59 protein-coding genes, 1 tRNA gene and 1 pseudogene (2 of these 61 cut by a window edge) are annotated in these 55,426 nt (G+C 65.7%); 33 read left to right on the top strand and 28 right to left on the bottom strand.

Annotated features, from left to right (window positions below; genetic code table 11):
- The 4 genes from FB562_RS09935 to glmM form a co-directional block, all read left to right on the top strand.
- Positions 1–900: the 3' portion of a tRNA pseudouridine synthase A gene (locus FB562_RS09935; RefSeq protein WP_185740510.1), read on the top strand. Its footprint begins 45 nt before the window's first position; the window shows 900 of its 945 coding nt (coding positions 46–945); the start codon falls outside the window, past its left edge; its stop codon occupies positions 898–900.
- A 170-nt stretch (positions 901–1,070) separates the two neighbouring features.
- A complete protein-coding gene (rplM, locus tag FB562_RS09930; protein WP_141880964.1) occupies positions 1,071–1,517 on the top strand; it encodes a 50S ribosomal protein L13 in 447 nt (148 codons plus the stop codon).
- A gap of 33 nt (positions 1,518–1,550) precedes the next feature.
- Positions 1,551–2,045, top strand: coding sequence for a 30S ribosomal protein S9 (rpsI, locus tag FB562_RS09925; protein WP_141880963.1), 495 nt, complete (start codon positions 1,551–1,553; stop codon positions 2,043–2,045).
- A 13-nt stretch (positions 2,046–2,058) separates the two neighbouring features.
- Positions 2,059–3,420: a phosphoglucosamine mutase gene (glmM, locus tag FB562_RS09920; RefSeq protein WP_141880962.1), complete on the top strand. Its 1,362-nt coding sequence runs from the start codon at positions 2,059–2,061 to the stop codon at positions 3,418–3,420.
- Between the two features lie 85 nt (positions 3,421–3,505).
- Here glmM and coaA read toward each other — a convergent pair whose 3' ends face one another.
- The gene (gene coaA, locus FB562_RS09915) at positions 3,506–4,453 is read right to left on the bottom strand and encodes a type I pantothenate kinase (RefSeq protein WP_246081422.1); all 948 of its coding nucleotides are present in this window, start codon (positions 4,451–4,453) and stop codon (positions 3,506–3,508) included.
- A 65-nt stretch (positions 4,454–4,518) separates the two neighbouring features.
- Here coaA and glmS point away from each other — a divergent pair, with 65 nt between their 5' ends.
- The 9 genes from glmS (at position 4,519) to FB562_RS09870 (ending at position 11,690) form a co-directional block, all read left to right on the top strand.
- On the top strand, positions 4,519–6,375 hold the full coding sequence (gene glmS / locus FB562_RS09910; protein ID WP_141880960.1) for a glutamine--fructose-6-phosphate transaminase (isomerizing): 1,857 nt from the start codon (positions 4,519–4,521) through the stop codon (positions 6,373–6,375).
- A 6-nt stretch (positions 6,376–6,381) separates the two neighbouring features.
- Positions 6,382–6,756, top strand: a complete 375-nt coding sequence (locus FB562_RS09905; RefSeq protein WP_141880959.1) for a holo-ACP synthase — start codon at positions 6,382–6,384, stop codon at positions 6,754–6,756.
- Complete coding sequence (alr, locus tag FB562_RS09900; protein ID WP_141880958.1) at positions 6,753–7,853, top strand: alanine racemase; 1,101 nt, start codon at positions 6,753–6,755, stop codon at positions 7,851–7,853. Before FB562_RS09905 ends, alr begins: the two co-directional genes overlap by 4 nt.
- Positions 7,844–8,323 carry a tRNA (adenosine(37)-N6)-threonylcarbamoyltransferase complex ATPase subunit type 1 TsaE gene (gene tsaE, locus FB562_RS09895; protein WP_221625375.1) on the top strand — a complete coding sequence of 160 codons (480 nt, stop codon included), beginning with the start codon at positions 7,844–7,846 and terminating at the stop codon, positions 8,321–8,323. Before alr ends, tsaE begins: the two co-directional genes overlap by 10 nt.
- Entirely contained in the window at positions 8,323–8,964 is a 642-nt protein-coding gene (gene tsaB, locus FB562_RS09890; RefSeq protein ID WP_141880957.1) for a tRNA (adenosine(37)-N6)-threonylcarbamoyltransferase complex dimerization subunit type 1 TsaB, read from the top strand. The genes tsaE and tsaB overlap by 1 nt, the downstream gene beginning before the upstream one ends.
- Entirely contained in the window at positions 8,964–9,572 is a 609-nt protein-coding gene (gene rimI, locus FB562_RS09885; protein ID WP_141880956.1) for a ribosomal protein S18-alanine N-acetyltransferase, read from the top strand. Before tsaB ends, rimI begins: the two co-directional genes overlap by 1 nt.
- A complete protein-coding gene (gene tsaD, locus FB562_RS09880; RefSeq protein ID WP_141880955.1) occupies positions 9,569–10,633 on the top strand; it encodes a tRNA (adenosine(37)-N6)-threonylcarbamoyltransferase complex transferase subunit TsaD in 1,065 nt (354 codons plus the stop codon). The genes rimI and tsaD overlap by 4 nt, the downstream gene beginning before the upstream one ends.
- A 102-nt stretch (positions 10,634–10,735) precedes the next feature.
- Positions 10,736–11,113 (top strand): hypothetical protein, encoded by a 378-nt coding sequence (locus tag FB562_RS09875; protein WP_141880954.1) that lies wholly within the window; start codon positions 10,736–10,738, stop codon positions 11,111–11,113.
- Between the two features lie 109 nt (positions 11,114–11,222).
- Entirely contained in the window at positions 11,223–11,690 is a 468-nt protein-coding gene (locus tag FB562_RS09870) for a DUF4190 domain-containing protein (protein WP_141880953.1), read from the top strand.
- A gap of 21 nt (positions 11,691–11,711) precedes the next feature.
- Here the strand turns inward: FB562_RS09870 and FB562_RS09865 are convergent, their stop codons facing one another.
- Complete coding sequence (locus tag FB562_RS09865) at positions 11,712–12,890, bottom strand: class I SAM-dependent methyltransferase (protein ID WP_141880952.1); 1,179 nt, start codon at positions 12,888–12,890, stop codon at positions 11,712–11,714.
- A 213-nt stretch (positions 12,891–13,103) separates the two neighbouring features.
- On the opposite strand from FB562_RS09865, the gene groES reads away from it, so the two are divergent.
- The 4 genes from groES to FB562_RS09845 all read left to right on the top strand — a co-directional run bounded on the left by groES (position 13,104) and on the right by FB562_RS09845 (position 17,216).
- Positions 13,104–13,400, top strand: a complete 297-nt coding sequence (gene groES / locus FB562_RS09860; protein ID WP_141880951.1) for a co-chaperone GroES — start codon at positions 13,104–13,106, stop codon at positions 13,398–13,400.
- An 86-nt stretch (positions 13,401–13,486) separates the two neighbouring features.
- Positions 13,487–14,434: an EamA family transporter RarD gene (gene rarD / locus FB562_RS09855; RefSeq protein ID WP_141880950.1), complete on the top strand. Its 948-nt coding sequence runs from the start codon at positions 13,487–13,489 to the stop codon at positions 14,432–14,434.
- 91 nt (positions 14,435–14,525) lie between these two features.
- A complete protein-coding gene (locus tag FB562_RS09850) occupies positions 14,526–15,776 on the top strand; it encodes an ABC transporter substrate-binding protein (RefSeq protein ID WP_185740509.1) in 1,251 nt (416 codons plus the stop codon).
- Positions 15,777–15,893: 117 nt separating this feature from the next.
- Complete coding sequence (locus FB562_RS09845) at positions 15,894–17,216, top strand: ABC transporter substrate-binding protein (protein WP_141880948.1); 1,323 nt, start codon at positions 15,894–15,896, stop codon at positions 17,214–17,216.
- Between the two features lie 320 nt (positions 17,217–17,536).
- Here the strand turns inward: FB562_RS09845 and FB562_RS09840 are convergent, their stop codons facing one another.
- From FB562_RS09840 to arsB, 5 genes are read right to left on the bottom strand one after another with little or no spacing between them, the layout of a single operon-like run.
- Positions 17,537–18,955, bottom strand: a complete 1,419-nt coding sequence (locus tag FB562_RS09840) for an FAD-dependent oxidoreductase (protein WP_141880947.1) — start codon at positions 18,953–18,955, stop codon at positions 17,537–17,539.
- A 19-nt stretch (positions 18,956–18,974) separates the two neighbouring features.
- Entirely contained in the window at positions 18,975–19,961 is a 987-nt protein-coding gene (gene trxB / locus FB562_RS09835; protein WP_141880946.1) for a thioredoxin-disulfide reductase, read from the bottom strand.
- On the bottom strand, positions 19,958–20,629 hold the full coding sequence (locus FB562_RS09830) for an arsenate reductase ArsC (protein ID WP_141880945.1): 672 nt from the start codon (positions 20,627–20,629) through the stop codon (positions 19,958–19,960). Before FB562_RS09830 ends, trxB begins: the two co-directional genes overlap by 4 nt.
- A 2-nt stretch (positions 20,630–20,631) precedes the next feature.
- Positions 20,632–21,042, bottom strand: a complete 411-nt coding sequence (locus tag FB562_RS09825; RefSeq protein ID WP_141880944.1) for an arsenate reductase ArsC — start codon at positions 21,040–21,042, stop codon at positions 20,632–20,634.
- 20 nt (positions 21,043–21,062) lie between these two features.
- A complete protein-coding gene (gene arsB / locus FB562_RS09820) occupies positions 21,063–22,151 on the bottom strand; it encodes an ACR3 family arsenite efflux transporter (protein ID WP_141880943.1) in 1,089 nt (362 codons plus the stop codon).
- Between the two features lie 97 nt (positions 22,152–22,248).
- Between arsB and FB562_RS09815 the strand changes: the two genes are divergently transcribed.
- A complete protein-coding gene (locus FB562_RS09815) occupies positions 22,249–22,599 on the top strand; it encodes an ArsR/SmtB family transcription factor (RefSeq protein ID WP_141880942.1) in 351 nt (116 codons plus the stop codon).
- On the opposite strand, the gene FB562_RS09810 is transcribed toward FB562_RS09815, so the two are convergent.
- The 6 genes from FB562_RS09810 to FB562_RS09785 all read right to left on the bottom strand — a co-directional run bounded on the left by FB562_RS09810 (position 22,596) and on the right by FB562_RS09785 (position 27,892).
- Positions 22,596–23,501 carry an IS3 family transposase gene (locus FB562_RS09810; protein WP_141880941.1) on the bottom strand — a complete coding sequence of 302 codons (906 nt, stop codon included), beginning with the start codon at positions 23,499–23,501 and terminating at the stop codon, positions 22,596–22,598. The genes FB562_RS09815 and FB562_RS09810 overlap by 4 nt on opposite strands.
- Positions 23,462–23,899: a helix-turn-helix domain-containing protein gene (locus tag FB562_RS09805; RefSeq protein ID WP_185740508.1), complete on the bottom strand. Its 438-nt coding sequence runs from the start codon at positions 23,897–23,899 to the stop codon at positions 23,462–23,464. The genes FB562_RS09810 and FB562_RS09805 overlap by 40 nt, the downstream gene beginning before the upstream one ends.
- A gap of 128 nt (positions 23,900–24,027) precedes the next feature.
- A complete protein-coding gene (locus FB562_RS09800; RefSeq protein ID WP_141880939.1) occupies positions 24,028–24,774 on the bottom strand; it encodes an ABC transporter ATP-binding protein in 747 nt (248 codons plus the stop codon).
- Positions 24,771–25,658, bottom strand: a complete 888-nt coding sequence (locus tag FB562_RS09795) for an ABC transporter ATP-binding protein (RefSeq protein WP_141880938.1) — start codon at positions 25,656–25,658, stop codon at positions 24,771–24,773. The genes FB562_RS09800 and FB562_RS09795 overlap by 4 nt, the downstream gene beginning before the upstream one ends.
- Positions 25,648–26,631: a branched-chain amino acid ABC transporter permease gene (locus FB562_RS09790; RefSeq protein WP_141880937.1), complete on the bottom strand. Its 984-nt coding sequence runs from the start codon at positions 26,629–26,631 to the stop codon at positions 25,648–25,650. The genes FB562_RS09795 and FB562_RS09790 overlap by 11 nt, the downstream gene beginning before the upstream one ends.
- Positions 26,632–26,635: 4 nt before the next feature.
- Positions 26,636–27,892, bottom strand: a complete 1,257-nt coding sequence (locus tag FB562_RS09785) for a branched-chain amino acid ABC transporter permease (RefSeq protein WP_141881184.1) — start codon at positions 27,890–27,892, stop codon at positions 26,636–26,638.
- Positions 27,893–28,205: 313 nt separating this feature from the next.
- Between FB562_RS09785 and guaB the strand changes: the two genes are divergently transcribed.
- Positions 28,206–29,708, top strand: a complete 1,503-nt coding sequence (guaB, locus tag FB562_RS09780) for an IMP dehydrogenase (protein WP_141880936.1) — start codon at positions 28,206–28,208, stop codon at positions 29,706–29,708.
- A 39-nt stretch (positions 29,709–29,747) separates the two neighbouring features.
- On the opposite strand, the gene FB562_RS09775 is transcribed toward guaB, so the two are convergent.
- Positions 29,748–30,026: a hypothetical protein gene (locus FB562_RS09775; protein WP_141880935.1), complete on the bottom strand. Its 279-nt coding sequence runs from the start codon at positions 30,024–30,026 to the stop codon at positions 29,748–29,750.
- Between the two features lie 30 nt (positions 30,027–30,056).
- Positions 30,057–31,538 carry a PspC domain-containing protein gene (locus tag FB562_RS09770; RefSeq protein ID WP_141880934.1) on the bottom strand — a complete coding sequence of 494 codons (1,482 nt, stop codon included), beginning with the start codon at positions 31,536–31,538 and terminating at the stop codon, positions 30,057–30,059.
- A 103-nt stretch (positions 31,539–31,641) separates the two neighbouring features.
- Between FB562_RS09770 and FB562_RS09765 the strand changes: the two genes are divergently transcribed.
- The gene (locus tag FB562_RS09765; protein ID WP_185740507.1) at positions 31,642–32,817 is read left to right on the top strand and encodes an ATP-binding protein; all 1,176 of its coding nucleotides are present in this window, start codon (positions 31,642–31,644) and stop codon (positions 32,815–32,817) included.
- Between the two features lie 26 nt (positions 32,818–32,843).
- Positions 32,844–33,491 carry a LuxR C-terminal-related transcriptional regulator gene (locus FB562_RS09760; RefSeq protein ID WP_141880932.1) on the top strand — a complete coding sequence of 216 codons (648 nt, stop codon included), beginning with the start codon at positions 32,844–32,846 and terminating at the stop codon, positions 33,489–33,491.
- A 110-nt stretch (positions 33,492–33,601) separates the two neighbouring features.
- On the opposite strand, the gene FB562_RS09755 is transcribed toward FB562_RS09760, so the two are convergent.
- Positions 33,602–34,552: an endonuclease domain-containing protein gene (locus tag FB562_RS09755; RefSeq protein ID WP_141880931.1), complete on the bottom strand. Its 951-nt coding sequence runs from the start codon at positions 34,550–34,552 to the stop codon at positions 33,602–33,604.
- A gap of 108 nt (positions 34,553–34,660) precedes the next feature.
- Positions 34,661–35,863 (bottom strand): pyridoxal phosphate-dependent aminotransferase, encoded by a 1,203-nt coding sequence (locus tag FB562_RS09750; protein ID WP_246081421.1) that lies wholly within the window; start codon positions 35,861–35,863, stop codon positions 34,661–34,663.
- 191 nt (positions 35,864–36,054) lie between these two features.
- Here FB562_RS09750 and FB562_RS09745 point away from each other — a divergent pair.
- The 5 genes from FB562_RS09745 to rplA all read left to right on the top strand — a co-directional run bounded on the left by FB562_RS09745 (position 36,055) and on the right by rplA (position 38,884).
- A tRNA-Trp gene (locus FB562_RS09745) sits at positions 36,055–36,127 on the top strand.
- 139 nt (positions 36,128–36,266) lie between these two features.
- A complete protein-coding gene (gene secE / locus FB562_RS09740) occupies positions 36,267–36,548 on the top strand; it encodes a preprotein translocase subunit SecE (RefSeq protein ID WP_141880929.1) in 282 nt (93 codons plus the stop codon).
- Between the two features lie 71 nt (positions 36,549–36,619).
- Entirely contained in the window at positions 36,620–37,543 is a 924-nt protein-coding gene (nusG, locus tag FB562_RS09735; RefSeq protein WP_246081420.1) for a transcription termination/antitermination protein NusG, read from the top strand.
- Positions 37,544–37,672: 129 nt separating this feature from the next.
- Complete coding sequence (gene rplK / locus FB562_RS09730) at positions 37,673–38,104, top strand: 50S ribosomal protein L11 (RefSeq protein ID WP_141880928.1); 432 nt, start codon at positions 37,673–37,675, stop codon at positions 38,102–38,104.
- A gap of 90 nt (positions 38,105–38,194) precedes the next feature.
- Entirely contained in the window at positions 38,195–38,884 is a 690-nt protein-coding gene (rplA, locus tag FB562_RS09725) for a 50S ribosomal protein L1 (RefSeq protein ID WP_141880927.1), read from the top strand.
- Here rplA and FB562_RS09720 read toward each other — a convergent pair.
- Positions 38,881–39,822 carry a LysR family transcriptional regulator gene (locus FB562_RS09720; RefSeq protein ID WP_141880926.1) on the bottom strand — a complete coding sequence of 314 codons (942 nt, stop codon included), beginning with the start codon at positions 39,820–39,822 and terminating at the stop codon, positions 38,881–38,883. The genes rplA and FB562_RS09720 overlap by 4 nt on opposite strands.
- Positions 39,823–39,894: 72 nt before the next feature.
- Between FB562_RS09720 and FB562_RS09715 the strand changes: the two genes are divergently transcribed.
- Positions 39,895–40,821, top strand: a complete 927-nt coding sequence (locus FB562_RS09715; RefSeq protein WP_141880925.1) for an EamA family transporter — start codon at positions 39,895–39,897, stop codon at positions 40,819–40,821.
- A 43-nt stretch (positions 40,822–40,864) separates the two neighbouring features.
- Complete coding sequence (locus FB562_RS09710; protein WP_141880924.1) at positions 40,865–41,410, top strand: GNAT family N-acetyltransferase; 546 nt, start codon at positions 40,865–40,867, stop codon at positions 41,408–41,410.
- Positions 41,411–41,463: 53 nt separating this feature from the next.
- Here FB562_RS09710 and FB562_RS09705 read toward each other — a convergent pair whose 3' ends face one another.
- The 9 genes and pseudogenes from FB562_RS09705 to FB562_RS09665 all read right to left on the bottom strand — a co-directional run bounded on the left by FB562_RS09705 (position 41,464) and on the right by FB562_RS09665 (position 49,994).
- Complete coding sequence (locus FB562_RS09705) at positions 41,464–42,411, bottom strand: NADP-dependent oxidoreductase (RefSeq protein WP_185740532.1); 948 nt, start codon at positions 42,409–42,411, stop codon at positions 41,464–41,466.
- Positions 42,412–42,486: 75 nt separating this feature from the next.
- Positions 42,487–43,119 (bottom strand): annotated as a pseudogene (locus FB562_RS09700) (alpha/beta fold hydrolase); the annotation flags it as partial.
- 96 nt (positions 43,120–43,215) lie between these two features.
- Positions 43,216–43,863 carry a YqaJ viral recombinase family protein gene (locus tag FB562_RS09695; protein WP_141880922.1) on the bottom strand — a complete coding sequence of 216 codons (648 nt, stop codon included), beginning with the start codon at positions 43,861–43,863 and terminating at the stop codon, positions 43,216–43,218.
- A 36-nt stretch (positions 43,864–43,899) separates the two neighbouring features.
- A complete protein-coding gene (locus tag FB562_RS09690) occupies positions 43,900–44,832 on the bottom strand; it encodes an aldose epimerase family protein (RefSeq protein ID WP_141880921.1) in 933 nt (310 codons plus the stop codon).
- Positions 44,829–45,851: a hydroxyacid dehydrogenase gene (locus FB562_RS09685; protein WP_141880920.1), complete on the bottom strand. Its 1,023-nt coding sequence runs from the start codon at positions 45,849–45,851 to the stop codon at positions 44,829–44,831. The genes FB562_RS09690 and FB562_RS09685 overlap by 4 nt, the downstream gene beginning before the upstream one ends.
- Before the next feature lie 43 nt (positions 45,852–45,894).
- The gene (locus FB562_RS09680) at positions 45,895–46,683 is read right to left on the bottom strand and encodes an ATP-binding cassette domain-containing protein (RefSeq protein ID WP_141880919.1); all 789 of its coding nucleotides are present in this window, start codon (positions 46,681–46,683) and stop codon (positions 45,895–45,897) included.
- Positions 46,683–47,597, bottom strand: a complete 915-nt coding sequence (locus FB562_RS09675; protein WP_141880918.1) for an ABC transporter permease — start codon at positions 47,595–47,597, stop codon at positions 46,683–46,685. The genes FB562_RS09680 and FB562_RS09675 overlap by 1 nt, the downstream gene beginning before the upstream one ends.
- A gap of 155 nt (positions 47,598–47,752) precedes the next feature.
- A complete protein-coding gene (locus tag FB562_RS09670) occupies positions 47,753–48,742 on the bottom strand; it encodes a sugar ABC transporter substrate-binding protein (protein WP_185740504.1) in 990 nt (329 codons plus the stop codon).
- Between the two features lie 109 nt (positions 48,743–48,851).
- Positions 48,852–49,994 (bottom strand): Gfo/Idh/MocA family protein, encoded by a 1,143-nt coding sequence (locus FB562_RS09665; protein WP_141880916.1) that lies wholly within the window; start codon positions 49,992–49,994, stop codon positions 48,852–48,854.
- A 148-nt stretch (positions 49,995–50,142) separates the two neighbouring features.
- Here FB562_RS09665 and FB562_RS09660 point away from each other — a divergent pair, with 148 nt between their 5' ends.
- Complete coding sequence (locus FB562_RS09660; protein ID WP_342777294.1) at positions 50,143–51,318, top strand: ROK family transcriptional regulator; 1,176 nt, start codon at positions 50,143–50,145, stop codon at positions 51,316–51,318.
- A 10-nt stretch (positions 51,319–51,328) separates the two neighbouring features.
- Here FB562_RS09660 and FB562_RS09655 read toward each other — a convergent pair whose 3' ends face one another.
- Positions 51,329–52,018 (bottom strand): TetR/AcrR family transcriptional regulator, encoded by a 690-nt coding sequence (locus FB562_RS09655; RefSeq protein WP_141880914.1) that lies wholly within the window; start codon positions 52,016–52,018, stop codon positions 51,329–51,331.
- A 63-nt stretch (positions 52,019–52,081) separates the two neighbouring features.
- Between FB562_RS09655 and FB562_RS09650 the strand changes: the two genes are divergently transcribed.
- The 4 genes from FB562_RS09650 to FB562_RS09635 all read left to right on the top strand — a co-directional run.
- Positions 52,082–52,864, top strand: a complete 783-nt coding sequence (locus tag FB562_RS09650) for an ATP-binding cassette domain-containing protein (protein ID WP_141880913.1) — start codon at positions 52,082–52,084, stop codon at positions 52,862–52,864.
- Positions 52,865–53,049: 185 nt separating this feature from the next.
- Entirely contained in the window at positions 53,050–53,919 is an 870-nt protein-coding gene (locus FB562_RS09645; RefSeq protein WP_185740502.1) for an ABC transporter permease, read from the top strand.
- Between the two features lie 100 nt (positions 53,920–54,019).
- Positions 54,020–55,030 carry a sugar ABC transporter substrate-binding protein gene (locus tag FB562_RS09640; RefSeq protein WP_185740501.1) on the top strand — a complete coding sequence of 337 codons (1,011 nt, stop codon included), beginning with the start codon at positions 54,020–54,022 and terminating at the stop codon, positions 55,028–55,030.
- A 79-nt stretch (positions 55,031–55,109) separates the two neighbouring features.
- Positions 55,110–55,426 carry the beginning of a Gfo/Idh/MocA family protein gene (locus tag FB562_RS09635; RefSeq protein ID WP_246081418.1) on the top strand. It continues 733 nt past the right edge of the window, so only the first 317 of its 1,050 coding nucleotides appear in the window; it begins with the start codon at positions 55,110–55,112; its stop codon lies beyond the right edge, outside the window.

Genomic DNA, 55,426 nt, shown 5'->3' with positions numbered 1-55,426 from the left:
ACGCGCATCCGTCTGAACATCGCCTATGACGGCACCGACTTTCGGGGCTGGGCGCACCAGCCGGGTCTGCGCACGGTTCAGGGCGAGATCGACAAGAGCCTCGACATTCTGTTCCGCCGCCACCTGCCCCTTCCGACGCTCGTCGTCGCGGGCAGGACGGATGCGGGGGTGCACGCGACCGGTCAGGTCGCCCATGTCGATCTGACGGCAGAGCAGCTCGCTTCCCTCGACCGCCCCCGCGGCTCGCGCAGGGCGGGGCGCAGCGGTGCGGTGCTGGATGCGGAGACCTCACCTACGGAGACAGCTGCGGCGTCCCTGGCCCGCCGCGTCAACGGCATCGCGGGTCTGGAGAGCGATGTGCACATCGCATCGTCGACGTTGGCCGCGCCGGGTTTCGACGCCCGCTTCTCTCCTGTCTGGCGCCGCTACGAGTACAGGATCGCCGACCGGGGTGCGCCCAGGAATCCGCTCGAGCGCAATCGGACGGTCTGGTACCCGGCGGCGCTCGACCTGGACGCCATGAACACGGCGGCGGACGAGCTGCTGGGCCTGCACGACTGGGCGGCGTACTGCAAGCCGCGGGAGGGCGCGACGACGGTGCGCACGCTTCAGGAGTTCTCATGGCGGCGCGACGAGGGCGGCGTGCTGGTGGCGACGGTGCGGGCGGATGCGTTCTGCCACAGCATGGTGCGTTCACTGGTCGGCGCGTGCGTCTCGGTGGGGCAGGGGGCGTTGCCCGAGCGCGGTGCTGCACGTATCCGCGACGAGCGCGTGCGCGGCAGCGAGTTCAAGGTGATGCCGGCGAAGGGGCTGACGCTCGTGGAGGTCGGCTACCCGCCGGACGACGAGCTGGAGGCGCGGGCGACGCAGACGAGGGCGCGACGGGATCCGATCGACTGAATTGACCGGGGCGGATGCTTCGGCTAAAGTTGATCCTTGGTGTCTGCGACTCTGTGCGCAGCGCCCGACTGAGCCCTCCACCGGCCCTGTTCTCGCGTCATCGATGCGACAACACGCCCCCGGAGCGGGATTCACGAACACCTCACTCGATCGAAGAAAGCAGCACTACTGTGACGCGCACCTTTTCTCCCACGCCCAAGGATGTCGAGCGTAACTGGCTCATCATCGACGCGACCGATGTCGTACTGGGCCGTCTCGCCAGCCACGTGGCGGTCCTGCTCCGCGGCAAGCACAAGGCGACCTTCGCTCCCCACATGGACATGGGCGACTTCGTCATCATCATCAACGCCGACAAGGTCGCGCTGACGGGCTCCAAGCTCGCTCAGAAGAAGGCCTACCGTCACTCCGGTTACCCGGGCGGCCTCACGGCCACCACCTACTCGGAGCTGCTCGAGAAGCACCCGACGCGCGCCGTCGAGAAGGCTGTTCGCGGCATGCTGCCGAAGAACTCGATCGGCCGCGCCCAGCTCGCCAAGCTCAAGGTCTACGCAGGCCCCGAGCACCCCCACGCTGCACAGCAGCCCACGACCTACACCCTCGGCCAGGTCGCGCAGTAGCGCCGGCCGTAAGAAATAAGGATTCCCAACACAATGGCGAAGATCTCAGACTCCATCGACCAGGCCGAGCTGGCTACCGAGGGCTACTCGACCGAGACCCCCGCGTCGGAGGCCCCCAAGGCTCCCCGTGCCGTGCTCAACGTTGCGGGTGCGGCCGTCGGCCGTCGCAAGCAGGCCATCGCGCGCGTTCGTATCGTTCCCGGAGGCGGCAGCTTCACGGTGAACGGCCGCGAGCTCGCGGACTACTTCCCGAACAAGCTGCACCAGCAGCTCATCAATGACCCGTTCAAGGTTCTCGACCTGCTCGGCAGCTACGACGTCGTCGCGAAGATCACCGGTGGTGGCCCCTCCGGCCAGGCCGGTGCGCTGCGCCTCGCGATCGCCCGTTCGCTGAACGAGATCGACCGCGAGAACAACCGCCCGTCGCTCAAGAAGGCCGGCTTCCTCACTCGTGACGCTCGCGTCATCGAGCGCAAGAAGGCCGGTCTCAAGAAGGCCCGCAAGGCTTCGCAGTTCTCGAAGCGCTAGTCCGCGCTTCGTCATGGCACGACTCTTCGGCACCGACGGTGTCCGCGGCCTCGCCAATCAGGACCTCACGGTCGAGCTCGCCCTCGGGCTGGCTCAATCGGCCGCTGTGGTCCTGGGGCAGGGTCGCGTCGCCGACGGCCGGAGAGCATCCGGTCGTCGCCCTGTCGCAGTCATAGCCCGCGACCCCCGTATCTCAGGTGAGTTCATCGCCGCCGCAGTGGCGGCGGGGCTCTCGAGTTCGGGGGTCGACGTGCTGGATGCGGGGGTCATCCCGACCCCGGCCGCCGCGTTCCTGATCAAGGACATCCGCGCAGACTTCGGCGTGATGATCTCGGCCTCGCACAACCCGGCCGACGACAACGGCATCAAGATCTTCGCAGTCGGCGGCACCAAGCTGCCCGACATCGTCGAAGATCGCATCGAGCAGTCGTTCACCACGGGGCGCAAGCTCGCACCCACCGGTGTCGAGGTGGGGCGCATCCGCCGCTTCGCCGACGCCGAGGATCGCTACGTCGTGCACCTGCTGTCGACGCTTCCCGCTCGGCTCGAAGGCCTGCACATCGTGCTCGACTGTGCGCACGGCGCCGCATCCGGGGTCTCACCGCAGGTGTTCACGGATGCGGGTGCCCGCGTGACCGTGATCGGGGCCGACCCCGACGGGTACAACATCAATGACGGCGTCGGATCGACGCACCTCGACAAACTCGCTGACGCGGTTCTTGCGCACGGCGCCGACCTGGGTATCGCCCACGACGGCGATGCCGACCGCTGCCTCGCCGTGGACCACGAGGGTCGCATCGTCGACGGTGACCAGATCATGGCCATCCTCGCGCTCTCCATGAAGGAGCGCGGGCTGCTCAAGGACGACACCCTTGTGGCGACCGTCATGAGCAACCTGGGGCTGCGTCTTGCCATGGAGCAGCACGGCATAAAGATGGTGCTCACCGCTGTCGGCGACAGGTATGTGCTCGAGGCGCTGAACGAGAACGGCTATAACCTCGGCGGCGAACAGTCCGGGCATGTGATCATGAGCGACTACGCCACGACCGGCGACGGCATCCTCACAGGGCTGCACCTGGCCGCCGAGCTCACCCGCACGGGCAAGACCCTCGCGGAGCTGGCCACCGTCATGACCGTCTACCCGCAGGAGATGATCAACGTGCGCGGCGTCGACCGGGAACGCCTCGCCGGCAGCGCCGAGGTTGCGGCTGCCGTCGCAGAGTGGGAAGCGAAGCTGGGCGACAACGGCCGCGTGCTGCTGCGCCCCTCCGGCACCGAGCCGATGGTGCGCGTCATGGTCGAAGCGGCCGACGAAGAGACGGCGAAGCGCGCCGCAGAAGAACTCGCCGAGGCGGTACGCACGCACCTCGCGTGATGCTGCACGGGACCCCGGCTTCGAGACGAGCGCCCGAGGAGTGCTCCCTCAGCCGGCGGAGCTTGCGCGAGGCGAGCCGGCGAGCTCAGATCTTGCGGAGCAGAACCTCGTGCACCCGGTGCTCAGCGTTCTTGCGTAGAACGAGGGTGGCCCGCGATCGGGTGGGCAAGATGTTCTCGCTCAGGTTGGGCAGGTTGATGCGGCTCCAGATGTCGGCCGCGGTCGCCCGCGCCTCCGGTTCACTCAGCGTCGCGTAGCGGTGGAAGTATGACTGCGGGTCGGAGAACGCGCCGCGCTGCAGCTTGAGGAAGCGCTCCTCGTACCAGCGCGTGATGTCCGCTGTTCTGGCGTCGACGTAGATGCTGAAGTCGAACAGGTCGCTCACGGCGAGCTTGCGCCCGGCGCGCGGAGGCTGCAGCACGTTGAGACCTTCGACGATGAGGATGTCGGGGCTTCGCACCACCGCCTCAGCGCCGGGGATGATGTCGTAGTTGAGGTGAGAGTAGACAGGGGCGCGCACTTCGGCCACCCCGCTCTTCACCTGGGTGATGAAGCGCAGTAGGGCCCTGCGGTCGTACGACTCGGGGAATCCCTTGCGGTCCATGATGCCGCGCCGGTGCAGCTCGGCGTTGGGCAGGAGGAATCCGTCGGTGGTGAGCAGGTCGACGCGCGGCGTCGACTCCCAGCGGGCGAGGAGCATGCGCAGCAGGCGGGCGATCGTGGACTTGCCGACGGCGACGGAGCCGGCGATGCCGATCACGAAGGGGGTGCGCGGCGAGCGTTCGCCCAGAAACGAGCTTGTGGCGGCGTGCAGCTGGCGCGTGTTGACCGCATAGAGGTTGAGCAGTTTGCTCAGCGGAAGGTAGACATCCGCCACCTCATCAAGTTCGAGGGCGTCGCCGAGACCCCGCAGTCCGACGAGATCGTCGGGGGTGAGTGGCAGTTCTGTGGCGGGCGCGAGTGCGGCCCATTCCGCCCGTTCGATCTCGAGGAAGGGCGTGCTGCCGCCTGCGGCGTTGGTGGGGTCAGACATTGCGAGAATCATATCCGGATGACTGATGGCCTTTTGTGCAGCGGGGGTGTCGTAAAATCGGGCCTATGTGTGGAATCGTGGGTTACGTCGGCAATGACAAGAGCATCGAGGTACTGATGGGTGGCCTGCGCCGCCTCGAGTACCGCGGCTATGACTCGGCCGGCATCGCCGTGATCGATGATTCGGGGGCCGTTGGCACCCGTAAGAAGTCGGGCAAGCTCCAGGAGCTGGTCGATGAGCTGGCGGAGCATCCGCTCGGCAACGGGCGCACGGGCATCGGCCACACCCGCTGGGCGACGCATGGCGGCCCCACCGATGGCAACGCGCATCCGCATCTCGGCGACGACGGCAAGCTTGCCCTCATCCACAACGGCATCATCGAGAACTTCGCTGAGCTCAAGCAGGAGCTTCTCGACGAAGACCCCGACACCGTGTTTCTCAGTGAGACGGACAGCGAGGTCGCGGCACTGCTCGTGGGCCGCGCCTATCGCGAGAAGCGTGACCTCGCCGAGGCGCTGCGCTCGGTCGTCGACCGCCTGCACGGCGCCTTCACCCTGCTGGTGATGCACCAGGATCAGCCGGGTGTCGTCGTCGGCGCCCGCCGCAACTCTCCGCTTGTGATCGGGCTGGGTGACGGCGAGAACTTCCTCGGCTCCGATGTGGCCGCGTTCGTGGAGCACACGCACCGCGCGATGGAGATCGGCCAGGACCAGCTCGCCATCATCACGACCGACAGTGTCACCGTCACCGACTTCGATGGCAACCCGGTCGTCGCCAAGGAGTTCGAGGTCGCCTGGGATGCCTCCGCCGCGGAGAAGGGCGGCTGGTCGAGTTTCATGGTCAAGGAGATCACGGAGCAGCCTGAGGCTGTCGCGAAGACGCTGCTCGGCCGCGCCGTTGATGGCGAGGTGCACCTGCAGGAGCTTGAGGCTATCGGGGCGGATGCTCTGAAGGATGTCGAGCGCATTGTGATCGTCGGCGCGGGAACGGCCAACTATTCGGGCCTGCTCGCCAAGTATGCGATCGAGGCGTGGACCCGTATCCCCGTCGAGGTGGAGCTGTCGCACGAGTTCCGCTACCGGGATCCGATTCTCACGCCCAACACGCTCGTTGTGTCGATCAGCCAGTCGGGCGAGACCATGGACACGCTCATGGCCGTCAAGTACGCCAGCGAGAATGGCGCACGCACGCTCTCGATCTGCAACACGCAGGGCGCGACGATCCCGCGCGAGTCGGATGCCGTCGTCTACACGCATGCCGGCCCCGAGGTCGCGGTTGCGTCGACGAAGGCGTTCGTCGCCCAGGTCGTGGCGCTGTACCTTCTGGGTCTGCATCTGGCGACGGTGCGCGGCAGCATGTCGGCCGCGGCGATCGCCGATGTCGTCGAGGATCTGCAGCAGCTCCCCGAGCAGATGGAGACCGTGCTGAAGCAGCACGAGACGATCACCCAGCTCGCCGGCTGGATGGCGGACACACGTTCGGTGCTGTTCCTGGGGCGCCATGTCGGCTTCCCTGTCGCCCTCGAGGGTGCGCTCAAGCTCAAGGAGATCGCCTACATCCACGCGGAGGGCTTCGCGGCCGGCGAGCTCAAGCACGGGCCGATCGCGCTGATCGAGCCGGGCGTGCCCGTGTTCGTTGTCGTGCCGAGCCCGCGCGACCCCGATTCGCTGCACAAGAAGGTTGTCTCGAACATTCAGGAGATCAGGGCCCGCGGTGCACGCGTGCTGGTGATTGCCGAGCAGGGCGATGCGGCGGTTCTTCCGTACGCCGATGTGGTCATCCCGGTGCCGCTGGCGTCGAAGTTCATGGAACCGTTGCTGGCGGTCATCCCGCTGCAGATCTTTGCGCTTGAGCTGGCGAGCGCCAAGGGGCTCGATGTGGATCAGCCGCGCAATCTCGCCAAGTCGGTCACGGTCGAGTAGCTCGCCGTGATCATCGGCATCGGCGTCGATCTTGTCGACCTGGCTCGTTTCGAGCGGGCGGCGAGTCGTACGCCGAGACTTGTCGAACGCTTGTTCGCTGAGAGCGAACAGGTTCCGGATGGCCGGAGGCTGTCCCTGAGATCGCTTGCGGCCCGCTTCGCCGCCAAGGAGGCGCTCATCAAGGCGATCGGCGACTCCGACGGCATGCGCTGGCATGATGTACGCATCGTGTCGAATGAGCTGCGCAACCCCTCCTTTGAGTTGAGCGGGCGGATCGCGCAGGTCGTCGCAGAACACGGCATCACCAGGCTGCACCTGTCGATGAGCCACGACGCAGGGGTCGCCGTCGCCTACGTCGTGGCGGAGGGTGACCCCCGATGACCGGACTCATGCGCGAGGCATCCATCGACCTGTCGGCGATCAGCCGCAACGTCGAGACGCTGCGGGCCGCCGCCGGCACGGCGCACACGATGGCCGTCGTGAAGGCGCGCGGCTACGGCCACGGCGCCGTCGACGTGGCGCGTGCTGCTCTTGCGGGAGGTGCCGACTGGCTGGGCGTCGCAGACATCCGCGAGGGGCTCAGGCTTCGGGCCGCCGGTATCACGGCGCCCATCCTGGCCTGGCTGCACGACCCTGCGGAGGACTTCGAGGGCGCACTCGCCGCCGGGCTTGAGATCGGCGTCAGCTATCTCGCCCAACTGGAGCGGGTCGCCGCGGCCAGTGGCACCGCGAATGTGCACATCAAAGTCGACACGGGCCTCGGCCGCAACGGCGTCGAGAAGCGGCAGTGGCGCTCGGTGTTCGAGGCGGCCGCCAGGCTCGAGCAACGCGGTGCCATCCGCGTGCGCGGGCTGTTCAGTCATCTCGCCAACGCGGGGCGGCACGAAGACCTGCGGCAGGTGGCCGAGTTCGAGCAGGCCCTGCAGCTGGCGGCGGATGCGGGGCTCACGATCGAGCTGCGTCACCTGGCGGCGACGGCTGGCGCCCTCGCCGTGCCCGAGGCGCGCTTCGACATGGTGCGCCTCGGCATCGGAATCTACGGGCTCTCCCCGCTGGAGGGCCGCACCTCGGCCGAGCTGGGCCTCGTGCCAGCGATGCAGTTGAGCGCGGCGATCGCCTCGGTCAAGCGCGTGCCCGCCGGGTCGGGGGTGTCGTACGGGCTCACCCATCGCACCGATCGCGAGTGCACGCTCGCGCTCGTGCCACTCGGTTACGCGGACGGCGTGCCGCGGGCCGCATCCAACAGGGCGCCCGTCAGTATCAACGGCTCCACCTACCGGGTGGCGGGCACCGTGGCGATGGACCAGTTCGTGGTCGACCTGGGCGACGACACCGTGAGCGTGGGCGACCGTGCGGTGCTGTTCGGCGACCCTGCGGACGGCGTGCCCTCGGCGGACGACTGGGCCGAAGCATCCGGAACCATCAACTACGAGATCGTGACCCGCCTGGGCGGGCGGATCGAACGCACATGGGGCTGATCGCGCGGCTCACGATCGAGACGCCTGAGCGGATGGGCGAGCTCGGTGCCCGGATCGCCCGCGAGCTCGGGGCGGGCGATGTGGTCGCCCTCAACGGCGAGCTCGGGGCGGGCAAGACGACGTTCACGCGCGGGCTCGGCGAGGCCCTCGGCATCCGTGGCGCCGTCACGAGCCCCACCTTCGTTCTGGCGCGCACCCATCCGAGCGAGTCGGGAGGTGCGCCGCTCGTGCACGTCGACGCCTACCGGCTGTCGCATCCTGCCGAGCTCGACGATCTCGACATCGACTTCGACGGCTCGATCGTCGTCGTCGAATGGGCGGCCGGGATGCTCGACGCCGTCGCCGAGGAATGGCTCGACATCACGATCGTGCGGCCCGTCGGCGGCGAGGAGTCGGAGGAGGGCGTCGAGCCGCGCCTCGTCACGGTGCAGGGGCACGGCGCGCGCTGGGCCGAGCTTAGGCTGGACTGATGCTGCTCTCGATCGACACCTCCGCAGGCACGAGCGTCGCCGTCGTGGACCGCGACCGCGGCGTCATCGCCGAGCACTCCGAGGCCGACACCCGCCGCCACGCCGAGGTCATCGGTGAGCTCATCGTGCTCTGCCTGGCCGATTCTGGCGTGCTGGTAACCGCTCTGTCTGGTGTCGCGGTGGGCATGGGCCCCGGCCCGTTCACGGGGCTGCGGGTCGGTATCGCCGCGGGCCGGGCCTTCGCGCTCGGCGTAGCAAAGCCCGCCGTGCGCATCGTCAGCCATGACGCGATCGCCTACGGCCACTACTCACGCGGAGCATCCGGCCCGCTTCTGGTGGTGACGGATGCGCGACGCCGCGAGGTCTACTGGAGCGCCTACTCGGGAGCAGACGAGCAGGGTCTCCCCGTGCGCGTGGCGGGGCCGGGTCTGTCGCGGCCCGACGACCTCGGCACGCAGCTGTCAGCAGAGTTCGCCGCGAGCGGCTTCGCCCGCATCGACGCCGAATCGGTTTCGGCAGGCGACGCCGGCATGCTCGCCGAGACACTCTTCGCGAACGGCCGCGCCTTCGCCGGCCCGGAGCCCCTCTACCTGCGCTCACCCGACGTCACCCCGTCGGCGGGCCCGAAGCGCGTCAGCTGATGGCCTGGCTGCTGCGGCGAGCATCCGTCGCCGACCTGCCCGCGATCATGGCGCTCGAGACGTCGACATTCGGCAGCGACGCCTGGTCTGCTGAGGCGATGCGCTCCGAGCTGGCGGGCGCACACACGCACTACCTCGTGGCCACGCCCGAGGGCTCGGATGCTGTTGTCGCGTACGCGGGCCTGCTTGCGCCCGCCTCCGCGCAGCAGGCAGACATCCAGACGATCGCGGTCGCGCCCACCGCCCGCCGCGGCGGCCTGGGGCGCACGCTCATGCTGCAGCTGATGGCGGAGGCGTTCAGCCGAGGCGCGCGGGAGATGTTCCTGGAGGTGCGCGCCGACAACCCGGGCGCACAGTCGCTGTACGAGCAGCTCGGCTTCGAGCAGATCGCCGTGCGGCCCCGCTACTACCAGCCCGACGGCGTCGACGCCCTCATCATGCGTGCACCGCTGAGCGAGCCGCGCACCTCGCTGGTGGAGCCCGTGCCGCCGGCCGCGCCGATCACGGCGACCGCCCCCGGGGAGCCCGTCAGCACATCCGGGGAGCCTGCCGGAGCATCCGCGGCCCTGACTGACCAGCCCGACCCGACAGCAGAAGGAGCCTCATGAGCGCCGAGCCCATCGCATCCGCGGCGCCGTTGGTGCTCGGCATCGAGACCAGCTGCGACGAGACCGGCATCGGCATCGTGCGCGGTAGCGAACTGCTCGCGAACGTGATCGCCTCCTCGATGGAGGAGCACGCTCGCTACGGTGGCGTCGTGCCCGAGATCGCGGCGCGGGCCCACCTGGAGGCGTTCGGCCCGACCATCACGGCGGCGCTCGCCGAAGCGGGCGTCACACTGCAGGATCTCGACGCGATCGCCGTCACAAGCGGGCCGGGCCTCTCCGGGGCGCTCATGGTGGGGGTGGGCGCGGCGAAGGCGCTCGCCGTCTCGCTCGACAAGCCGCTCTACGCCGTCAACCATCTGGTCGGCCATGTGGGGGCGGATGTCATCGGCGGCGAGGCGGTCGAGTACCCGACCGTGGCGCTGCTCGTCTCCGGAGGCCACACCTCTCTTCTGCTCGTGCGCGACCTCGTCTCCGATGTCGAGCTGCTCGGCGAGACGATCGACGACGCCGCAGGGGAGGCCTTCGACAAGGTCGCCCGGTTGCTCGGCCTGCCCTACCCGGGCGGCCCCGAGATCGACCGCGCGGCCATCGGCGGAGACCCTGCCGCGATCCGCTTCCCGCGAGGGCTCAGCCTGCCCAAGGACATGCAGAAGCACCGCTACGACTTCTCCTTCTCCGGCCTCAAGACGGCGGTCGCGCGCTGGGTCGAGCAGAAGCGCGACTCTGGCGAAGAACTGCCGGTGGCGGATGTCGCGGCGAGCTTCAGAGAATCGGTAGTCGACGTTCTCGTGACCAAGGCGATCGCCGCCTGCCGTGACCTCGGGGTTCCGCGCCTGCTGCTGGGCGGCGGGGTCGTCGCGAACGCCCGCCTGCGCCAGGTGGCGGAGGAGCGCTGCGCGGCCGCCGGGATCGAACTGCGCATCCCGCCGCTGACCCTGTGCACCGACAACGGGGCCATGATTGCGGCGCTCGGTGCGCAGCTGGTGGCTGCCGGGCATCCACCGTCTGGGCTCGGATTCGGGGCAGATTCGACCCTGCCGGTCACCAGCATCCAGGCGTGACCGCGTCTTTCGGTGGTTGTGCGAGAATTGACACCCCCTCGGGGGTGGTGCCACGATGGGCAACGCCGCTTTTACGACAACCAGCCTTAAGGAGACATTCACATGTCTGACATCACGCCCCCCGCGACCCCGGAGCCCACGCCCTACAGTGCTGCTCCCGCCGCTCCCGCCGCAGGCGCCCCCGCGAAGGCGCCCGTGCTGAGCATCATCTCGCTGGTCGCCGGCATCATCGGATTCCTCGGCGGCGCGATCGTGATCCTGCCCTTCATCGGCTCCGTGCTGCAGCTGTTCTTCCCGGCCGCCGCCGTTGTGCTGGGCTTCCTCGGCAAGAAGAAGGAGCCGCAGGCGGCCAAGGGTCTCTGGCTCACCGGCATCATCCTCGGTTTCGTCGGTCTGGCCATCGCGCTCCTCGGCTTCATCCTCTGGGGCGTCGCGTTCGCGGGCGCAGACTACAGCTCGCTCGAGAACCTCTCCTACTGATCCGCTTGTGCGGATGATGGGCCCCGGTCGATGACCGGGGCCCATTCTTCTTCCCTCCCGCGGGCCACAGGCTGTGGCGGCGTGCGCGGACAACTGGAAGGATGATCGCATGTCCTCCACCGAGCCTGACGAGACGCCGTCCGTTCCTGTTCCTCCTGCTGCGCCCGAAGCTCCTGCCGCGCCGGAGCCCCCTGCCGCGCCCGCCTACGGGGCGGCGCCCGTCGCAGCCGCTCCTGCGGCTCCCGCTCCCGCTGCCGCTCCTGCCGCAGTGCCGTACGGCGCTGCCTACGCCGCCCCCGGCCCCATCGAGCCGCGGGCCCTCAGCATCACCGCGATGGTGTGTGGCATCGTCGGCGTCGTGCTGTCGTTCTTCTGGCTGGGCTTCCTCCCGGCGGCCGCCGCGGTGGTCTTCGGTCATATCGCGCAGCGTCGTGAGCGGGCGGCGAAGCCGTTCTGGCTGACGGGCATCATCACGGGGTATGCGGGCATCGCGATCTCACTGCTGTGGGGCCTCGTCGCGCTCGTCCCGATCCTGTTCGCCCTGTTCTTGATTCCTGCCGCCATCACCTACTCCTGAGGTGCTCCGCGCGGCTGTCGTTCAGTCGCGCCGCGCCAGCAGGGCCACACGTCGACCGGCCACCCTCGTGAGCACGAGGGTGGCTGTGCCGTCTCCGCGCAGCGAGAGCCGCTTGCGGAACGCGGCCGGGTCGATGTCGACGCCGCGTTTCTTGATCTCGAGCGTGCCGATGCCGCGCGCGCTCAACTCCCTGCGGATGTGTTTCTCGTCGAGAGGCATCCGCTCGATCACCTCGAAGCGGGTGGCGAAGGGCGTGTCGATCGCCGCATCCGCCGTCAGCCAGGCGATGTCGTCGCTCACCATCGTCGCGCCGAGGCTGCGGGCGAGATCGCCGATCAGGCGGGCTCGGATGACGGCGCCGTCGGGCTCGTAGATGTAGCGCCCCAGCGTGCCGACTTCGACGTCAGGGCTGTCGCCGGGGGCGGTCAGCTCGTCGCTGCCGCCATCTGAGCGGATGATGAGGGCTGAGCGCCGGATGCCGGGGCGCGCGAGGGCGCCGAACCAGACTCCCAGCTCGACGACGTCGCGGTCGACCGACACCCACTGGGCCTCAGCATCCTCTGGGATGAGCCCGCGGTCGATGCCCGGCCCCAGTTTGACGCCGACGGGCATCCGTTCGGCGAGGCCGAAGGCGAAGTCGAGAGACGGCGACCAGTCGTGCGGGTCGCGCAGCCTGCCCTTCTCGCTGCGTCGGGCCGGGTCCAGCCAGGCGGCGTCGTAGCCGGCCAGGTCGAAATCCTCTGCCGCGGAGTGGACGACGGATGCGTTCGGCCACGGCGCCAGATTGTAGGAGGCGACAGCGGCGGTCACCTCGTCGCGTTCGACGCCGGTCACGGTCAGCTCGATTGCGGCCATGGCGAGCGCATCCGCGCCGATGCCGCAGCCGAGGTCGACGATGCGGGTGGCTCCGGCCGCCCTGAAGCGACCGGCGTGGCGGGCGGCGACGCCGAGCCGGGTGGCCTGCTCGAGGCCGGCCTCCGTGAACAGCATGCGCTCGGCGAAGGGGCCGAACTTGCTGACCGCCCTGGCCCGCAGCTTCGACTGGCTGAGCACTGCGGCCACAAGGGCGGGGGAGTGCCCGGCGGCGCGCAGGGTGGCGACGGCCTTGACGACGTCGTCCTTCGACTCGTAAGCGGGCAGCGAGTCGAGCAGTCGCAGCCCCTCGGGGGTGAGCAGTTCGACGAGCTCGGCGGCATCCATCCCCCCATTATTCAGGGCAGCCCCGTCGAGTACGCCATTCGGATGCCCTGGGCTGGTTCCGAGAGCCGGATGGCGTACTCGAGCAACCAGCGGCACCGCCACGTTGGCACTCGGATTGCGAGAGTGCCAGTGCGGCGGGTACAGTTGTTCTGGCACTCACCTAGTGAGGGTGCCAACCCAGATTTTTTCCCGCACTTCAGAAAGAGGTAGGCCGTGTCGGTTTCCATCAAGCCGCTCGAGGATCGCATCGTTATCAAGCAGGTCGAGGCCGAGCAGACGACTGCATCGGGTCTTGTCATCCCTGATACCGCCAAGGAGAAGCCGCAGGAGGGCGAAGTTGTCGCCGTCGGCCCCGGTCGTATTGACGACAACGGCAACCGCATCCCCCTCGACATCGCCGTTGGCGACAAGGTGATCTACTCCAAGTACGGCGGCACCGAGGTCAAGTACGGCGGCGACGACCTGCTCGTGCTCTCGGCTCGCGACGTGCTCGCGGTCGTCGTCCGCTAGGCGACGCCCCCACGTTCAACCAGCACCCGCTCGGCTTCGGCCGGGCGGGTGCTGTCGTTGATGCGCGCGACGGATAGCATTCACAAGTGACACCGTCTCCCAGCGCCCCAGCCGGCCCCGTCGCGGCCCCGCCGCGCAGATCCGGGCTGCTCTTCGCCGTCGGCGCCTACGGCCTGTGGGGCGGGATGCCCGCCTTCTTTCTGCTGTTGGCCCCGGCGGGCGCCTTCGAGATCGTCGCGTGGCGCATCCTGTTCACGCTCGTGTTCTGTGCGCTGCTGCTCACGGTGACGCGCAGTTGGCGCAGGTTCGCGGCGATCGTGCGGCAGCCGCGGCTGCTGTTCCTCATGGGGCTCGCGGGCGCGTTCATCTACGTCAACTGGCAGGTGTTCGTGTTCGCGGCCCTGCACGGGCAGGTGCTCGAGACCTCGCTCGGCTATTTCATCAACCCGATCTTCACGGTGGTGCTCGGCGTCGCGTTCCTGCGCGAGAAGGTGCGGCCGCTGCAGTGGGTGGCCATGGGGTTCGGCGTGATAGCGGTGCTCGTGTTGGCGTTCAACTACGGGGAGTTCCCGTGGATCTCGCTCACGCTGGCGACGTCGTTCGGCCTGTACGGCCTCATCAAGAAGCTGGCGGGCGCCCGCGTCGATGCGGTATCGGGGCTGACACTCGAGACGATCTGGCTTGTGCCCGTCGCTGTGGCCGTGCTGCTGGTGGTGTCATCGACCGACGGCATCGTCTTCGGAACAGCCGGAACGACCCATGTCGTCATCATGGCGCTCTCGGGGGTCATCACGGGTGTACCGCTGCTGCTCTTCGCTGCGGGGGCCCGGCGCCTGCCTCTCGTGACGATGGGCATGATCCAGTATCTGGCCCCGGTGCTCACCTTCGTCTTCGGCGCGTTCATCCTGCACGAGGCCATGCCGCCGGAGCGCTGGGCCGGCTTCAGCCTTGTGTGGTTCGCGATCGTGCTGCTCACGACCGACATGCTCGTGCAGGGGCGGCTGTCTCGCCGTGCCTTACCGCAGCTGGGTTGATTCGTCGGTAGTCTTCCTCTTGGTTCGCGGTCGTGTCGGTTTCGACGGCATGGGTCCGGCACTCGCCGGGCGAGAGGGCGAGAGGAGCGACATGAGACGGATGCGTGTGGTCGCCTGCGCGGCTGCGGTCGTTATCGCCCTCGGCCTGAGTTCGTGTACGAGCGAGGAGATGGTCCTCCCGACGAGCTCTCCGTTGCCGAGCCCGCCACCGGCATCCGGTGACGGTGTTCTGCGCATCGGCACCCTCTTCGCCACGAGCGGCGATGCCGCCTATCTGTCGCCCGCGCAGGTCGCCGGGGTCGAGCTGGCCGTCCGCGAGGTCAATGAGGCGGGTGGTGTGCTGGGCAAGCCGGTCGAGGTCTTCCACCGCAACTCCGGTGAGGCGGCAACCCAGCAGGCGGAGGAGTCCTTCGCGCAGCTCGTGGAGAAGGGCGTCGACGTGGTCATCGGGCCGTCGTCGTCTGTTCTGGCCGAGCGCATCCTGCCTCTCGCGATCGAGGCGCAGGTGCTGCTCGTGTCGCCCGCCGCATCCGCCCCTGTTCTCACGGGCCTGGCCGACGAGGGGCTGCTCGCGCGCACGGCACCGTCTGCTGCGCTGATGGGCGGCGTGCTCGCCGACGCGATCGTCGCAGACGGGGCAACGGATGTCGCGGTCATAGTCGGCGCAGACGACAGCAGCAGTGCGGTCGCAGAGACGTTCACGGCCGCGCTCGCCGCCGCAGAGGGCTCCGTCGTCGCTCAGGAGCAGCTCGGCGACGCCGCAGCCGTCGTCGACGCTGTGGCCGCGGCGAAGCCCGACGCCGTGCTGCTCGCCTCCGGCTTCGAGGCGATGGAACAGAACGTGGCCATCATCACGGCGCTCACGGATGCCGGCCTCGGCGGCTCGAAAGTGTGGCTGGCCGGAGGTGCGCTCGCTGACTACTCGCAGGCGCTGCCCGGCGGCGTGCTCGAGGGTGCCAGGGGAGTACTCGAAGGGGCGGAGGCCAACGAGGCCTTCGCCGCGCGGCTCGCCGCCATGGACCCCGCGCCGAACGACACCCGCTACGCCGCGGAGGCCTACGACGCCACCATCCTGGCGGCGCTCGCCGCCACCGTCGCAGGAGACGACGGCGGGCCCCTGCTCGCCTACATGCTGCCCGGCGTCAGCGGCGACGGCATCAAGTGCATGAGCTTCGGCGAATGCCTCGACGTGCTGAAAACGCAGGACGACATCGACTACGACGGCGTCTCCGGGCCCATCGCGCTCGACCGAGCGGGAGACCCCACATCTGCCCACTACGGCGTCTACGCGTACGACGCGGCCAACAGATTTGCGTGGACAGGGCAGCTCACCGCGGATTGAGCATGTTACCGCCCCGTAACACGCAGGTATTGTGCGGGAGCCGTGGGGGCAATACCGTGGCAGCACGGCAGTACCCTGCCGTGTGCTGTAACCACGTTTCGAAACACAAGGAGCAACATGAGCGTTTTCGCTAGAGGCAAAGCCTCCCGCTCACTGACTCGCAAGGCGACACTCGGGGGACTCGCAGTCCTCGGCGTCTCCGCCCTCATCCTGAGTGGCTGCGCATCGACCGACGAAGGGACCGGTGGCAATGGAGCCGAGAGCCCGTCTGCATCCGACGCGCTCGACATCGCATCGGGCGAGCGTGACCTCACCCTGAAGATCGGCACCCTGCTGCCGCAGACCGGTGGTCTGGCATTCCTCGGCCCGCCCGAGGAAGCCGGCGTCGCTCTCGCGGCGAAGGAGATCAACGAGGCAGGCCTCGGGATCCAGGTCGAGGTCGTCTACGGCGACTCGGGTGACCCCGACAACAAGGCGTATGCCACGACCGTCCCGAACCTTCTGGGACAGAACGTCTCGGCGATCATCGGTGCCGCGGCATCCGGTGTCTCGAAGCTCGTGATCGACCAGATCACGGCAGCCGGCGTCGTGCAGTTCTCGCCGGCGAACACCTCGCCGGACTTCACCAGCTGGGATGACAACAACCTCTACTGGCGTACTGCGCCCTCCGACCTGCTGCAGGGCGAGGTGCTCGGTAACCTGATCGCCGACGACGGCGCCAGCACGCTGGGCATGATTGTGCTCAACGACGCATACGGCACCGGGCTGCAGAAGGTCACCAAGGAGACCTTCGAAGCTGCGGGCGGAACGGTCGTAGCCGAGGAGATGTTCAACACCGGCGACACGAACTTCTCGGCACAGGTCTCGGCCGTCGTCGCAGAGGACCCCGACGCCATCGCCCTCATCACCTTCGACGAGATCTACACGATCGCGCCTGAGCTGGCCAACGCGGGCTTCGACATGTCGAAGGTGTACCTGGTCGACGGAAACCTGAAGCAGTTCGGCGACGACCTGCCCGCGGGAACCATCACCGGTGCGAAGGGAACGACCCCCGGCCCTGTGCTGGAGGACGACTTCGAGCAGCGCCTGAGCGACGTTTACCAGTCGCCGGTGCTGGGTGGCACAGAACCGCTGTCTGACTTCAGCTACGCGGCCGAGTCGTACGACGCGGTCATCCTGCTGGCGCTGGCGGCCTACGCGGCCAACTCCGTCGAGGGAACCGACATCGCCAAGTACCTCCGCCAGGTCTCCGGCGGCACGGGCGACGGTGAGAAGGCGACCGACTTCAAGAGCGCCGCGACCATCCTCGCGGATGGCGCGCAGGTCGACTACGACGGGTACTCCGGCGGAGTGAAGTTCGACGAGCACGGCGACCCGACCGAGGCGACCATCGGTATCTTCCAGTACGGCGAGGACAACCTGCACAAGCGCATCAACTAGTCGCAGCAACGGATGAGGGCCCCGGCGGAATTGAACTGAACCCCGAAAGTTGGAGCCGCTATTAAGCGGTGAGTTCAGTTTATTGTGGGGGCAGCGAAAGGGACTGATTCTGACTTAGCGTCAGAATCAGCCCCTTTTTGCTTTACACGAAGAGCGTGGCCTTCGTGACGTCGTGGTCGTGAGTTCGTTGCGTTCGCGTCTGAATGCCTCGCTGAGCGCAAGGATCCCTTCGGCACACTCGTAGTCGACACCCTCCGCGCGCTGTTGCACGGCAATAACGGCGTTGATTGTTACCTCATCGCCGGCGGAGCACACGCTTCTCAGCCACAGCAGCCCGCTGTGTTTGCGACCTCCGTCGATTCGCCGCCCGGCTCTGTCGAGTCGGCTGCACAGTTGGCCTCGGCTTTGTCTGGACCGGCTGTCGTGCAGCAGCTGCTGGATTCAGTGTTGAGATCGGTGGAGCACACACCTGTCTCGGGGAGCACTAGCTGGACGATGCGGGCGGCGGCATGGTTGCCGGCGAGTTCATCTGCGATGGAGCGCACCTGCTCGTAGCCGGTGAGGAGGAGGAATGTCGGCGCGCGACCGTAGCTTTTCATTCCGGCGATGAAGAAGTTCGGTTCAGGGTGTGCGAGCTCTGCGACGCCGTGCGGGTACACCGTTCCGCAGGAGTGCTCGTTCGGGTCGATCAGTGACGCAAGTGCTCGTGGGGCTTCGACTACCTCGTCCAGCGAGATGCGGATCTCGCGAAGCATGTCGAGGTTGGGGCGGAAGCCGGTTGCGTTCACAACGATGTCTGCGTCGATCTTCGTCGGCTCGCCGCGGCGTCGGCCGGTGATGGTCACGCGTCCGTTGTCGGCGGGGGCGAGGCGGTCGATCTCGAAGCTATCCAGGAGGGTAACTGCGCCTGAGGTGACGAGTTCGTGTGTTGCGGATCCGAGCTGCCCGCGGGCCTCAAGTTCGTCGGCCGCGGAGCCGTAGACGCGGGTGGGGCGGGCGCGACGGATGACCCAGGTGACGGTGGTGTCCGGTTCCTCCTTTGCCAGGGTCGCGAGCTTCAATAGGGTGTTTGCGGCAGAGTGTCCGGCACCGACAACGACGACGTGCTTCCCGGCGAACCGTTCACGCTCTCGACCCAGGACGTCGGGGAGTGCGTGGCTCAGATTCGCCTCAACTGATTCGCTCCCGGTTGGGTTGAGACCGTTGGAGCCGAGAGCGTTTGAGGAACCGTAGGTGCCGGAGGTATCGATGACCGCCCGGGCAAGCATCTCGTCAGTTCCGTCCGGGCCGTCGATTCGCAGCTGGAAGGGGGCGGAGGCGCGGCCGACCGAGCGGGTGCGGTCCATGCCTTGGCGGGTGACATCGGTGACACGGTGGCGATAACGGATGCGGGGGGCGAGTTCGGGTGTTGCAGCGAGCGGGGCGAGGTATTGCTCCACGAGGTCACGCCCGTAGGGCAGCTTGTGGGCCGGTGGTGCGTCCCAGTTCGCCGTGTCCAGGAGGCGGGCTGCTGCTTCGTCTACGAGGTATTCCCACGGGGAAAAGAGGCGGGTGTGGCCCCACTGGGTGATCGCGGATCCTGCGGTCTCGCCCGCTTCGTAAATGATGACGTCGACGCCTCGCTCGAGAAGCTGGGCTGCGGCGGCAAGGCCGACGGGACCCGCGCCGATGATTGCAACGGGAAGTCCGTTGAGGCGAGCATCGGAAGTGCGTGGGGGGACGTTCAGTGTCATCGTCATGATGGGGTGGTCTTTCAGATTAGGCAGATACGGCGTTCTCGAGGATGGAGGCGTCGGGCTGGGGATAGGCGGCGAGTGCGTGTGCCGTGAGGTAATGCTCGGTGTCTTGGGCGGCAGCGCACCCGGTGCCGGCTGCGGTGATCGCTTGGCGGTAGCGGTGGTCGACGAGATCTCCGGCAGCGAAGACCCCGGGGATGTTGGTTTCGGTAGTTGGGGAGCTGACGCGCACATAGTTCTCGGCGTCGCGATCGATTTGACCGGCGACAAGCTCGCTGCGTGGATCGTGGCCAATAGCGATGAACAACCCGGTCGCGGGGAGGAGTGACTCTTCTCCGGTCACGGTGTCGCGGAGGCGAAGTGTGTGGAGCTGGTCCTCGCCAAGCGCTTCCACCACTTCGCTGTTCCAGCGGACGGTGATCTTGGGGTTAGCTAGCGCGCGGTCCTGCATGATCTTGGATGCACGCAGGAAATCGCGCCGGTGGATGAGGGTGACGCTGGTGGCGAAGCGGGTGAGGAACATGGCTTCTTCCAGGGCGGAGTCTCCACCTCCGACGACAGCGATGTCTTGGCCACGGAAGAAGAACCCGTCGCAGGTAGCGCACCAAGACACTCCGTGGCCGGTAAGTTTCTCCTCTCCCGGAACGCCGAGTTTGCGGTAAGCAGACCCCATGGCCAGAACCACAGAGTGCGCGGAGTAGGTTTCCCCGGCGCCGGTTTTGACGGTCTTGGGAGACGCAGTGAGGTTCAGCTGTGTGGCGTCGTCATAGATGATCCGCGCCCCGAATCGTTCCGCTTGAAGGCGCATGTTCTCCATCAAGTCGGGCCCCATGATGCCGTCCGGGAAGCCGGGGAAGTTCTCCACCTCCGTGGTGTTCACGAGCGCTCCACCGGCCTCGACGGAGCTTGTCAGAACGATCGGGTTCAGTCCTGCTCGAGCAAGATAGATTGCGGCGGTGTAGCCGGCAGGGCCTGAGCCGACAACGATGACGTTTTCAGTCGCGTTCATGCGGGGAGATCTTTCGGGGTGACGCCGAGCTCCTGGAGGAGTTGGAGCACGTTGCTGCGGATGGTGTCGCGCACTGCTCGCACCTCGTCCAGTTCAAGGCCTGCGGGGTCGGTCAGTTCCCAATCTTGGTATCTGGTCCCTGGATAGACGGGACAGGCGTCCCCGCACCCCATGGTGATCACGACATCGGCGGCTTGCACCACATCATCCGTCAGGGGCTTGGGGAAGGCCTCGGACATATCGAGACCCAGCTCTTCAATTACCGCAATGACCGCAGGGTTCAGCTCTCCGATTGGTGCGGATCCTGCAGAGCGAACGTGGACGGCCCCTCCGGAGAGAGCGTTGGTGAGAACGGCTGCCATCTGGGACCTGCCGGCGTTCTGTTCGCAAACAAACAGCACCTCGGGGACCGGGCTCTCGATCGCACCCTTAGCTTGGGCAAGTGCGGTGAGGCGGTCGCTGGCGAACCGTGCGGTATTGGTAGCCAGATGGGTCTTCACCGTAGAGGTTCGGAGTAGTCCGGTGTAGGACTCGAGCACATACCGTTCGACCGTTTCCGGGTTGAAAACTCCGGCATACTTTTCCGCCAGCTCGGCGGCAAGACGCTTGAGGTAGTCCTCCGGGTAGGCCAGCCCCGGCATTGCCTTTCGGCCGGCAACGTTGATCATGATTAGGCCTGCGCGGGAAGAAGCTCAGCGAGCAAGGCAGTGATGCGGGCTTTGATATCGTCCCGGATCGGGCGAACTTCTTCGAGGCTCTTACCCTTCGGGTCAACCAGTTCCCAGTCCTCGTAGCGCTTGCCGGGGAAGATCGGGCAGACATCGCCACAGCCCATGGTGATGACCACATCGGAGTCACGTACCTGTTCGGTGGTCATCAGCTGCGGAACACCCTGGGAGATGTCGATGCCTTCTTCTGCCATTGCCTGGATGGCGATGGGGTTGATTTCGTTGCCGGGCTCGGAGCCGCCGGAGCGCACCTCAACGGCACCACCGGAGAGGGCTTTCATATAGCCGGCTGCCATCTGCGAGCGGCCCGCGTTGTGGATGCAGACGAAGAGAACGGTGGGCTTATCGGTCATGATGTGACTTTCTCTTGGGGTTATGACGAGACAGCAGGGACAGGTACTGGGGCTATAGCTGGAGGGAAGAGCCGCGGTCGAAGCCACAGGGATACATAGACGAGAGCGACCAGCACCGGGACTTCGATGAGGGGGCCGACGATCCCAGCGAGAGCTTGCCCGCTGGTGGCGCCGAACGTTCCGATGGCGACGGCAATGGCCAACTCGAAGTTGTTACCAGCAGCGGTAAAGGCGAGGGTTGCTGTGCGCTCGTATCCGAGGCCGACCACCTTTCCGAGCCCGAATCCAAGGAGGAAGGTCACAGCGAAGTAGACCAGGAGCGGGAGGGCTATCCGGGCGACGTCCCAGGGGCGGTCGATGACCTGCTGGCCCTGGAGGGCGAAGAGCATGACGATAGTGAAGAGCAACCCGTAGAGCGCGAACGGTCCCACCTTCGGCAGGAACTTTGCCTCATACCACTCGCGGCCACGAGTGTTCTCGCCGATTCTTCGGGAGAGGTAGCCGGCAAGGAGCGGAATGCCGAGGAAGACCAAGACGCTGAGGGTAATCGCCCAGATGGAGAACTCGGCACTTGTGGTGGGGAGGCCGAGCCAGCCGGGAAGGACCTGCAGGTAGAACCAGCCGAGAGCGCCGAAAGCGATGACCTGGAAGACGGAGTTGACGGCGACGAGGAAAGCGGCAGCTTCACGATCGCCACAGGCGAGGTCGTTCCAGATGAGGACCATCGCGATGCACCGGGCCAGACCGACGATGATCAATCCGGTGCGGTACTCCGGAAGATCGGGAAGCAGTAACCATGCGAGTGCAAACATGAGCGCGGGACCCACGAGCCAATTCATCACGAGGGAAGAGATCAGAAGCTTGCGGTCCCCCGCGACCGCGCGGGCATCTGAGTACCGGACCTTTGCCAGCACCGGGTACATCATCACCAACAGACCCACAGCGATCGGCACTGAGACGGATCCGACAGTAAACGCATGTAAGAACTCGCCGACTGCGGGAACGAAGACGGCCAAGAGCAGGCCGAGTGCCATTGCGGCGAGGATCCACACCGGCAGCAGGCGATCAGTCGCGCCGAGGCGCGTGGGGGCCGGAGCGGGGAGTGACATTGGTTCCTTCGATAGCCGTCCCAGTGAACATCGATCACTGTCGATATAACTATCTGGCGAATATCGATGAATGTCAATTTAGTGGCAGACTGTTCACATGTCGTTAACGGAGCTCCTTCCCCTCACCGATGTGACAGCGTGCTGCGCCCCGCTCACACGCGAGGCAATCAGTGCCGAGAACGCGGAAAAGCTCGCCAAGACGCTCAAAGCGATCGCGGACCCTGCTCGTCTCCGATTGATCTCCATGGTTGCCGCCCACGAAGATGCCGAAGCGTGCGTCTGCGACCTGACAGAACCACTCGGCCTCGGTCAGCCCACCGTCTCCCATCACTTGAAGATCCTCGTCGACGCCGGAATCTTCACCCGCGACAAGCGCGGAACGTGGGCTTACTACCGCCTGGTGCCTGGCGCCCTCGACTCGGTGGCACAACACCTCGTCACCGTCTAAGTCAGCGCAAAAGAACGCCCGGACACGGAGTTTCGATACTCAACAGGGCTTAGCCCGTCGAGCTTTTCGCGGATCCGCTCATTGTTGAACCAATGAATGTAGAGGTCGAGGTCGACCCGGAAGTCTTCGACTGAGGCAAAGTGCCGTCGGCGAATGAACTCTTCTTTGAGGTGACCGAAGAAGTTCTCCGCCACGGCGTTGTCGAGGCAGTTTCCTTTCCTCGACATTGATTGTGTGGCCCCAGATCCACGCACCATCCGTTGATAGGTGCGGTGCTGGTATTGCCAACCCTGGTCAGAATGAATGATTGGCTTTGACGACGAATTCAGGGCTGCCAGCGCCGGTTTGAGCATGTCGATAACAAGCTGCAGGTTCGGCGTCGAGCGGAGCGTATAGGTCAGCACTTCCCCGTTGAACAGATCGATCAAAGGCGAGAGATATAGTTTTTCGCCAGCAACAACGAACTCGGTCACATCCGTCACCCATTTCTCGTTCGGAACTTCAGCCCCGAAATCGCGCTGAAGGATGTTCGGCGCCGCCTTGCCAATCTGCCCCCGGTAGGACCGGTACTTTTTTCGCCGCACACGGCAAATGCAGTGCTCCTGGCGCATCAGCTTCAGAACAGTCTTGCCGTTGAGGTGCACCCCGTGCTGGTTCTTCAGCGCGATGCGAACTCGACGGTATCCATAACTTTGATAGGCCCGCTCAAAGGTCTCTTTGATGAGTGGGCGAACCGAGACATATGGATCCGATCGCGGCCGTCGAGAACGGTGGTAGTAATAGGTGCTCGCGGGTAGCTCCAGGAATGCCAGGAGATCCCTTGCGGGGTACAGATGCTCTAGTGACGCAACGATCGCAACTTTCAGTCGCGTCGTTGCTCTTCCGCCACCAGAGCCTGCCATTTTTTTAGAGCGGCATTCTCCATCTCCAGCCGGAGCACCTTCCGCTCGACCGTTTCCTCAGCCGTACTCGCAGGAGGTCGACCCCGGGTCCTCTTGAGGCTCTCCTCGCCGGTGGCACGAAAAGTCCTCACCCATCGGTCGAGAGCAGCGGGGCTCCGTATTTGGAACTTGTCCAAGATTTCGGGCTTCGAATCTCCACCAAGAAAACACTGCACGGCTGCCAGCTTCAGCTCAAATGGATACTTGGTGTTCGCCGTCACAGGAACCAACCCTAGAACCCCGAATCGTTGATACGCGTGAACCCACTTCCTTGCCGTGTACGCCGATATCCCAAGCTCGGATGCAATCGCTCTTCTCCCATACCCAGCGACGATCAACTCCTCCGCGCGCTCGTACACCTCGGACGAATACCCTCTTGCGTGAACCAAAAACCGCACCTCCGAAAATCAGACTCTCAATTGAAAGTCCAACTTTCGGGGTGCGGTTCAAATCGCCGGGGCCCTCAGTCGTGAAGTGGGTAAATCGCTCAGGCGGCGTCCTCGCCGAGCGTTCCGAGGTAGAGGCTGATGACCTTCGGATCGTGCAGCAACTCGCGCCCAGTGCCCGTGTAGGCGTCCCTGCCCTGGTCGAGCACGTAGCCGCGGTCACAGATCTGCAGGCAGCGGCGCGCATTCTGCTCGACCATGATGGTGGTCACCCCGGCCTTGTTGATCTCAGAGACGCGGATGAACGCCTCATCCTGACGCACCGGTGAGAGGCCCGCAGACGGCTCATCGAGCAGCAGCACATGCGGATCCATCATCAGGGCACGCGACATCGCCACCATCTGGCGCTCGCCGCCCGACAGAGAACCCGCACGCTGCTTCAGCCGCGAGCCGAGCTCCTTGAAGATCGACGTCACGAACTCGAGCCGCTCATCGTAGATCTTCGGCTTCTGGAAGAGCCCCATCTGCAAGTTCTCCTCGATGGTGAGGCTCGGGAACACATTGTTGTTCTGCGGCACGAAGCCGACACCGCGCGCCACCAGCTTGTTCGCCGGAAGCTGGGTGATGTCCTCGCCGTTCAACGTGATCGTGCCGCCTCGCACGTTCACGAGGCCGAAGATCGCCTTCAGCAGTGTCGACTTGCCGGCACCGTTCGGCCCGATGATTCCGATCAGTTCGCCCTGACCGGCCGTGAGAGAGCATCCGTTCAGGATGTTCACGCCCGGCAGGTAGCCGGCGTCGAGATTGCTGACCTCGACGACGATGGGTGCGGTTGTGGTGTCGCTCACAGTGGGTTTCCGTTCTCATCGATGCGGCCCGTGACAATGCCGAGGTCGGTGTCGAGGTGGCTGCCGAGGTAGGCGTCGATCACGGCGGTGTTCTTCATGACCTCTTCGGGCGGGCCCTCCGCCACGACGCGGCCCTCCGCCATCACGATCACCCAGTCGGCGATGTGCCGAACCATCTGCATGTCGTGCTCGACGAAGAGAACCGTCATGCCCTCATCCTTCAGATCCAGGATGTGCTCAAGCAGCGACTGCGTGAGGGCCGGGTTGACGCCCGCCATGGGCTCGTCGAGCATCACCAGGTTCGGCTGACTCATGAGCGCCCTGGCCATCTCGAGCAGCTTGCGCTGGCCGCCGGAGAGGCTCGCAGCGAAGTCCTCCTTCTTGGTGTCGAGCTTGAAGCGCTTGAGCAGGTCGAGGGCGCGCTCCTCGATCTCGTCATCCTGTGCACGCCACAGCGACGGGATGAGGGCGGCCCAGAAGTTCTCGCCGCGCTGCTTCTTGGCGCCGAGCTTCATGTTCTCGAGCACCGTGAGCATCGCCAGCGACTTCGTCAGCTGGAAGGTGCGCACCTGCCCCATCTGGGAGACCTTGAACGCCGGAACGCCGGAGAGGGCCGTGCCGTCGAACGACCAGCTGCCCGTGTCTGGTTTGTCGAAGCCGGTCAGGAGGTTGAACAGCGTCGTCTTGCCGGCGCCGTTCGGCCCGATGAGCGCCGTGATGGCGTTCCTCGGGATCTCGAGGTGGTCGACATCCACAGCCTTCAAACCACCGAAGGTGCGGGTGACCTTGTCGGCGATGATGATCGGATCGACCTTGGCCACACCGGGGGCGATTTCGCCCTTGTGCAGGCCGGTCGACTTGATGCGAGGAGTGCTAGCGGGCATTGAAGGTCAGCTCCTTCTTGTTGCCGAGGATTCCCTGGGGTCTGAAGATGACGATGGCCATCAGTACGAGGCCGATCAGGATGTAGCGCAGCACGCCGGCCTGCACGCTCGACACGCCCGGAAGCAGGCCCTCTGCGGCGAGCGACGGCAGGAACACCGACAGGAATGCCATGAGCATCCAGAAGATGGCCGCACCGATGACAGGTCCGAAGATCGTCGCAGCGCCACCGAGCAGCAGGATTGTCCACAGGAAGAACGTCAGTGACGGCAGATAGACACCCGGCACGACCGCCGACGGCAGCGCCATCACGACACCGCCGAGGGTGCCGAGCACGCCGCCCAGAACGAGAACCTGCATCTTGTAGGAGAACACGTTCTTGCCGAGAGCGCGTACAGCATCCTCGTCTTCACGGATTCCCTTGACGACGCGGCCCCAGGGGCTGCGCATGAGCAGCCACACCACGATCAGTGCGGCGGCCAGCAGTGCCAGCCCGAACACGCGTACCCAGAGCTGTTGCTCGTTGTACGTCCACGGGCCGAAACCGTAGGTGCCGGGAGGGAAGGGATTCGCCTCGCGGAAGCCGGCGTGATACCCGCCGAGCCCATCCGCCGAGTTCGTGTACTCGTCGAAGATGACCGACTGGAACAGCAGCCGCACGATCTCGGCCGCCGCGATGGTCGCGATCGCCAGATAGTCGGCGCGCAGACGCAGCGTCGGCAGGCCCAGCAGCAAGGCGAAGATCACGGATGCCCCGACACCGACCAGGATTCCGACCCACCACGGCAGACCGAAACTGAGGATCGAGATCGCGTAACCGTAGGCGCCCAGCGCCATGAAGCCGGCCTGACCAAAGTTCAGCAGGCCCCCGTAGCCGAAATGCACGGCCAGGCCCACGGTGGCGATCGCATAGGCGATGGTGTCTGGCATGAGCAGCCAGGAAGCGGTGTTGCTTACTATGAAATTCCAGTCCATGGTGCTAACCGATCCTCTCTCTGCGCCCCAGGATGCCCTGAGGCCGGAACAGCAGCACCACGATCAGAATGGTGAGCGCCCCCACGTATTTGATGTCTGACGGCACCCACAGTGTGGAGACCTCCACGAGCAGGCCCACGATGATCGAGCCGAGCAGTGCGCCGAAGGCCGTGCCGAGGCCGCCGAGCACGACAGCCGCGAAGATCAGCAGCAGGATCTGCCACCCCATGTCCCACTTGATGCCGGGGCGGAAATACGCCCACAGCACGCCCGAGAGGCCGGCCAGCACAGCGCCGAGCACCCAGATGAGTCGCACGACACGGTGCACGTCAATGCCGGATGCCGCCGCGAGCGACGGGTTGTCGGAGATCGCCCTCGTCGCCTTGCCGGTGCGTGTGCGCAGCAGCCAGTATGCGACGCCGAGCAGAACGACGATCGAGACGCCCATGCTGATCATGTCCGTCGGCGACAGTCTGATCGGGCCGATCAGCTGGATCTTCGCGGAACCGGAGTCGGGCAGCTGTTGGGTGCCGCCCCCGATGAAGAACTGGAAGATGTACCGCATCGCGAGCGAGAGCCCGATACTGACGATCATCAGCTGCACCACACTGAGGCCGCGTAGCCGCAAGGGTTTCCAGATCCCCACATCCATCAACCATCCCAGGACCCCCGAGAGGACGACGGCGATCGGGATCGCCACCCAGATCGGAACCGCCAACGTCACCCCGAAGACGAGCGCCATGACGGCGCCGAAGGTGACCATCTCCGCGTGCGCGAAGTTCGAGATTCCCGTCGTGCCGAACGTCAAGGACAGGCCGATCGACGCCAAAGCCAACATGAGGCCGAAGTTGAGGCCGTTGATGATGCGCTCGATCAGGCGATCGAGGTCGCTCGTCACATTGCGCACGCCCTCGCCCAGAAAGAAGTTCACCGACTTGTTGTTCGTCAGGCCGAACTCGGCCTCGATCGTCGCACCCTTCTCGCTGATCGTGACCCGCTGGTTCTCGTCCTCGCTCACGATGACGCCGTCAGGCAGGGTCGACTCGATCAGCGTGATCTCGTACGTCGTCTTCTCCGGAACGCCGATGCGCCACTTGCCCTCGGCATCCGTGTCGACATCCTCGTCATAGCCGCCGCCCTTCACATTGAGGGTGACGCCCTCGAGGGGTTCGCCGTTGTACTTAACGTTGCCGCTGAAGATGAAGTCGTACTCGTCGACGTTCACCTCATCGGCATGGGCCGGAACCGACCACAATGTCATCACAGAGATCAGGGCGAGCAGGATGACGATCAGCCATCTCTTCTCTCGAGCCAGGGATCTGCCGGAATATCTCACGGAACCTCCAAAGCATCGCTACCGGCACGGGTGCGCCGGGCGGCTGCCGTCGTCGTTGACGTTAGTTGTCGAATATGACCCGGATGTTTCGTCCCGGTCACAAGCGGTGTGGCAATTATGGCGGTGGAATACATCACAGCGCGAACTGGTTAAGATGAATCACCGGGAACCAGTGCAGATTCTTCGGCATCCTCCGCCCGGAATGCGGGCACATTGGCGATTCTCACAAAGGGGAAAAATGGACCAGCCGGATCCCTTCGGTTTCATCGGACTCACCTACGACGACGTGATGCTGCTGCCCGGTCACACCGACGTCATCCCCAGCGAGGTCGACACGTCCTCGCGCCTGACCCGTAACATCCGGGTCAACACGCCCCTCATCTCCGCCGCGATGGACACCGTCACAGAGGGTCGCATGGCGATCTCCATGGCGCGTCAGGGTGGGCTTGGCATCCTGCACCGCAACCTCTCCATCGCCGACCAGGCCGCCTACGTCGACAAGGTGAAGCGTTCAGAGTCGGGCATGATCACGAACCCCGTCACGACGACACCGGATGCGACGGTCGCCGAAGTCGACGCGCTCTGCGGCCAGTTCCGCATCTCCGGCCTCCCCGTCGTCGAAGGTGACGGCCGCCTCGTCGGCATCATCACCAACCGCGACATGCGCTTCGTCTCCCAGTTCGAGAAGGCCACCACGCTCGTGCGCGACGTCATGACGCGCCTGCCGCTCATCACCGGCCCCACAGGAATCGACCCGGATGCCGCGGTCGCCATCTTCGCCGAGCACAAGATCGAGAAGCTGCCGCTCGTCGACGCCGAGGGTCGCCTCACCGGGCTCATCACCGTCAAGGACTTCGACAAGACCGAGCAGTACCCCTATGCGACCAAGGATGACGAAGGCCGCCTGCGCGTTGGCGCGGCCATCGGCTTCTTCGGAGACGCCTGGGAGCGCGCCGGCACACTCGCCGACGCAGGAGTCGACGTCATCGTCGTCGACACCGCCAACGGCGACTCGCGGGGCGAGATCGACATCATCAAGCGGCTCAAAGCCGACAGCGCCTTCGCCGGCATCGACATCATCGGCGGCAACGTCGCCACCCGCTCCGGCGCCCAGGCGCTCATCGAGGCAGGAGCCGACGCCATCAAGGTCGGCGTCGGGCCCGGCTCCATCTGCACCACCCGCGTCGTCGCCGGAGTCGGAGTGCCCCAGGTCACCGCCGTCTACGAGGCATCCCTTGCCGCGCGCGAGGCCGGCATCCCCGTCATCGCAGACGGCGGGCTGCAGTACTCGGGCGACATCGCCAAGGCGCTCGTCGCCGGCGCCGAGACCGTCATGCTCGGCTCCCTGCTCGCCGGAACCGACGAAAGCCCCGGCGACATGATCTTCGTCAACGGCAAGCAGTTCAAGTCGTACCGCGGCATGGGCTCCCTCGGAGCGATGCAGACGCGCGGCAAGCAGACCAGCTACTCGAAGGACCGCTACTTCCAGGCCGATGTGCCCAGCGACGACCAGCTCATCGCCGAAGGAATCGAAGGCAAGGTCGCCTACCGCGGCCCCGTCGCATCCGTCACATATCAGCTGCTCGGCGGGCTGCGGCAGTCGATGTTCTACGTCGGCGCCCGCAACATCGACGAACTTCGCCAGAAGGGCAAGTTCGTGCGCATCACCGCGGCCGGCCTCAAGGAGTCGCACCCCCACGACATCCAGATGGTCGTGGAGGCGCCCAACTACCGCAACTGAGTCGCTCGCTGGCGTCGACTCGCTCGCTGGTTGATGGACTCAGCGGCGGCGCAGGGCGGCGGCGATGGCGCCCACCACGAAGATGGCACCCAGCGCGATCGCAGACCACGCCAGAACCGCCCAGCCGTCGAGCTGATCCAGGAACACGACGCGGGTCGCCACGAAGAAGCCCGCGGCCGCCAGGAGGATCACTCCCCACACGACCGTTCCTGTGCGCACGGGGCGGCGCGCATCCGTCGTCGGGGTGGCATCCGGTGTCGTCGTCTGATCGAGCACGATCGTCGGCTGCTCGTCGCTGGTGTTGTTGCTGTCATTCATGAGGGCTCCTGAGGGTCGGTGGGTGAAGGGTTAGCGGGCCTGAGAGAACGACACATCGCCGGAGACGATGTAGACCTCGACCCGCACATCGCGTGACTGCCCGGCCTCACCCTCCTGCGGGGTGAACTCGGCCACACTGTTGGCGAAGCCCCCCGAGTCGGATACGTCGCCGCCGTTGCGAATGGTGCCGCTCAGCACGGAGACGTCGATGCGGCTGCGGGCATCCGACGGCAGGGTCACATCGACATCGCCGGAGACCACATACAGGTCAACGGTGCCGCGGCCGCTCTCGTCGTCCGCGAAATAGTCGCTCAGGTCGAGCTCGACATCCCCTGAGATGACGGCACGAGTCTCAGACTGCGACAGCGTGGGCTGCCAGGTGATCGTGCGATTCGAGATGATCGGGCCGCGCACCCAGCCGAAGAAGCTCGTCGTCACCAGAGCGATGATGATGAGCACCGCCAGGCCGCTCGAGCCGCCGCTGCGACGGCCACGGAAGCCGTTGACGACGATCGCGAGGGCCAGCACCGCAAGGGTGGCACTCATGGCCGCGACCACCTTCGACTCGACCTGCCAGTCGAAGCCGACCGACCACAGCGCCGTCACCGCTCCCGCGATCAGCGCCAGGCCGATCGCGGCCAGGGTGAAAGCCGAGCTGGGCCGGGTGAGCGCGTCCTGCTCCTGGGCGATACGGCGCTGTTCGGTCGCATACGCCTGGTTGATTCGGCGCTGCTCTGCTGCGGCCAGCTGATGCTGGGCCCGAAGATCGGCGGCCTGCTGCTGGCGCCAGGCGTCATGCTCGCGCTTCCAGGCGGCCTGCTGCTCCCGCCAGGAGGCCATCGCCTCGTCGGGTGCGCCGGCCTGTGGGGCCGGCGGTGCTGTGGGGCCGGGGTTGTTCACGGTGTCTCCTGCCACGCCGGCGGCCGCCGGCGCGGTGCCCGTCGTGCCGGTGAATGATGCGGATGCTGCGGGGCCGTCGACCTTCGCCGAGCTGCGGTTAGCGAGCCAGACGACGAACCAGATGATGGCGCCGACAACGATGATCGTCCAGATGATTCCGCCCAGTGACGGGCCGAAGTACCAGCCGGGCCCCGTGACGGCCGACTGCCACCATCCGAAGCCCTGCGCGAACGGCAGGAACGACAGCAACAGCATCGCACCGATGCCCGCGATCGCCTTGTCGAAGACACCGCGGAACAGCTCCTCCAGATGAATGCGACCTGTCGCATCCGGAAGCAGCGCCCACGCCGCCGCATAGAGCAACAGCGCCGGTCCGCCCACCAGCCCCAGCACGACAATGAGGCCACGCACGATAACGACATCGATGCGGAGGCGGGTTGCGAGCCCCGCGGAGACGCCGCCGATCCAGCCGGGCTCGCGCACGATGCCCAGCTCGCGCATCCAGGTGAAGAAGGCGTTGCTGCGCGGTGCGGTGGCGGCGGTGGCGGTCGTGCCGGTCGCATCGCCGGAGGTGGTGTCGTCGCCTGCTGTGGGGGGAGTCTTGTGTGCCATGTCTCAATGCTGGCGGCGCCGCGCATCCGTCGCCATGGGGGAACACCCTGAACGCACCCTGAGATCGACTCTTGGGGCCCTCCTCGTCTGATTGGATCAAGGGGTGAGCACAGCACTGGCCCGACCGGCCCTCGAGCGGCCGCGCAGCGCCGTCATCGGCGGCGTCGGCGTTGCACTCGCGCGCCACCTCGGGTGGCCGGTGCGCCGGGTGCGGTTCATTCTCGTGCTCGCGAGCCTCTTCTGGGGTGCAGGGCTCCTCTTCTACTTCTGGGTCTGGATGCTCACCCCGCTCGAGCAGGCCGCAGTCGAAGCCGGTTCCGATGCGGATGCGACACCGGATGCCCGCAGGAAGGTCCCCGTCGCCGCCATCCTGCTCTCTGCGGGTGCCGTCGTCACCGCCATCGGCGTCATCCTCGCCAACAGCGGCGCGAGCACGCTCACCCCGGTCACCTTCGCCATCGTTCTCATCGGCGGGGCCGCCGCGTGGAGCCTCGCGTTCGACGACGCCGACCCCTTGCGCTCGGCCCGCTACGTGGTGCTGGTGCGCGGCTTCGCGGTGCTCGCGTTCCTGCTGGGAGGCGTGCTGCTGCTGTTCTCCGGCGGCGGTCGGCCCGATGCCGTCACCGCAGTGCTCGCCATCGGCATGCTCGTGCTCGGCCTCGGTGTGGCACTCGCGCCGTTCGTCGTGAAGCTCTGGACCGAACTCATGGCAGAGCGGGCCGGGAGGGTGCGCGAGGAGCAGCGGGCCGAGATCGCCGCGCACCTGCACGACTCGGTGCTGCAGACGCTCGCCCTCATCCAGAACCGCGCGGGCGCCTCCAGCGACGTCGGCCGGCTCGCCCGCGCCCAGGAGCGCGAGCTGCGCGACTGGCTGTTCGCCGGCAGCAACCCCGTCACCGTCGACCTCGCTCAGGAGCTGCGCGATGTCGCCGCCGCGATCGAACTCGAATACCCGGCCCGCATCGACGTCGTCGTCGCCGGCGAATCGGTCGGCGCGAGCACCGCCCTGGTCGGCGCGGCACGAGAGGCGATGCTCAACGCGGCGCGCCATGCCGGCGGCGAGGTCTCCGTGTATGTGGAGAGCTCCGCATCCGGCGTCGACGTGTTCGTGCGCGACCGCGGACCCGGAATCGACCTCGACGCGCTGCCGGCCGACCGGCTGGGTGTGCGTGAATCGATCATCGGGCGGATGCAGCGCGCCGGCGGCACCGCAACCGTGCGGCCGGGCGCCGGCGGCGGAACAGAGGTGCGGTTGCACCTCGGCGAGGCCGGCCAGTGATGGTCGGCGCAGATGAGGAGCAGCGGATGACCCGCATCGTCATAGTGGACGACCACTCGATCTTCAGGTCGGGACTGAAGGCATCCCTCGACCCCGCGATCGAGGTGCTCGGCGAGGCCGCCGACGTCGACACCGCGGTTGCGGCCGTCGCCGAGCTGCGGCCCGACGTGGTGCTGCTCGACGTGCACCTCCCCGGTGGTGCGGGCGGCGGAGGGGCGGAGGTGCTGCGCCGCAGTGCCGCACTGCTCGACAGCGTGCGCTTCCTCGCCCTCAGCGTCAGTGACTCGGCCGAGGATGTCGTCGGCGTCATCCGCGCGGGCGCCCGCGGCTACATCACGAAGGGCAGCTCGGGCGAAGAGGTCAGCCGAGCCGTGGCATCCGTCGCCGGTGGAGACGCCGTCTTCTCGCCGAAGCTCGCCGGTTTCGTGCTCGACGCCTTCGGTGCGGTCGCAGGCGAGCAGGCGGCGAGTGACGAAGAACTCGACCGGCTGAGCGCCCGCGAACGCGAGGTCATGCGGCTCATCGCGCGCGGCTACGCCTACAAGGAGGTCGCGACCGAGCTGTTCATCTCCGTCAAGACGGTCGAGACGCATGTCTCGGCGGTGCTGCGCAAACTGCAGCTCTCGTCACGCCACGAACTCACGGCCTGGGCCCTGGAGCGCAAGCTGCTCTAGTCGCCCCGGCCTGGCTGGCGCGCGGGCTCGAGGCCCGCTGAGATGGCAAGACTCCCTGAGTTGCCTCTAAGTGCTCTTCAAAGGCACGAGGAACAGCACTTAGAGGCAACTCACCGGGCGTGTGGCCGAGAGTCGAGCATTCGGCGGATGCGCTGCAGCAGTTCGGCAGGATCGTCGAGATCCCCCGCGCCAATGAACATGACGGCCCAGCCGTCCGCCTCGAGGCGTGATCGCCTTGTCATGTCGTCGTGAAACTGCTTCGAGTCGTTGTGATGCTCGCCCTGATATTCGATCGCGAGCTTGCGGCCGGGGATGGCGAGGTCGATGCGGCAGCGGTGCCCACCCGAGGTGGTGACCCACTGATTCGGGATGAAGCCGTCGACGCCGCCCCCGGCGAGAGCGACCCTCACTATGGACTCGGGGCGCGACTCAGAGCGATCGTCGAGGTGCCCGATCGCCTCCCGCATCGCTGGGCGCCCCCTTCGCCCGGCATACTCATCGACCGCCCTCGCAAGCGCCTCCTTGGTGGTCGATGGCAGGCGCCACTGGATGAGGAAGTCGCCCGCCGCAACAAGGTCGGGCACGGAAAGCACTTGGGCGAGCTCGCACCAGACGCGGCTCGGACTGCTGATCCTGAGACCCCTCCACTCGCGAATGTCGTCAGCGCCCAGCCGCACCGTCGATCCGCGGATGCCGCGTCCTCTGACCGCTCGGTGCGGCGCTGGCACCGCGACATGAAGTAGTCGCGACCGTTCCAGATGGTGGGGGAGCGGAATCCCCATGATGACGGCCGCCGTGATCCCGCTGAAGAACGCATGGGGTGGCATCCGCTGCGCATATACGAGGCACAACTCGTGGAGGGTGCGAGCCTCGGATGCCACACGCACGCCACGAAACGGTGACAACAGATCGGGGCCTCGCATCCGCCCTGCGCCGAGGCCGTGGGTGCGGCCGACACCCACAGCGAAGGGAGCGGAGCGGAGTTGTGGAGGTAGAGGCACGCGGGCAGGCATGCCGTTCAGGATGCCCGAGAACGCGATTTCGCCGCGCGACTTGTCCACAGGGCGATGAGTTGCCGCAAGATGCTCTTCGGATGCGCAAAGAGCAGCACTTAGAGGCAACTCACCGCCGAACCCAGCGAGAGCTCCAGAGGTGCGCGTGCCGCGGGGCTACCCGAAGAGGCGCTGCAGCCGGCGCACGCCCTCGAGCAGCGGCTCGTCGCCGAGCGCGTAGGAGAGCCGGATGTATCCGCTCGGGCCGAACGCCTCGCCGGGCACGACGGCGACCTCGGCCTGCTCGAGGATGAGGTCGGCGAGCTCCAGCGATGTGGTGGGGGTGACGCCGCCCCATTCGCGATTCAGCAGGCCATGGACATCCGGGTACACGTAGAAGGCGCCCTCGGGTGTCGGCGTGACCATGCCGGGGATCTTGTTCAACTCGGAGACGATCAGGTCGCGGCGGCGGTGGAACGCGTCGCGCATCGCCAGCACGTCGTCCTGCGGGCCGGTGAGGGCTGCGATGGCGGCGTGCTGCGAGATGTTCGACACGTTCGACGACAGGTGCGACTGCAGGTTCGCGGCGCCCTTGATGGCGCGGGTGGGGCCGACCATCCAGCCGAGGCGCCATCCGGTCATCGCGTAGCTCTTGGCGACGCCGTTGACGAGGATGGTGTTGTCGGCCAGCGCGGGCACGGCCTCGACGATCGATGTCGCGTGGGCTGAGCCGTCGTAGACCAGGTTCTGGTAGATCTCGTCGCTGATGACCCACAGGCCGTGCTCGAGTGCCCACTCACCGATCGCCTTCGTCTCCTCCGGCGTGTAGACGGCACCGGTCGGGTTCGACGGAGAGACGAACAGCAGCACCTTGGTGCGTTCGGTGCGCGCCGCTTCGAGCTGCTCGACGGTGACCTTGTACTCCTGGTCGACGCCCGCGAAGACCTCGACGGGCACGCCGCCGGCCAGCTTGACGACCTCGGGGTAGGTGGTCCAGTAGGGGGCGGGCAGCAGCACCTCGTCGCCCGGCCCGACGACGGTGGCGAAGGCCTGGTAGACGCCCTGCTTGCCGCCGTTGGTGACGATGACCTGGCTCGCGTCGACCTTCAGCCCGCTGTCGCGGTGGGTCTTCTCGGCGATGGCTTCGCGCAGTGCGGGCAGTCCGACGGCCTGCGTGTAGCGGTAGTTCTTGGGGTCGAGGACGGCGGCGGATGCGGCCTCCACGACGTGCGCGGGCGTCGCGAAGTCGGGTTCGCCTGCCGCGTAGCTGATGACGTCGCGGCCTTCAGCCTGAAGCGCCTTCGCCTTGGAGTCGACCTTGAGGGTTGCTGACTCGGCGATGGCGGCGATTCGGGGGGAGATTCCAGGAGGTGTGGTCACGTCTCCAGCGTAATAGAACAGCGGATGTCTCGGCAGGGGTGTCGCGCGCGGCATCCGCTCAGCTTTACAGCCCTGTTGGCGTGACCTACACTGGACGTCGGTAGTTGAAATCTGCCAAGCTTTTCTATGCCCATTTCTGGCAGCAGACCCAGTCCTTGAAGCGCGGGAGAGCTTGTGCGGTTCCGCTCCGAAGGGCGGTGGCTCAATTGGTAGAGCAGCGGTCTCCAAAACCGCAGGTTGCAGGTTCGAGTCCTGTCCGCCCTGCAGCGTGAACAACGTGGGCCCGTCCGGCATTTTCGGCCGGGCCTGCATCGCTAGAGAACAGCGTCGCTGATGCAGCGGCGTTGGGTGGGAAACCGACCGGTCCTCTGACCGTTCGGCCGATGTCCGGAAGGTAATGACAGTGGCGAGTAAAGGTATCGACGAGCAGCCGAGTGAGGATGTCGTCGCCAACGCCAAGACGGAGCGTGCGGTTCGCCGTGGCCCGTTTGGCCGCCTTGCCCTGTTCCTGCGCCAGGTCGTCGCCGAGCTGAAGAAGGTCGTCACCCCCACCCGCAAGGAGCTGTTCAGCTACACCGCGGTCGTGCTCGTGTTCGTGGTCATCATGATGGCCTTCGTCTCGGGGCTCGACCTGCTGTTCGGCTGGTTGGTGGCGAACGTATTCGGCGACGGGTCGATGCTGTAGCCCGACGGCTGCAAGCCCTGCCGGCGCCGATGCGTCGGATTGCTGTGAGAATCAAAACGGAATGAGAATCAGTGCCTGACACACAACGCGACGGCGGCGAGCTTTCGCCCGAGGAGCAGATCGACCTCTCTGCGACTGCAGAGCAGTCGTCTTTCGAAGACGAGGAGCTCGAGGGTGATGTGCTGGCCGACGAGGTCGAGTCGGTGAAGCCCGCCGAGGAGCGTGCCATGCACGTCGAGGACGGCGATGTCGAGTCTGTGCTGTCTGCCGCGCTTGACGCGCAGGCCGGCACGGAGCCTGCCGGCGCCACCAAGCCTGCCGAATCCACTGAGGCGGCTGCTGAGTCGGATGCGGATGCCGCGGCCGAGGAGGAGACCGAGGTCGACCCGTATCAGGAGTTCCGTGCCGAGCTGCGCACCCTGCCGGGCAAGTGGTACGTCATCCACTCCTACGCCGGCTTCGAGAAGCGCGTGAAGTCGAACATCGAGAACCGTCGCGTGAGCATGACCATGGAGGACTACGTCTTCCAGGTCGAGGTTCCGATGGAGGATGTCGTCGAGATCAAGAACGGCCAGCGCAAGCTGGTGACGCGCGTGCGCATCCCCGGCTACGTGCTGGTGCGTATGGATCTCAACGAGGACAGCTGGTCTGTCGTGCGCCACACGCCCGGCGTCACCGGCTTCGTGGGCAACGCCCACAACCCGACGCCGCTGCGTTTCGAGGAGGCCTTCAACATGTTGAAGAGCCTCGTGCAGGTCGTCGAGGCGCCTGCGAAGGCTGGCGGCAAGGGCGGCAAGGCCATGCAGCGGTCCATCCCGCAGGAGGTCGACTTCGAGGTCGGCGAGACCATCACCATCAAGGAGGGCTCGTTCGCGGGTCTTCCCGGTTCGATCAGCGAGATCAAGCCCGAGAGCGGCAAGCTCACGGTGCTCGTGTCGCTGTTCGAGCGCGAGACCCCGGTCGAGCTCAGCTTCGATCAGGTCACGAAGTTGTAGCGAAGCTGCAAGGTTGAGGAGGCCCGCTAGGGCCGTCTCGAAACCCAATACAAGCCACCGCAGCTCGGAAAGGCCGAGCAGGCGGAAGAGCAGCCGGCAACGGATGCTCGAATCAGAAAGAAGGAAACAATGGCACCGAAGAAGAAGGTTACGGGTCTGATCAAGCTTCAGATCCAGGCCGGCGCCGCCAACCCCGCCCCGCCCATCGGCCCGGCTCTGGGTCAGCACGGCGTGAACATCATGGAGTTCTGCAAGGCGTACAACGCGGCGACCGAGTCGCAGCGCGGCAACGTCATCCCGGTCGAGATCACCGTCTACGAGGACCGCTCGTTCACGTTCATCCTGAAGACCCCGCCCGCCGCGGAGCTCATCAAGAAGGCTGCCGGCGTTGCGAAGGGCTCCGGCACCCCGCACACCGTCAAGGTTGCGAAGCTCACGCAGGACCAGGTCCGCGCGATCGCCGAGCAGAAGATGGCCGACCTGAACGCGAACGACATCGAGGCCGCCTCGAAGATCATCGCGGGAACCGCCCGTTCGATGGGCATCACGGTCGACGCGTAGTCGAGACCAGCTTCGGCGGACGTAAGCGCCGCCATCAGTGGAAGAGCCCGCCTGGCTCGCTACCACGAACTCACTTTTAGGAGAATCACCATGGCACAGAAGTCAAAGGCCTACCGGGCCGCAGCAGAGAAGATCGAAGAGGGCCGCTTCTACGCGCCCAGCGAGGCCGTCGCACTGGCCCGCGAGACCGGTTCGAAGAAGTTCGACTCGACCGTCGAGGTCGCGCTCAAGCTGAACGTCGACCCGCGTAAGGCCGACCAGATGGTGCGCGGCACCGTCAACCTGCCGCACGGCACGGGCAAGACCGCCCGCGTCATCGTGTTCGCGACGGGCCCCGCGGCTGAGGCGGCCATCGCTGCCGGCGCCGACGAGGTCGGTGGCGACGAGCTCATCGAGAAGGTCGCCGCTGGCTGGACCAACTTCGACTCGGCCGTTTCGACGCCCGAGTTCATGGGCAAGGTCGGTCGCCTCGGTAAGGTTCTGGGTCCGCGTGGCCTCATGCCGAACCCGAAGACCGGAACGGTCACCCCGGACACGGCGAAGGCCGTCACCGAGATCAAGGGTGGAAAGATCGAGTTCCGCGTCGACAAGCACGCCAACGTCCACTTCATCGTGGGCAAGTCGTCGTTCGATGAGGACAAGCTGAACGAGAACCTGAAGGCTGCCCTCGACGAGGTCATCCGCCTCAAGCCGAGCTCGGCGAAGGGCCGCTACGTTGCGAAGGCGACGGTCACGACCACGTTCGGCCCGGGCATCCCGGTCGACGTCAACGCGATCTAAATTTTGTGAATAGAGGGGCCCGCTTCGGCGGGCCCTTCTTTTTTGTGCGCTGCAGCGCTGAGCGCGGCGAGCACGACGTCTACCGCGGGAGACGCAGCCATACTGTGCCTGTGGAGGGCGGTTATGGTGCGCGAAGAGACCGGGTCGATTGTGGGAACGGCGACGACCCCCGAGGGTAGGGGATGTCGGCCGAGTCGAGGGATTAGCGCGATTCCGAGCCCCGCCGCGACGAGCGCGATCTGCGAGTCAAACTCCATCGATTCGTGGGCGATGCGGGGCAGCTGGCCGGTTCCGTCGTGCATCCGGCGTAGCCATTGACGGCAGATGGTGCCCTCTGGTGTGGCGATCCACCCTTCGCTGAGAAGCTCGGCGGGGCTCACGCTTGAGTTGTGGGCGAGGGGATGCTCGGCCAGCATCACGACGTCGGCGATGTCGGTTGTGATGGTTGTGCGCACGAGGTGACCGGGGATGTCGAGGGGGATGTCGCCCCAGTTGTGGACCACGGCGATGTCGGTTCCTCCGCGCGCGACGAGGTCGATGGCATCCCACGGTTCGCGTTCTGTGATGGTGAGAACGAGGTCGGGGTGTGCGGTGGCGGCGGCCTTCACAGCGGGCGCGATGAGCCCGCGAGTGGCGGTCGAGAATGCCGCGATGCGAAGCTCGCCTGCGGCGTCGCCGCCGTGACGGTGGAGCCCGGCTTCGAGCTCTTCGAGGTGGGCAAGGAGTAGGCCGCCTTCGCGGGCGAGGTGGCGCCCGCGCCCGGTGAGCACGACCCCGCGCCCCACGCGTTCGAGCAGCGCCGCGCCGATGTCGCGCTCGAGCCGCTTGACCTGCTGCGAGATGGCGCTGGGGGTGAAGCCGAGTGCTGCGGCCGCGGCGCTCACCGATCCATGGGTTTCGATCGCTCTCAGAGAGGTCAGCGACGCGACATCAATCATGAAGCGACACTACATGATTCACCTAAAACATGGTTGCTTTTTTATGGTGAGCTTTGCGCTGAAGATTGACACGTGACCAACCGTGACAGCATCCTCGCCGCCCTCGTCGCCACCGTGTGGGGCGTCAATTTTGTCGTCATCGACTGGGGGATGCACGGGGTGCCTCCGCTGCTTTTCGCCGCCCTTCGCTTTGCGGTCATCCTGGTCCCCGCAATCTTCTTCGTGCGCAAACCCGATGTGCCGTGGCGTTTTATCGTCGGCGTTGGCGTGTTCATGTCGCTCGGCCAGTTCAGCTTTCTCTATGTGTCGATCGCGCTGGGCATGCCGCCCGGCCTTGCCGCCCTCATGATGCAGGCTCAGGTGATTTTCACGATGCTGATTGCGGCGGGTGCGCTGCGCGAGATCCCGGCGTCAGCCCAGTTTGTCGGGGCAATCCTCGGCTCGATCGGGCTCGCCGTCGTGGCGGTGGGCCGGGAGGGGCATGTCACCCTGCTGGCATTCGTGCTCTGCCTTCTTGCCGCGCTCTCGTGGGCCGTCGGCAACGTGATCTCGCGTGCCTCGGGCATCCGGGGTGGTGTTGGTTTTAGAGACGGCTTGGGCATCACGGTGTGGTCGGCCCTCGTCGTGCCCGTGCCCCTGCTGGCACTGTCACTGCTGTTCGACGGGCCAGCCGCTGTGGGGCAGGCGCTGCTGTCATTCTCGTGGGAGTCAGTCGTGTCGACCGCCTACTCAGCTCTGCTCAGCGGGCTCGCCGGTTATGCAATCTTCAACACACTGTTGGCAAAGTACCCGTCTTCGGCGGTCGTGCCGTGGGTGCTGCTCGCGCCCGTCGCCGGCATCGCCGCGGCCTGGATCCTGCTGGGTGAGCAGCCCAATGCGGCCGAGATGCTGGGTGGGGCGACGATGCTCCTCGGGCTGTTCGTCGCGCAGCGTGCCGGCTCACGCCGCACGCCGGTCATTCTCGCGGTGCCACCGCAACGTGAGCCTGTCGCCGACTAAAGTTGTCGCAGCGGGCGCTGTGCGGCGCCACGGTCGGGGAGCAATGGGCGAGATCAGGCAAGCAACGGCGGCGGATGCTGCGGCGCTTCACGAGGTCGCGGCGGCCACGTTCGCCCTGGCCTGCCCGCCCGGCACGAGCGAGGCCGACGTTGCCGAGTTCATCACCCTGCACCTCTCAGAGCAGCGCTTCGCCGACTACCTCGCCGACCCGGCGCGCCAACTCTTCGTGTGGGATGCGGGCGAGCGGCTTGAGGGCGCTGTGCTCATTAACGGCTACACAATGCTCGTCCACGGTGAGCCGCACGACCCCGATGTTGCCGGCGCGGTCTCGCTGCGCCCGACCGCCGAGCTGAGCAAGATCTATGTGCGGCCCGACGCGCACGGCAGCGGCATCGCCACACAACTCATGCAGGCGACCGTGGGTGCCGCGCGAGACGCTGGCGCAGCATCCGTCTGGCTGGGTGTGAACCAGCAGAATGCGCGAGCGAACCGTTTCTACGAGAAGAGCGGCTTCGCCCTCGTGGGCACTAAGCGTTTTCTGGTCGGCGCCGAGTGGCACGACGACTTCGTGCGGGAGTTTGTGCTCTAGCCGTCTGTGCGAACCGCGCGGCCCGCGCTTCGACAGGCTCAGCGAACGGCGGCTCAGCCCACGTCGATGACGATTTTGCCGCGGGTGTGCCCCTCTTCGAGCAGCCGGTGTGCTTCGGCGATCTGCTCGAGCGGGAACCGCGCGTCGATGTTCACCGTCAGCCGACCCTCTTCTATCAGGGCGGTGATCTCGGCAAGATTCGCAGCATCCGGGGTCACCCTGTAGCCGGTGGCGCGCACCCCGGCCGCCTCAGCTTCTTCGGCCATCGTGGGCCAGCTGCGGGTGGGAACGTTGACGATTGTGCCGCCGGGGCGCAGCACGCGCAGCGAGCGGGTCGCGGTGTAGTCGTGCACGTTTCCGATGAGGTCGATGACGACGTCGATGCCGTCGAGCGCGTCTTCGAAGCGGGTTTCGCGGTAGTCGATGACCTGCTCAGCGCCGAGCGAGCGCAGCCAGTCGGCGTTGCGGGCCGACGCAGTCGTGATGACCTCGGCGCCCGCAATTGCGGCGAGCTGCACGGCGAAGTGCCCGACGCCGCCGGCCCCGGCGTGGATGAGCACGCGGCTCGCGGCGGTGACCCCGCCCTCGCGCAGCGCGCCCTGGGCGGTGAGGGCGGCGAGGGGCACGGCCGCAGCATCCTCGACGCGAAGGTTGTGGGGGATGGGCCCGACGGCGGTGATGGGCACGGCCGCGTATTCGGCGTAGCTGCCGCCCGTCAGCGGAACGCTGAGCATGCCATACACCTCGGTGCCCGGCTGCAAGGGGTGCTCGTCGTCGATTGCCTGCACGACGGTGCCCGAGAAGTCGTTGCCGAGGGTGAGCGGGTATGACGTGATGCCGCCGCTGGCGCCCTTACCGGCCCGGGTCTTAGTGTCGATGGGGTTGAGAGCGGCGGAGCGCACCCTCACAAGAACTTCGCCTGATTGGGGTGAGGGCAGCGGCGCCCGTACCAAATGAAGGACTTCTGGCCCTCCCAGGCCGTCGATCACCGCGGCGCGCATCGTTTCTGGCAGCTTTTCCTTCATTTGGTACGGGGACCTTTCTGAGAGGTGAGGTGAGCGAGGTGGGTGTGGGGATTAACCGAGCCCGGCCGCGATGGCCGCCCTGATGGCGTCGGTCTGAGCGGCGAGCCCGTCGTCGCGGGCGGGCGCGAGGGTGAGGATTGAGCTGGGGATGGCGGCGTGCCACTGCTCGGCGATGCGCACCGGATGCACGGGGTCGCGCGGTGTGGCGATGATCGTTGTCGGCATGGCCAGCTGGGTGGTTTCGCCCGTCGAGTAGGCGCGGTTGCGGGGGATTTCGATGAGCCGGATTGCGCGCTCTCGGGCCTGTGGTTTGCGGAACTGCACGAGGAGGTTCTCTGCTCCGGCGGGTGACACAGCGTCGACGTCGCGGAAGGCGCGAGTGCGCCTGAACAGCTCCTCGGCTCGCGCAGCGGGGTGGTCGTGGAGCAGCTGCCCGGCGACGAGGAGACCAACGAGGTTGGCGGGCACGGGCTCGGTGGTGAAGGCGGGCCTGATGAGGATGAGGCGCTCGACGTTGGCCAGGCCGTTGAGGGCGATGCGCAGCGCGATGGCCGAGCCCATCGAGATGCCGATCACGGTGAGGGGCCCGCTGCGGCCGGTAATGGCCTCAGCGGCAAGGTTGTCGAGCGTGAAGTCAGCGGGGGCGCCGATGAGTGTCGACTTTCCGTGTGCCCGCACATCGGGGCGTGTACGGTCGCCCCGGCGGGCACGACGGGACCGACGAGCTCGAGTGGCTGACGGCGGTCGCTGCCGAGCCCGTGGAGGAGCAGGTACTCCATGTCACACGCCGCCCGGCCGGTAGGGCGGAAGGGGCGGCGCGACGGCCCCGAGCGCCTCGAGCACCCTGTCGGCGAGCCGCACGAGCATGTGGATTTGATCGTCGTCGCGGTCGATCCACTGACACTGGGGGTCGCCGGCGACGGGCACGAAGGAGTCGTGCTGCTCCCACACGAGCAGCGTGCGCTCGGCCCCGAGCACGTACTGCTGCCACCACACCTGGCGCAGGTAGCCGCGCGGAATCGACCGCCACGGCTTGCTCGTCGTCTTGATTTCGGAGAGGTGCACGATGCCGCCGCGCGCGATAACACCGTCGGGCGTCGCCAAGTGGCGATCGTTGTCGGCGGAGCGAAAGAGCGCGGTGCTCGGTTCGATTCCGAAGCGTTCGCGCACCCAACTGGCGATCTCGGGCTCACGCGCGCGACCGTGATCGGTGAAGGTATTGCCCGAGAAGCGGCTGCCCAACATCTTGTCGGCCACGACGGCGCGCACCGAATTTTCGGTGGCGAGCTTCGCCACATCCGTCGCCGTGATCCCGCGCGAGCGGGCGCGCAGCCACGCGACCCGGTCTGACGAGTCGGCGACGATGCGGCTCGTGTGGTCGGGCGTCGGCTCGGGCCAGAGGGGGAGCGTCGGCTGGGCGGGGGTCACCCGTCTATTGTCTCCCCGACGGGCCCATGCCGTCGGTCAGCCCACGCGCAGGGACGTCCACCAGCTCACGGATGCTTCAGCGTCAACGGTCGTGACGCCGCCTGCTGCCGCAGATTCTGAGAATGTGCGCCCGGGTGCGGAGCTTGGCTCGACGGCGAAGACATCGCCGTTGGCCCAGGGGCTGCCTTCGGGGCGGAAATGCTGCCACAGCAGCGCGTGCGGCAGTTTGGATGCGCCCCAGGAGAGCTCGATGCCGTTGCCGTTGTTGTCACGGATGGCCGCAGCGCCATCGGGAATCGTCAGCCCCACGTGGTCGTGCCTGCCGTCCGCATCGACGGGGATCGCGGCGAGGTCTAGCACGCCACCGTCGGTGCGTGGCGCGTTGGGCCACTCGAACGCGTTCTCGGGACGAAGCGTTGAGTTGGCTATATCGGCGGTGCTGGTGCTGGTCGCGCTTATCGCACGCAGCTCGAGCTGGCCTCCGGAGTACAACGACCGGGAAAAACACGGATGCTCGCCGAAGGTGACCGCCTGAGTCTCGCCGGAGGTGTTCGTTGCCGTTGTGGTGACACGAACCTCGTTCGAGGTGAGGGCGACTTCGCGCCGCACAATGAAGTGGCGGGTCAGCACGACACACGCGAGCGAGGTCGACGTGGCGGTCTGGACCTCCCAGGGGAGGCGGGCCGCTTCGCCGTGCATCCATCGCGTCTGGTCGTCGCCGGGCAGACCCGCAGTGGGGAACATGGTGAACCACCCGCCAGCGAGAATACCCCCATCGAAGGTGGCGATCGAGGCGATGCCGCTGGGGCCGATCTCACCGGAGAGCGGCCCCAGCGACGCACCTTCTGGCATCCACAGCAGGTTCGTACCGTCGCCGTTTCTCCTGATTGTTGAGATCACGAAGCCGTGGGCGGGATGACACTCGACAGCGAGCAGGCCGTTGACGAGGGTGAATCCGAGCACGGTCACCCGACAGGCTTGTTTCGATAGCGCCCGACCAGTTCGGGGGCTGCAAGCTGCATGCGGGCGGGCGGGAGGCCATTCTTCATCAGCTCGAGGTCATCGCAGACCATCTCGCCGATCGACTCGAAGGCTTCGGGAATGCCGCCGGCGCGGTGGGCGGAGATCACGACGTTGTCGAGACCACGGAAGGGACTATCGGCGGGGATCGGTTCGACCGGCCACACGTCGATCGCGGCGTGGAGGGTGCCTGTCGCGAGGCGCTCGTAGAGGGCGTCGTAGTCGACGACAGCGGCCCGGCTCACAAGAATGAGTCGTGCGCCGTCGGGAAGGAGCGAGAGCATCTCTGCGTTGAGCAGGTGCTCGCTCTCTGCCGTCGCCGTCGCGAAGACGAACACGAATGTGCTCTGCGAGAGCGTCTCCTCGAGCGTCGACGGGATGACGCCGGCGTCTTCGAGAATCGCGGTCGGCAGCCACGGGTCAAAGACCCGCACCGTGTTGTCGAACGGTTCGAGCAGCGCCTTGGTGGCGCGCCCTAGGTTGCCGAAACCCACCAGGCCGACGGATGCGCGCCGCAGCAGGATCGAGTCGCCCGTGCTCTCCGATACGAGCCCTTCACTGCCGGAGCGCGCTGCGCGGTCCTCGCGGGTAATGCTGCGGGCGATATCGAGCGCGAGCCCGACGGAGTATTCGGCGACGGCCTGGGAGTAGGCGGTGCCGCATCCGAGCACGCGAACTCCGTTGCGGAACGCGGTCGCGTAGTCGACGTTCGGGAAGAAGTTGCCTTCAACGTTGACGATTGCGTGGAGATTCGTGGCCGCCTCGAGGGCCGCGGTGTCGAGCGCGGGCTGACCCACCACAGCGAATGCTTCGGGCAGCCTGCGTTGAAAGTCGGCGTCATCGGGATTTGCCTCGTAGTCGATGACCTCAAACGCGGTATTCAACCTGGCAAGCGTCTCGGCGGTAAAGATGCGATCGCGAAGTTGGGGTTCCGGCTTGAGTAGCACGAGTGGCTTGGAAGATGACATACGGGTGGTGCTCCTTAAATCTGGTGAAGGCTGGTGCCGTCGACTATTCGGCTTTGGCTCCGGTGACGAGTGCGACGAGTTCTTCGCCAGACGTTTCTGAGATCCGGCGGTGTGCGACGGCGCGACCCTGCCTCATGACCCAGACGGCGTCTGCGACACGCATGACCTGGTCAAAGCTGTGACTGATCAGCAGGAATGAACGCCCCTCATCACGGAGCCCGATAATGGTGTCTTCTACTTCTGTACGCTCGCGCACACCGAGCGCTGCGGTCGGCTCGTCCATGATGACGAGCTCGGAGCCCCATGCGACGGCGCGGGCAATCGCGACGGCCTGACGCTGCCCACCGGACATGCTTCGTACGGTCCTGCGCGCATCCGGCACGTTGACGGTGAGTTTGCGAACCAGCTCGTCTGAGCGCTCGACCATCTCCTTGCGGCGCAGAATGCTGAATGGCGCAATGCCGCGGGTGAGCTCCCGGCCGATGAACATGTTCTGCCACAGGGTGAGGTCGTCGAAGAGCGCGAGATCCTGGAACACGGCCTCGATGCCGAGGTTCTTGGCGGCGTGGGGGCTCGCCATCTCGACCTTTTCCCCGTTGAAACGGATGTCGCCCCCGTTGCCCTTGTACACGCCCAGGATGCATTTGGTCAGGCTGGACTTGCCGGCGCCGTTGTCGCCGATGATCGCGGTGATCTCGTTGCGGTTCGCGTGCATCGTCACGCCGTCGAGGGCGACGACGTTGCCGAAGCGAAGCTCCAGGTTGTTAACTTCGAGGAGTCGGTCGTGCTGCTGGGGCGCTGCGGCGTGCAGCGATTCTGTTGAGATACTCATCAGTTCTCGTACTTTCTGAGGTAGGCGGCGAGCACAACGACGGCACCGACGGCGATCGGCTGGTAGTAGACGGGCACGCCGGTGATCGTGAGCAGGTTGACGATTCCGGTGAGCACGATCGCTCCGATGAGCGGCCCAATGATGCTGGTCTTGCCGCCGAAGAGGCTGACGCCACCGAGCACAGCCGCCGCAATCGAGGTGAGCTGATAGGCCGAACCTGCGGTCGGCTCTGCCGCACCAAGGCGGGCGACGAGCAGGATGCCGGCGACACCCGCGAGGATGCCGGAGATCGTGTAGACGCCGATTTTGACCTTCGTGAAGCTGATGCCGAGGGCATCAGATGCTTTGCGGTTTCCACCGACGGCGAGAACGTGCGTTCCGAAGCGGGTGTGGAACATGATCACGTAGGCGATGGCGGCGACGACGAGGGCGATGATGAGCATGTTGCTCAAGAAGCCGAGACCGCCGGTCGAGATCGTGATGAGTGTCTTTGATGTCACGAGCTGGGGGCGGGCGTCTGAGATGAGGAGCGTGAGGCCCGTGAAGGCACTGAACGTTCCGAGGGTCGCGACGAAGTCGGTGATCTTCCAACGGGAAACAATGAAGCCGTTGAGCGCTCCGGCGAGTGCGCCGACGACGATGGCGCCGAGCATCCCGAGCTCTGGTGCGAAGCCCCACGAGACGACGACGCCGAGTGCAACGCCACTGAGCTGGGCGATGGAGGCGACGGACAGGTCGATTCCTGCGGTCGAGATGACGAACGTCTGGCCGATTGCCAGGATCATCATGATCGCTGATGCGAGAAGGATGGAGCGGATGTTGCCCGAGCTGAGGAATATTGGCGATGTGATTGCGCCGACGATAACCAGCGCGATCAGGGCAAGTACGGGGGCCCACTTGGCAACCGTTCCCATGCTCCATGTCCGAGGGTCGAGCCCGAGCCGGGTGATCAGGCCTTGACCTGATGTTTCAGTTCTGATTGTCATGAGCTTCGGCTCTTCTCCTTGATGCTGTTGGGTGGTCTCGGGGTGTGGGAGTGTTCCGCACCCCGAGACCGTGCGTCGAAATGCTACTTCTTGATGAGGTCCAGGAAGGGGTTGTCATACTCCTGGAAGGGCTTCGGGTATGACGCCAGAGCCTCGGTTGCGTTGTCTGCAGAGACAAGCGCGATGGGAGCGTCGACCTGGGCGGGAACGGTTGCTCCGCTGATCAGTGCGCGGCACGCGTCGACACCGAGTGTTCCGACTGCGTAGGGGTACTGTGACACGGTTGCGCTGAGTCCGCCGGCCTCGATCGACTCGATCGCGTCCTTGTTGCCGTCGGTGCCGATGATGATGAGGTCGGTGCGTCCCTCGTTCTGGCCCGCCTGAACGATTCCGAGCGCCATTCCGTCGTTAGCGGCGTAGAAGCCACCGAGGTCGGGGTTGGCACGCAGGATGGTCGTTGCTGCGTCGAGTGCCTTCTCGCGGTCCCAGTCAGCGTTCACCTCCTGAACAATGGTGAGGCCGGCAGCCGTGGCAGCGTCGGTGAATCCGCCGGTGCGGGCAGCACTGTTGGCATCGCCGGGGATGCCGCCGATGACGGCAACCTTTGCGCCGTCGCCGAGCTTCTCAGCCATGAACTCACCAGCCTGCTTGCCTGCGTCGGAGTTGTTCGATGCGATGAACGAGGCGATCTCGATGCCAGAAGCCTTTGCGGCGTCTGCGTCGATTGCCGAGTCAAGGTTAACGATCGGGATGCCAGCCTGGCTGACACTGGCGAGCGGCTGGTTGAGGTTGGTTCCTGTGATCGGGGCGACCGCGAAGCAGGAGTAGTCGCTGCCGGCGAGCGTCTGAAGCAGTGTTGTCTGCTCGTCGACGCTGTCCTCAGCGGTTCCTGACTGCACGGTGACCTTCACGCCGGCGTCACTTCCTGCGGCCTCTGCGCCGTCCTGCATGGTTGCCCAGAACTGGTTGCTGGCGGTCTTCAGGACCACGGCGATGTTGCCGCTTCCTTCAGCACCCGTGTCGGTGCCGCCTCCCTGGTCGCCGGAGCATCCGACGAGGGCCAGTGAGGACACTGCTAGCAACGCTAGGCCGGCTTTGCTTGCGTACTTCATTGTGTGCGCCTTCCATTGGTGTGCGGGTGGTCGCCGAGTGGCGACCGGGTTGTCCGGGTCTGCTGCGCTGTCATGCTGCAGGCTCGGAATTCTGTGGCGAATCTGTGGGGTCGACCCATTCGCCGTCGCGCCGCGCGGATGCGAGCACGGCGTCGCAGAGAACTGCTGCACGGTGCCCCGCGGCAAGCGTGGGTGTTGCTTCGGCGATGTCGCCGGATGCGGTGGGATCTGCAATGAAGCTGTAGCTATCGCGCACGAATGCGGTGAATGCATCCTGGTAGCCCTGCGGGTGTCCAGCGGGGAGGAAGCTGAGCCGCGCAGCATCGGCGGTGAGGTTGCCGGGGTCGCGGGGCAGGTCGATTGAGCCGGTGAGTTTGCCGAGCCACAGCTTTTCGGGGTTCTCTTGGTCGAAGGCGAAGCTTGTCTCCGTGCCTGAGATTTCGAGGTGGAGGCGGTTCTTTCTGCCGGCCGAGACCTGCGAGACGACCATCGTTCCGAGCATCCCGCCGGCGGTGCGGAACTGCACGCTTGCCGCGTCTTCTGTGCTTACGGGGCTTCCACCGCGCTCGGAGATGACGGTTGAGATCTGTGCGGATAGGCGGGTGACGTGGTCGCCCGTGACGAATTCGAAGAGATCAAACCAGTGGGAGCCGATGTCGGCGAATGCGCGCGAGGTGCCGCCCTGCTCCGCGCCTACGCGCCAGTTGCTGTCGTCGGATGAGGTGAGCCAGTCTTGCAGGTAGCCGCCGTGTACGACGCTCGGCAGGCCGAGGTCACCGCGGACGATGCGAGCGCGAAGCTCCCGAATCATCGGGTGGAAGCGGTAGACGAAGGGAACCGTGCCGATCTGGCCTGCTGCTTCTGCGGCGGTGAGGATGTGGCCTGTCGATTCCGAGCTCGTCGAGAGCGGCTTCTCGCAGACGATGGCCTTGCCTGCTGCGAGAGCGCGGATTGCGAACTCTTCGTGGCTCGCGTTGGGGGTGCAGACGTGGACGACATCAATGTCGTGACGCCCGAGGATCTCGGTGAGTGAGGTGCTCACGAACTCGGCTCCCGTGGCCCGCTTTGCGTTCTCCTGTGCGCCCTCGCGTGAGGCCAGTACCGCCTTCACCTGCCCGCCGGCTGCGCGGATCGCGGAGGCGTGTGTGCTCCCCATGAATCCGGAGCCGATGATTGCAGCGCGGAGCTGCGGCTGGGCTGTGGTGTACGTCATTGTGAGCTCACTTCGTTGGGTGCGAATTCGACCATAGAAGAGAATTATGTCGATAGTCAAACTAAGTGGCGAAGATTTATGACAAACTTTTGTCGAAAGAACTTGTAATACGTGTTCAGCCGACTGAATGGATGTTTTACTGTGACGCATGGCTTCAGACATGGCCTCTAGGGGCAAGGCTCACGCTCCGTCGACGGCAGCGATGGAGCTGCTCCAGACGCTCCGTGACGGGAACCCCCGCACCCGAGCCCGCCTCGCAGAGTTGTGTGGCGTCGCCAGATCGACCGCGGGCATCCGTATCGACGAATTGATTAAACATGGCTATGTCGAGGAAGAAGTCGACGCCATTTACACCGGTGGAAGGCCATCGAGCAGGGTCGCGCTTCGGCCACGATCGCGGGTAGTGCTCGCAGCAGACATTGGTGCAAGTCACGCACGACTCGCTCTCGTTGATCTACTCGGGCGGGTGCTTGCCGAGACATCAACAGGGGTCCAGATCGACGATGAGCCCGAGAAGACCATGCGCTGGCTCGTCGACGAATCGCGCTCACTCGCGGCATCCGTTCAGATCCCTGTTGCCGACATCGCAGCTATCGGCATAGGGCTCGCAGCACCGATCGAACACAGCACAGGCCGCCCCATCAACCCGCCAATCATGCCCCGGTGGGCGGACTTTGATTCAGCGGCGTGGCTACACAAGCACTACGACATCCCTGTTGTCGTCGAAAAAGACGTCAACATGATGGCTGTGGGGGAGCATCAGGCTCGGCCGAAGGAGTCGGGCAACCTCCTATTTGCGAAGATCGCCACAGGGATCGGCGTTGGCATCATCAGCGGCGACAGATTGCACCGTGGGGAGCAGGGCATCGCCGGCGACATCGGTCACGTTCCGCTCAGGCGTGACGTTGATGTCCCCTGTCACTGTGGCAATCGCGGGTGCCTTGAGGCTGTCGCAAGTGGGCCGGCCCTCGCTGCCGCACTGCGTGAGCTGGGCCGAGATGCCAATACGACGAGCGACGTCGTCGATCTGGTGCGCAGTGGCGACATCGAGGCGATTCAGCTGGTTCGGCAGGCGGGCCGCGACATGGGAGAGGTGCTGGCGACGTGTGTCAGCCTGTTCAACCCCTCGTTGATCGTTGTGGGGGGAACGCTGTCGCGGGCGGGGGATCACCTGCTCGCTGGTGTGCGGGAGGTCGTCTACGCGCGGTCGATGCCGCTGGCAACCCAGCGCCTCGAGATCGCCCAGTCCGACCCATCAACGAACTCTGCGGTGCTTGGCGCGGCCGCAATGGCTGTAGACAGGGTGCTGGCTATAAAGCGATGAAATCGAATTACTACGGCGTTGAGCGGAGTGCGGGGGCTCGCCACCGCTCGAGCGTTCTTCGGATGTAGCTCGCGAACAGGCCGAGGAGGTCTACTTCGGGGTTGAGTAGCCACTGAATCTCGAGGCCGTCCATCATAGCGATGACTTCGCGAGATTCGGCTTCGATCTCTGATGGTGTCATTGCCTTGGCTGCCCCTGATCTCACTGCGAGCCCGAGGTTGCTCATGAAGTTCGTGAGGGTCTGCTCATAACGCTCTGTGATAAATCGGCGGGCGGGGTGGTCGGGGTTGGATGCTTCCGTGCTCAGCGTGAGGAACAACTCGAGGAATCCACGGTGGGCGTGGTTGAACTCCATGAGTTTGATCAGTCGTTCGAAATGTGTCAGGCCGGTCGCGCTCGGTCCGAGTGCCTGCGACGACTTGGTGGTCCAGGCACGGATCACCTCTGCGAGGAGATCTTCTTTGCTGTCGAAGTGTCTGGTGATTGCGGCGGGGGTGATGCCCACCTCTGTGGCGATCTGGCGGAGCGAACCCGCTACGTAGCCATAGGTTCCGAAGACTTCGCTCGCCTTGGCGATGATCTCTGCGCGGCGTTCGATGCCGTTTCTGTACGGCCCGCGCACGGTTGCTGGCTCATTCACTGGCTCTCCGTAGATCGTTAGGATTCTGGGGCTTGTGCAAATGTTATCGCTCTTGTACATTTAGCGAAACGTTAACGCCCGTATACATTTGGCGTCACGAATTCTCAACGAGGAGGTAGGCCGATGCACGACGCAGCCAGCCAAAAATCTACGACCGCGATCGCGGGCTTACACGTCGCCAAGCGCTTCGGTCATGTCCAGGCGCTCACGGATGCCAGCGTCACCGTCGGAGCCGGAGAAGTGGTTGCCCTCGTCGGCGACAACGGCGCCGGAAAGTCGACTTTTCTCAAGACGCTGCTCGGCCTCATCGTGCCCGACGAAGGTGAGTTCATCGTCGGAGATCAGCCCGTCCACTTCACGTCGATCCGTGACGCGCAGGCCGCGGGTGTTGAGGCTGTCCACCAAGACCTCTCCCTCGCCCCGGATCTCTCCGTCGTCGACAACATGTTCCTCGGCCACGAGGTGTTTACGCGCGGAATTCTCGGCAAGCTCGGCGTGATCGCGCGAAAGGAAATGACTGAGCGTGCTGATGTGGCACTCCGCGAGCTGTCGATCAAACTTCCGTCGCTGAAGGTCGACGTCTCCGACCTCTCCGGCGGACAGAAGCAGGGCGTTGCAGTTGCCCGCGCCGTGATGTGGGGCCACACGGCGATCCTGATGGACGAGCCGACGGCTGCGCTGGGTGCTCGACAGAGTGAAATCGTCTGCGAGCTGATGCGCACCGTAGCCGCCCGCGGGCTCGGTGTCCTCGTCGTGTCGCACGACTTGCCGCGCATTCTCAAGGTTGCTGATCGGGTCACCGTGCTGTGGCGCGGGTCTACCGTCATGGACGCACCGGCAAGCGGGCTCACCGTGCCGGACGTCGTCGCCACCATGGTGGGCTTCGGAAAGGAACAGGCCGCGTAATGGCACAGTCAACCTCTGAGGTGCAAGTCGACCTCGACCTTCGATCGGTCAAAGCCCAGACTCCCTTGCAGCGGCTCTTCAGTACCACTGGCACATGGGTCTTCGTCCTCGACATCGTGTTGGTGCTTGTTTTCATCGCTCTGTCGAATGGCCTGTTCGCCAGCCCTCGCGCCGTCGAATCACTCTTGCTCTCGAGTACTCAGGCGCTGCTCCTCGCTCTGGGTATGGCGATGCTGCTCGGTGCAGGATTCTTCGACCTCTCCCTGGGGGCCAATCTGGTCTTGTCTTCGGTAGTCGGAGGGCTCACCATCAAGGCAGTCACGGGTCCGAAGCTTGACGACGGTTCATTCGCGAACATCGGACTTGCGATCACGCTGGGAGTCGTCGCCGCAGTCCTTACCGGCGTTCTGTTCGGATTGGTGAACGGCATTCTCATCGCGTATCTGGATGTCAACTCGCTCATCGCCACTCTCGGAACGATGGGAATCGGAACCGGCGTTGCGCTCCTGGTGGGGGGCGGAGGCGATGTGTCCGGCCTTCCCCGTGAACTGCAGAAGAACTTCGGGCAGGCCGACTTCCTGGGCTTCGTCCCGTTGCCCACTCTGATCGCCATTGCGGCGGCGGTAGCTCTCTGGGCCATGCTCCGATTCACCAAGTTCGGCCTCGTGACCCTAGCGATCGGATCGTCGCGCTCGGCAACGGAACGGGCCGGCCTCAAGGTGAAGCGGCACATTCTCGCCCTGGCTGGCTTGGCCGGAGGGCTCGCCGGAGTAGCCGGGTTCATCGACATCTCGCGATACGGTTCCACCGCGATCACAGGACATACGAGCGATGTGCTCGGCGCCATCACGGCGGTCGTCATCGGTGGCACGCTCCTCGAGGGCGGTCGAGTGAGCATTGTCGGTGCTGTTTGGGGAACCCTTCTGGCGGTGATCCTGCAGACAGGGCTGGTCGTGATCGGAGTCGCGTCCTTCTACCAACTGATCGCCGTCGGAGTGGTACTCATCATCGCGGTGGCACTCGATCGATTCCGCGCGCGACGACGATCGCGATAGACGTCCGTGCGCCGACCCGGCGCACAGGCAGTCCCGGCACCCGGGGCACACATTCACACAAGTGCATGCCGTCGGCATGCGAACCAACAGAGGAGGCGCAATGTTGCGCAACAAAGTAGGCATCGGTGTCGCCATGGCATCGGTTGCCATTCTGGCCCTGAGCGGCTGCACGACGGACGGCGCTGAGCCCTCCAACACGCCGTCGAGCGACATCGCGCTCGCAGGTGTGGCCTTCAACGCGACAGATCCATTCTGGATCACGCTCATGTGTGGCGCCACCCAGGCCGCGAAAGAGGCCGGCGTCGCGCTCACATGGTCTGCGGGCAACACGGCTGAGGTCGACGAACAGCAGACCAACTTCGATGCAGCGCTGCTCAAGTCGCCTGATGCCGTGATCCTCGGTGCTTCCACCCCCGACCAGTTCTCTACGCAGGTGGAGGGCATTATGGCTGAGGGCACCCCTGTCATCGTCGTGAACGGGCCCATTGATCCCGCGACCGGGCAGAAGACGATCGTCAGCTCGCAGGACAACGCTGAGTTCATTGACTTTGTCATCAAGGACATCGGCACTTCCGGAACCTTGGGAATCTTGGGTGGCATCCCGGGAGACATTCCGGCACTGGTCAACCGCTGGCAGCCGCTGGTCGATCAGCTTGCGACCGCGGCACCCGGCATCAAGGTGCTCGAGACCCAGTACGACGACTTCGACCGCACCAAGGCGACGACCATTGCTGCCGCGATGATCACAGGCAACCCCGACCTCAAGGCGATCTACGCCTCGACAGGTCCCGAAGGTGAAGGTGCCGCGGCTGCGGTTGAGGAAGCTGGGATGATCGGCAAGGTCAAGGTCTACGCCTACGATGCCACCCCCAGCGAGGTTGAGGCCCTGCGCAATGGAACGATCACCGCGCTTCTGGCGCAGCCGGCTGGTCTCATCGGTGCCGAGGGCGTGAACTCCGCTCTCAAGTATCTTGCCGACAACGCCGACGGTGGTCCTGTTGCGGCGCAGGCAGGGGCTGACGACACGTTGCCGCTGGCTGTGCTGACCCGCGACAACGTCGACGACCCCGAAAAGGCGGGATACATCTACGCCGCCAGCTGCAACGCCTAGCGATTCCGGGCGCGCCACCCTGGCGGTGGCGCGCCCCCCCCCCCAATAACTGTCGACGAAGAAAGTCAGGACCGAGGGTATGAAAGACCACAAGCCTCTGGGAGTGGGGATCTTGGGCGCAGGCCCGGTCACCCAGGCGATTCACCTACCGACTCTCAAGCGACTTCCTCAGTTCGATGTCGTCCACGTTATGGACATCGACGCCGATGTGGCGAACGCGGTGGCGGCGCGGGCAGATGCTGAAGCCTCGACCACCGCCACCGATGTGATGGGTGATCCGAGAGTCGAGGTTGTTGCGATCTGCAGCCCGCCCGCATTCCATGCCGCACAGGTTCTCGCGGCGATCGATGCGGGCAAACGCGGCATCCTCTGCGAGAAGCCCTTCGCTACTTCTCG

Origin of the sequence: Homoserinimonas aerilata, from assembly GCF_006716125.1 — a bacterium.
Lineage (GTDB): Bacteria > Actinomycetota > Actinomycetes > Actinomycetales > Microbacteriaceae > Homoserinimonas > Homoserinimonas aerilata.
The sequence above is the reverse complement of the archived record's forward strand: the minus strand, read 5'-3'. Positions and strand labels throughout refer to the sequence as shown.

Excerpts from the sequence above, each read along its gene's own strand:
- rpsI (WP_141880963.1), top strand. The coding sequence starts at position 1,551 with ATGGCGAAGATCTCAGACTCCATCGACCAGGCCGAGCTGGCTACCGAG.
- FB562_RS09785 (WP_141881184.1), bottom strand. The coding sequence starts at position 27,892 with ATGACATTGTGGTCGGTTCCGGCCCATGCCGATGAGGTGAACGTCGAC.
- glmS (WP_141880960.1), top strand. The coding sequence starts at position 4,519 with ATGTGTGGAATCGTGGGTTACGTCGGCAATGACAAGAGCATCGAGGTA.
- FB562_RS09650 (WP_141880913.1), top strand. The coding sequence starts at position 52,082 with ATGCACGACGCAGCCAGCCAAAAATCTACGACCGCGATCGCGGGCTTA.
- FB562_RS09795 (WP_141880938.1), bottom strand. The coding sequence starts at position 25,658 with ATGCCCGCTAGCACTCCTCGCATCAAGTCGACCGGCCTGCACAAGGGC.
- FB562_RS09655 (WP_141880914.1), bottom strand. The coding sequence starts at position 52,018 with ATGTACAAGAGCGATAACATTTGCACAAGCCCCAGAATCCTAACGATC.
- FB562_RS09825 (WP_141880944.1), bottom strand. The coding sequence starts at position 21,042 with ATGACCGATAAGCCCACCGTTCTCTTCGTCTGCATCCACAACGCGGGC.
- FB562_RS09875 (WP_141880954.1), top strand. The coding sequence starts at position 10,736 with ATGTCTGACATCACGCCCCCCGCGACCCCGGAGCCCACGCCCTACAGT.
- FB562_RS09865 (WP_141880952.1), bottom strand. The coding sequence starts at position 12,890 with ATGGATGCCGCCGAGCTCGTCGAACTGCTCACCCCCGAGGGGCTGCGA.
- FB562_RS09720 (WP_141880926.1), bottom strand. The coding sequence starts at position 39,822 with ATGATTGATGTCGCGTCGCTGACCTCTCTGAGAGCGATCGAAACCCAT.
- FB562_RS09660 (WP_342777294.1), top strand. The coding sequence starts at position 50,143 with ATGGCTTCAGACATGGCCTCTAGGGGCAAGGCTCACGCTCCGTCGACG.
- FB562_RS09680 (WP_141880919.1), bottom strand. The coding sequence starts at position 46,683 with ATGAGTATCTCAACAGAATCGCTGCACGCCGCAGCGCCCCAGCAGCAC.
- FB562_RS09665 (WP_141880916.1), bottom strand. The coding sequence starts at position 49,994 with ATGACGTACACCACAGCCCAGCCGCAGCTCCGCGCTGCAATCATCGGC.
- FB562_RS09705 (WP_185740532.1), bottom strand. The coding sequence starts at position 42,411 with ATGCGCGCCGCGGTGATCGACGGCCTGGGAGGGCCAGAAGTCCTTCAT.
- tsaD (WP_141880955.1), top strand. The coding sequence starts at position 9,569 with ATGAGCGCCGAGCCCATCGCATCCGCGGCGCCGTTGGTGCTCGGCATC.
- FB562_RS09790 (WP_141880937.1), bottom strand. The coding sequence starts at position 26,631 with ATGGACTGGAATTTCATAGTAAGCAACACCGCTTCCTGGCTGCTCATG.
- coaA (WP_246081422.1), bottom strand. The coding sequence starts at position 4,453 with ATGTCTGACCCCACCAACGCCGCAGGCGGCAGCACGCCCTTCCTCGAG.
- FB562_RS09870 (WP_141880953.1), top strand. The coding sequence starts at position 11,223 with ATGTCCTCCACCGAGCCTGACGAGACGCCGTCCGTTCCTGTTCCTCCT.
- FB562_RS09710 (WP_141880924.1), top strand. The coding sequence starts at position 40,865 with ATGGGCGAGATCAGGCAAGCAACGGCGGCGGATGCTGCGGCGCTTCAC.
- FB562_RS09845 (WP_141880948.1), top strand. The coding sequence starts at position 15,894 with ATGAGCGTTTTCGCTAGAGGCAAAGCCTCCCGCTCACTGACTCGCAAG.
- alr (WP_141880958.1), top strand. The coding sequence starts at position 6,753 with ATGACCGGACTCATGCGCGAGGCATCCATCGACCTGTCGGCGATCAGC.
- guaB (WP_141880936.1), top strand. The coding sequence starts at position 28,206 with ATGGACCAGCCGGATCCCTTCGGTTTCATCGGACTCACCTACGACGAC.
- FB562_RS09760 (WP_141880932.1), top strand. The coding sequence starts at position 32,844 with ATGACCCGCATCGTCATAGTGGACGACCACTCGATCTTCAGGTCGGGA.
- tsaE (WP_221625375.1), top strand. The coding sequence starts at position 7,844 with ATGGGGCTGATCGCGCGGCTCACGATCGAGACGCCTGAGCGGATGGGC.
- FB562_RS09840 (WP_141880947.1), bottom strand. The coding sequence starts at position 18,955 with ATGACGATGACACTGAACGTCCCCCCACGCACTTCCGATGCTCGCCTC.
- FB562_RS09770 (WP_141880934.1), bottom strand. The coding sequence starts at position 31,538 with ATGGCACACAAGACTCCCCCCACAGCAGGCGACGACACCACCTCCGGC.
- FB562_RS09810 (WP_141880941.1), bottom strand. The coding sequence starts at position 23,501 with ATGGCAGGCTCTGGTGGCGGAAGAGCAACGACGCGACTGAAAGTTGCG.
- FB562_RS09850 (WP_185740509.1), top strand. The coding sequence starts at position 14,526 with ATGAGACGGATGCGTGTGGTCGCCTGCGCGGCTGCGGTCGTTATCGCC.
- FB562_RS09675 (WP_141880918.1), bottom strand. The coding sequence starts at position 47,597 with ATGGGAACGGTTGCCAAGTGGGCCCCCGTACTTGCCCTGATCGCGCTG.
- tsaB (WP_141880957.1), top strand. The coding sequence starts at position 8,323 with ATGCTGCTCTCGATCGACACCTCCGCAGGCACGAGCGTCGCCGTCGTG.
- rplK (WP_141880928.1), top strand. The coding sequence starts at position 37,673 with ATGGCACCGAAGAAGAAGGTTACGGGTCTGATCAAGCTTCAGATCCAG.
- arsB (WP_141880943.1), bottom strand. The coding sequence starts at position 22,151 with ATGTCACTCCCCGCTCCGGCCCCCACGCGCCTCGGCGCGACTGATCGC.
- FB562_RS09815 (WP_141880942.1), top strand. The coding sequence starts at position 22,249 with ATGTCGTTAACGGAGCTCCTTCCCCTCACCGATGTGACAGCGTGCTGC.
- rimI (WP_141880956.1), top strand. The coding sequence starts at position 8,964 with ATGGCCTGGCTGCTGCGGCGAGCATCCGTCGCCGACCTGCCCGCGATC.
- trxB (WP_141880946.1), bottom strand. The coding sequence starts at position 19,961 with ATGAACGCGACTGAAAACGTCATCGTTGTCGGCTCAGGCCCTGCCGGC.
- rplA (WP_141880927.1), top strand. The coding sequence starts at position 38,195 with ATGGCACAGAAGTCAAAGGCCTACCGGGCCGCAGCAGAGAAGATCGAA.
- glmM (WP_141880962.1), top strand. The coding sequence starts at position 2,059 with ATGGCACGACTCTTCGGCACCGACGGTGTCCGCGGCCTCGCCAATCAG.
- FB562_RS09775 (WP_141880935.1), bottom strand. The coding sequence starts at position 30,026 with ATGAATGACAGCAACAACACCAGCGACGAGCAGCCGACGATCGTGCTC.
- FB562_RS09640 (WP_185740501.1), top strand. The coding sequence starts at position 54,020 with ATGTTGCGCAACAAAGTAGGCATCGGTGTCGCCATGGCATCGGTTGCC.
- FB562_RS09685 (WP_141880920.1), bottom strand. The coding sequence starts at position 45,851 with ATGTCATCTTCCAAGCCACTCGTGCTACTCAAGCCGGAACCCCAACTT.
- FB562_RS09830 (WP_141880945.1), bottom strand. The coding sequence starts at position 20,629 with ATGATCAACGTTGCCGGCCGAAAGGCAATGCCGGGGCTGGCCTACCCG.